Consider the following 57,671-nt stretch of genomic DNA (forward strand, 5'->3'; position numbering starts at 1 on the left):
GTGCCGCAAATCGGCTATCTGCTGGGGCCGAAGCTGATCGAGCTGGGGTTTCAGGCGCGTGAAGAGTTGCCGCTGGTGAGTCTGGCCGGGCCGTATCTGGACGAGTTGTCGGCGCTGACCGGCGACACCGTGCACCTGGGCATTCGCGAAGGCGACGAGGTCTTGTACCTGCTGAAGAATCCGGGGCGCAACGGCCCGGAAATGCGTTCGCGTGTCGGCCACCGCATGCCGTTGGCGCGCACCGGGATCGGCAAGGCGTTGATGCTCGATGATGCGCCGCAGGATTGGCAGCGCCTGTACGACATCAGCCTGCCGGCGGGTGGGAAAAGTCAGTTCTGGCCGCAGCATCCCCAGCAATCGTGGGAACAGCTCGAGCAGCGCATGACCGAGTACGTGGCCGGCGGCTATGCCTTCGATCTGGAGGACAACGAACCGTCGATCCGCTGCGTGGCGGCGCCGATTCGCGATGCGAGCAAGCGCATTGTCGCGGCCATCAGCATCGCCAGCACCGTGCCGTACATGCCTCTGGAAAAAATGGCCGAGCTGATCCCCCTGATCAAAGGGGTCACAGCCCGGCTCTCGGCGGAGCTTGGCTTGAAGGTTTAAAGCTTCAAGGTCGCCATGTCGATCACGAAGCGGTACTTCACGTCACCGGCAATCATCCGCGCGTAAGCTTCGTTGATCTGGCGGATGTCGAGCATTTCGATGTCGCAGGTTATGTTGTGCTCGGCGCAGAAATCCAGCACTTCCTGGGTTTCGGCAATACCGCCGATCAACGAGCCGGCCAGGACGCGCCGGCCCAGCACCAGGTTGGCAGCGTGCACGGGCGGATCGATCGGTTCGATCAGGCCGACCAGAATGTGCACGCCATCAAAGCGCAGGGTTTGCAGGTACGGGTTGAGGTCGTGCTGCACCGGAATGGTGTCCAGCAGGAAGTCGAAACGGCCCGCAGCGGCGGCCATTTGCTCGGCATCGGTGGAGACGATCACATGATCGGCGCCCTGACGACGGCCTTCTTCGGCCTTGCTCGCCGAACGGGTGAACAGCGTGACTTCCGCACCCAACGCTTTGGCGAACTTGATGCCCATGTGACCGAGGCCGCCCATGCCGAGAATCCCGACCTTGTCGCCGGCCTTGACCCCGTAGTGCTTGAGCGGTGAGTAGGTGGTGATGCCGGCGCAGAGGATCGGCGCGGCGCTGGCCAGATCCAGTTTTTCCGGAATGCGCACCACGAAGTGCTCGCTGACCACGATGCTGTCCGAATAACCGCCCATGGTGTTGCTGCCGTCGACCCGGTCCGGGGTGGCGTAGGTCATGGTCGGGCCTTCGAGGCAGTATTGCTCGAGGTTCTGCTGGCAGGCGGCGCAGGTGCGGCAAGAGTCGACCATGCAGCCGACACCGACCAGGTCGCCGACTTTATGTTGAGTGACGTTGGCACCGATGGCGGTGACTTTGCCGACGATTTCGTGGCCCGGCATCAACGGGTACACGGCGATGCCCCATTCGTTGCGCGCCTGGTGGATGTCGGAGTGGCAGACGCCGCAGTACAGGATCTCGATCGCCACGTCGTCGGCGCGCGGGCTGCGGCGTTCGAATTTCATCGGGGCGAGGGGAGTGGTGGCCGATTGAGCGGCATAACCGATAGCGGTGTACATGAGAAACCTCGCAGAAGCAGTGACAGGTGAGGTGGCGCATTTTGGGCGCCGACTGCCGCTGCGGCCATGACGATTCCTCCGGGTCTCATGCCTAATCCTCCGGCATGCAGGTCTGGGCAAACGCAGTGGCAAAAGGATCTGCGATGATGCTTGCATGCCTTTTTCCGTGACTTTTTTGAAGACCTCTCCGATGCAGTTGACCCGCCACCTTGATGCCAATGCCACGCTGGTTTCGCTGATCGAGCCGCTGGCGCTTTGCGACGGTTACAGCCAGACCGGGTTACCCGGTGTGCAGGTGTTGCGCGCCAGTTGCGACGTCGCACGTGGCCCGCACATTTATGAGCCGAGCCTGATGATCATCGCCCAAGGCAGCAAACTGGCGTTCCTCGGCCCGCGCACCATGGAATATGGCGCCGGGCACTACCTGATTCAGGCGCTGCCGGTGCCGTTCGAGTGCGAAACCTTTGCCCTGCCGGATGCGCCGTTGCTGGGTGTATCGGTGGCGATCGACCGGGTGTTGCTCGGCGAACTGGTGCTGGCCATGGGGCTGGCGCCGGGGCGGCACATTCCGGCGCAGACCCCGGAGTCGATGACCTCGGTGGTGCTCGACGATGACATGCGCGGCTGTGTCGAACGCTTGCTGCGTTGCCTGCACGATCCGCTGGAACGGCAGATTCTCGGACCGGCGCGGGTCCGCGAATTGTTGTTCACTGCGTTGCGCGGGCCGCAGGCCGATGTGTTGCGCGCGCTGGTCGAACAGCAGGGGCAGTTCGCCCGGGTCGCGGCGTCGATCAGCCACCTGCATGCGCATTACACCGAGCCGCTGAATGTCGAGACGTTGGCCAGTTGCGCGAACATGAGCGTTTCGTCCTTTCACGAGCACTTCAAGCGCAGCACGCTGTTGTCGCCGGTGCAGTATCTCAAGCGCCTGCGCCTGCTCAAGGCGCAGACCTTGCTGGTCGCTGAAGGCCTGGGCGTGGCGCAGGTGGCGCATCGGGTGGGGTATCAGAGCACGTCGCAGTTCAGTCGTGAGTACAAGCGCTACTTCGAGCGCAGTCCGGGCGAGGAGCGCGTGGCCTGAGAGTTTGCGTAACCCTGTGGGAGCTGGCTTGCCAGCGATGGCGGTGATCCACGCTGCCAAATGTCCACTGACACGGCCCCATCGCTGGCAAGCCAGCTCCCACAGGGGCTGATGTGATGCATTTAGTTGTGGGCAACAAAAAGGCCCCCGTTTCGGGAGCCTCGTTGTTCAGCGATGCGACTTACATGTTCGGGTAAGTCGGGCCGCCAGCGCCTTCCGGCGTGACCCAGGTGATGTTCTGCGAAGGGTCCTTGATGTCACAGGTCTTGCAGTGCACGCAGTTCTGGGCGTTGATCTGGAAGCGTTTTTCGCCGTCTTCCTTGGTGATCACTTCATACACACCGGCCGGGCAGTAGCGCTGTGCCGGTTCGTCGTACATCGGCAGGTTGCGGCTCAGCGGAATGCTTGGGTCGGTCAGCTTCAGGTGGCACGGCTGTTCTTCTTCGTGGTTGGTACCGGAGATGAACACCGAGCTCAGTTTGTCGAAGCTGAGTTTGCCGTCCGGCTTTGGATAGTCGATCTTCTTGCAGTCGGCCGCGAGCTTCAGGCAGGCGTAGTCCGGCTTGGTGTCGTGCAGGGTGAACGGCAGTTTGCCGCCGAAGATGTTCTGGTCCAGCCAGTTGAAACCACCGCCGACAATCGCGCCGAACTTGTGGATCGCCGGGCCGAAGTTACGGCTGGCGAACAGTTCGTCGTAGAGCCAGCTCTTCTTGAACGCGTCGACGTAGGAGGTCAGCTCTTCGGTGCCATCCTTTTCGGCGAACAGGGCGTCGGCCACCGATTCAGCAGCGAGCATGCCCGACTTCATCGCCGTGTGGCTGCCTTTGATCTTGGCGAAGTTCAGGGTGCCGAGGTCGCAACCGATCAGCGCGCCGCCCTTGAAGACCATTTTCGGCAGCGAGTTCAGGCCACCTTTGCAGATCGCGCGGGCGCCGTAGCTGACGCGTTTGCCGCCTTCCAGGTACTGCGCCAGCACCGGGTGATGCTTGAGGCGCTGGAACTCGTCGAACGGCGACAGGTAAGTGTTGCTGTACGACAGGTCAACGATCAGACCGACCACGACCTGGTTGTTTTCCAGGTGATAGAGGAACGAGCCGCCGGTGTTTTCGGTGCCCATGATGTCCAGCGGCCAACCGGCGGTGTGCACCACCAGGCCTGGCTGGTGTTTGGCCGGGTCGATTTCCCAGATTTCTTTCAGGCCGATGCCGTAGTGCTGGGCATCGGCATCGCTGTCGAGGTTGTAGCGCTTGATCAGTTGCTTGCCGATATGGCCACGGCAGCCTTCGGCGAACAGCGTGTACTTGCCACGCAGTTCCATACCCGGGGTGTACAGGCCTTCTTTCGGGTTGCCTTCGCGGTCGACGCCCAGATCACCGGTGATGATCCCGCGCACGATGCCGTTTTCGTCGATCAAGGCTTCCTGAGCGGCGAAGCCCGGGTAGATTTCCACGCCCAGGTTCTCGGCCTGCTGAGCCAGCCAGCGGCACAGGTTGCCCAGGGAAATAATGTAGTTGCCTTCGTTGTGCATGGTCTTGGGCACAAAGAAGTCAGGGATTTTCTGCGCGCTGTCGGCGTTTTTCAGTACGAAAATGTCATCGCGGGTGACCGGCGTGTTCAGCGGGGCGCCGAGTTCTTTCCAGTCCGGGAACAGTTCGTTCAGAGCGCGTGGTTCGAACACGGCACCGGACAGGATGTGTGCGCCGACTTCGGAGCCTTTTTCGACCACGCAGACGCTGATTTCCTTACCGGCTTCGGCGGCCTTCTGCTTCAGACGGCAGGCGGCGGACAGGCCAGCGGGGCCGGCACCGACGATGACCACGTCGAATTCCATGTATTCGCGTTCCACAGGCTATCTCCTACTCAAGGCTCAACAGTTTTTTTTCTAATTTGGAGGTTCGGTGTCGCATCCGTTATTGCCTTTACGTTAACGTCAAGGGTAATAATGGGCAAACCACCTTTCTCTCTAGGCGGCGCATTATATCTACACCACTCCGAGCGTCCAATACAAACGTTTGTTTGAATCGGCTCCAGCCCAGAGAAATCAAAGAAGCGCGGCTTATGAACGGCCATTTTGCCGTATTGACCGGAATAGGCGTTCCGGTCAAGATACGGGCGGTTTTGCGCTCGCCGTAGGCAGACTGGCGGTTTCAAGAGCACCTCTAAAGACAGGGCACAGGCAGTTCAAGGTGATGCGCAGCGCAAGTCCGGCGCGCAGTTTACACACCGTGCGATTCAATGACCCGTTGGTCACCACTGACGAACGGTCATCGCCCCCCGCCGGCGTTTTTAGAGGTGCCCTTGTGCCCGATGAGCATCAACCGCCAGGTTCGCCTAGGCGACTTTCTTTTCACCGGAGAGTAACGAGGAATCCATGAAGGTTCTTGTAGCTGTCAAACGCGTTGTGGATTACAACGTCAAGGTTCGCGTCAAGGCGGACAATTCCGGCGTAGACCTCGCCAACGTCAAGATGTCGATGAACCCGTTCTGCGAAATCGCAGTGGAAGAAGCCGTACGCCTGAAAGAGAAAGGTGTTGCGACTGAAATCGTCGTCGTCTCCATCGGCCCGTCCACCGCTCAGGAACAGCTGCGTACCGCACTGGCTCTGGGTGCCGACCGTGCCATCCTCGTCGAATCCGCTGAAGACCTGACTTCGCTGGCCGTGGCCAAGCTGCTCAAGGCTGTGGTCGACAAGGAACAGCCTCAGCTGGTGATCCTGGGCAAACAGGCGATCGACAGCGACAACAACCAGACCGGCCAGATGCTTGCTGCACTGAGCGGCTATGGTCAGGGCACATTCGCTTCGAAAGTCGAAGTCTCCGGCGACAGCGTTGCCGTGACCCGCGAAATCGACGGCGGCGCGCAGACCGTTTCCCTGAAACTGCCGGCCATCGTCACCACCGACCTGCGTTTGAACGAGCCGCGCTACGCGTCCCTGCCAAACATCATGAAAGCCAAGAAGAAGCCTCTCGAAGTGCTGACTCCGGACGCTTTGGGCGTTTCCACCGCCTCCACCAACAAGACCCTGAAAGTCGAAGCGCCGGCTGCACGCAGCGCGGGTATCAAGGTCAAGTCGGTGGCTGAACTGGTCGAGAAACTGAAAAACGAAGCGAAGGTAATCTAAAAATGACTATCTTGGTAATCGCTGAACACGACAACAAAGTGCTGGCCCCGGCCACGCTGAACACCGTGGCTGCCGCTGCCAAAATCGGCGGCGACATTCACGTACTGGTTGCAGGTCAGGGCGCTGGCGCCGTGGCCGAAGCCGCGGCGAAAATCGCAGGCGTGGGCAAAGTCCTGAGCGCTGACAATGCCGCTTACGCGCATCAGTTGCCGGAAAACGTTGCGCCGCTGGTAGCAGAGCTGGGCGCTGGTTACAGCCACATCCTGGCTGCCGCCACGTCCAACGGCAAAAACATCCTGCCGCGCGTTGCCGCTGCACTGGATGTTGACCAGATCTCCGAGATCATCTCGGTAGAAAGCGCCGATACGTTCAAGCGTCCGATCTACGCCGGTAACGCCATCGCTACCGTGCAATCGACCGCTGCGATCAAAGTGATCACCGTGCGTGCCACCGGTTTCGACCCGGTTGCTGCCGAAGGTGGTTCGGCGGCTGTTGAAGCCGTATCGGCTGCGCACGATGCTGGCACCTCCAGCTTCGTCAGCGAAGAACTGGCCAAGTCGGATCGTCCTGAGCTGACCGCCGCCAAGATCGTCGTCTCCGGCGGCCGCGGCATGCAGAACGGCGACAACTTCAAACACCTGTACGCCCTGGCCGACAAGCTGGGCGCCGCCGTCGGTGCTTCGCGCGCCGCGGTCGACGCAGGTTTCGTACCCAACGACATGCAGGTCGGTCAGACCGGCAAGATCGTTGCACCACAGTTGTACATCGCCGTCGGTATCTCCGGCGCGATCCAGCACCTGGCCGGCATGAAAGACTCCAAAGTGATCGTTGCGATCAACAAGGACGAAGAAGCGCCGATCTTCCAGGTGGCCGATTACGGTCTGGTGGCGGATCTGTTCGAAGCAGTCCCTGAGCTGGAGAAGCTGGTCTAATCCGGCGGCTTCACTTATAAAGAGCCCGGCCTTCTGGTCGGGCTTTTTTTTGTCTCGAATTTGAGTGGAGAGCGTTTGCCATGGATCTGCGCCGCAGGTTGTTATTGGGATTGATCCTGTTGCCGGGGATGGCTGCGGCTGCCGGCAAGTGCGAGCGCCTGGTCGTCACCGGTAGCCCGGACGCGCCGCCGTACTTGTGGCAGGACCCGCAGAACCCCAAACATTTGATCGGCGCCAGTGCCGACCTGTTGCAGCAAGTGGCCAAGGATCTGGGGATCAAGGTCGAGCTGCTCTACGCCGGCAAACGCGCGCAGGCCCTCGACGAAGTGCGCAGCGGGCGCATGGACATGCTGGCGGACACGCCGCTGATGTTCAATGAGCTGGAAAACCTCGACTACGTCTATCCGCCGTTGCTGGAAAACGACTACCTGGTGTGGACGCGCAAAGGCTCGACGCTGGCCTACAGCGAAGCAAAAGACCTGCACGGGCACACTGGCGGGTTGTCGGAAAAGTCTCGAATGACCCAGGCTTTTGGCACTTTCGCCGAGCAGAATCTGACCCTGACGCGGACGGCAAACATCACTCAGGCCTTTCAGAAACTTCTGCTGGGCGAAGTGGAATATGTACTCGCCGGGCGCTACTCGGGCATGGCTGCCGCGCAGGCATTGGGCATGGCCAATGATCTGCTGGCGTTCGAACAGCCGATCGACCGACCAGGATTGTTCCTCGCGATTTCGCATAACTCGGCCTGCAACGATCCGTGGTTGCGCGGACAGCTCGCTAAAAAGATGACAGAATTGCCCGCGTCCGGACTGACCGAGGCCGCGCTGCAACGCAATATCGAGCGCTGGAAGGCCCAGCAGCAACAACCGCAGCCACCTGTCAGTGCCCCAAAACAGTAGGGATTCTTAGTGAGTATTCGACCTCTTTTCGCGGCCATGGCCGTTCTGGCCCTGGCCGGCTGCGCCAATGATCCGGCACCCCATGAGCAAATGCGCCTGACCGAGCAGGCCATCACCCAGGCCAAGGCTGTCGGTGCGACCGCCGATGAAGTGCCGGAAATGAAACTGGCCGAAGACAAGTTCAACCGGGCCAAGGGCAACATGGCCGACGAGTCTTTCAAGAACGCCCGCATGCGCGCCGAGCAGGCCGAGCTGGATGCGCGTCTGGCCGAAGCCAAAGTGCTGACGCAAAAGAGCGAAGAGCAACTCAACGTGCTCAACACCCGCATCATCCGTCTGCGCAAGCAACTGGGAGATGCCCAATGAGCCTCAAGTCCAAAATCCTCGGCGGGATGATTCTGGCCGGTTGCGCAAGCCTCTATGGCTGCGCCGGTCAACACGGCGAAGCCGCATTGCAACAGGCTGGCAGTGACTTTCAGAAGGTCAAGGAAGATTCCAATGTGCTGCGTATCGCGCCGAAGGATGTGATCCGCGCCGGTGAGTCGCTGGCCCGCGCCGATCGCTTGTCCACCTATTGGGGCAGTGGCGCGGACGTGGTGCATTACGCGTACTTGAGTCAGCGCTACAGCGAAATCGCTCGCGAACACACCAATCTGGTGCTCAACGAAGAGCGCGCGGCGAAGCTTGAGCTGGAGCGTCAGCGCCTGCAACTGGCCCTGCGCGAGTCCAAACTGCTGAGCGTGCAGCAGCAGGGTAAATGGCTGGAAGAACAGATCGTGGCGTTGGCCACTACGCAGACCGATCGCGGCCTGGTGATGACCCTTGGTGATGTTCTGTTCGACACTGGCGAGGCGGAGCTGAAGAACTCGGCCAATCGCGTGGTGTTGAAGATTGTGCAGTTCCTGCAACTCAACCCGAAACGTGTGGTGCGTATCGAGGGTTACACCGACAGCACCGGTGGCAAACAGGAAAACCTCAAGCTGTCGCGTGATCGCGCGCAAGCAGTGGCCGATGTGTTGATGGACCTGGGGATTGAGGACAAGCGGATTCAGGTCGAAGGTTACGGTGACGAATACCCGGTGGACGCCAACGCTTCCGAGCGCGGTCGGGCACAGAACCGTCGGGTGGAAATTGTGTTCTCCGACGAAAAAGGCCAGCTTGGCGCCGCCCGCTGAGGGCTGCGTCTCTGGAAAGCCCGGCCTGTCATGCAGCGCCGGGCTTTTTTACGGCTGTCGATTGGCACGCAAATCCGTACAGTTGTGGCTGACACTGCACTGTATGGTCGACTATGGTGGCAACTGTCCCAGTACACTTCTAAACTGTTCCGGTATTGTTTCACACAAGAATAAAATGCCCGTGAAATCGAGTGCTGCGTCATGACCAACCTCTTGCTCTACCAACGTATTGCTCAACAATTGGCGGAAGACATCCGGCGCGGTGTCTATCAACCCGGAGAACGCGTGCCGTCGGTGCGCAAGATGAGTTCGCAGCTCAATGTCAGCCATGCGACGGTGTTGCAGGCGTATGCCAATCTCGAAGATCAGGGCCTGATCCGTGCACGGCCGCAGTCCGGCTACTACGTGCACCAGACCCCGGCACTGACGGCGCCGACCCCGGACATCGCCCGGGTCGAACGCCCGGGCCTGGTCACGCGCGCCAGCATCATTCAGCAAGTATTGGTCGAGTCTCGGCGCGAGGGGGTTTTCCCGTTGGGCGCTGCGGTGCCGAGTGTCGATTACCTCCCGGTTCGCGCACTGCATCAGCAACTGGCCAAGGTCACCCGATTCCATAGCCCTCGCGCGTTCAGCTACATGTTCAGCCCCGGCTTCGAACCGTTGCGCCGGCAAGTGGCAATCCGCATGCGTGATGCTGGAGTGGTGGTCGATCCGTCGGAAGTGGTCATTACCCACGGTTGTGTCGATGCGCTGCAGATGTCGCTGCGGGTGCTGACCCGTCCGGGAGATCTGATCGCTGCCGAATCGCCAACCTATTACGGCCTGCTGCAACTGGCCGATCTGTTGGGCCTGAAAGTGATCGAGATCCCCAGCGATCCGGCCACCGGCATGAGCCTCGAAGCCTTGCAACTGGCGGCCAACCAATGGTCGATCAAGGCTTTGGTACTGACCACGCGCCTGAGCAATCCGTTGGGCGGCACCATGCCGGAAGAACGCCAGAAACAACTGCTGCGTCTGGCCTCGGACTTCGATATCCAGATCGTCGAAGACGATATCTATGGGGAGTTGATGTTCGAACAGGGCCGCACCAAAGCCCTCAAGGCTTACGATCGACTGGATCGGGTGATTTACTGCTCGAGCTTTTCCAAAACGTTGTCGCCGGGCGTGCGCGTCGGCTGGATGATTGCCGGCAAGTATCAGCAGGAAATCCAGCGTCTGCAGACCTTCACCACGCATTCGGCATGCAGCGTGACGCAGATGGCGATTGCCGCTTATCTGGAAAATGGCGGTTATGACCGGCATTTACGGTACATCCGCCAGGAATACCGGAAAAATCTCAGCGCGTTCCAGTTGGCGGTGCAGCAGTACTTTCCCGAAGGTACGCAGATGACCCGGCCCACGGGCGGTTTCATCCTCTGGGTGAGTCTGCCGGGCAGGGTCAATACCCAGGAATTGCATGTCCGCGCATTGCAGCAGGGCATCAGCATTGCACCGGGGCTGATCTTCAGTAATACCGAGCAGTTCAATCACTGCATCCGCCTGAACTGCGGCACACCGTGGAATCGCGAGGCGGAAAGGGCGCTGATGACCCTCGGTCTGCTGGCGACTCAACTGTGTCAGGAAACGGCTGGCGGTTTCTGAACGAGCGGCGCGTCGTGCTTGTCTTGTGGCGCTCAACAGGCGAGCATATGGCCCTCTGCCGTTAGTGTTGTAGGGTTCATGAAAGCGATTTTGCCTGCTGCCTGGATTTTGCTTGGTGTGTTGATGATGGGCCATGCGCCCGGTGTCATGGCAGCTGCCGTTCAGGAAAAGCCCGCAACGTCCGCGCCGGCAAGCAAACCGGCGGCGAGCAAAAAAGCCGTTGCAGATAACAAAGCTGCGGCTAAAAAAGCCCCACAGAAGAAAGCCGCCGCGGTGAAGAAACGGCCCCCGGTCGCCTCCAAGTCGAAACCGGCCAGCGAAGTGGCGAAAACCAGACTGCCACCGGCCAAGCTTGACCTGAGCTTGCCCAAGGATATGGTTCAGCAGCTTAAACCTGCCGGTACTGTACCGATGCCCAAGCACGACGCAATCCTGCCGCAGATGTTTGGCGAGAAGAACAGTGGCTTTCAGCTCAACGGCCGCCTGCTCAGCAACGAAATGCAGTTGCAGCTGCGCAATGAGGAGCGCCGTGAAGTCGAAGGCGCAGCACTGGATTTCGAGTTCAAGCAATAAATTCAATCGATCCGTGACCCGCGGACCAGACGCTTTGTCGGAGACTGGTCAGTCACATTCAGTTATCGGTAAAAACCCCGGTACAGGGAATTTGAAACAACCGTTTTAGCGGTTACTCTGTCCGCGTCTCTTTAACACATTGCCCGTTGCGAGGACTTGCTCGTCATGAAATGCCGTGAAGGCTGTGGCGCTTGCTGTATTGCCCCCTCCATCAGTTCTGCCATTCCGGGCATGCCCAACGGCAAGCCTGCCGGCGAACGTTGCGTGCAGCTCTCGGTCGAAAACCTGTGCAGCATTTTCGGCCAGCCGGAGCGTCCGGCGGTTTGTTCAGGATTTGCCGCCGATGTCGAAGTCTGTGGCAGCAGCTCCGAGGAAGCGATCAAACTGATCGGCTGGTGGGAGCAGATGACGGCGGCGTGATGTGTCAAACGAACGGAACTTCAACAATAAGGAATAAGACTATGGGTTCGCTGCATCGTATCGCTGTGTTGTGTGGTTTGACCGCTGTACTGGCTACTTCGTTGGCTCAGGCCGAGGACTGGAAGGTCGCCAAGGAACAGGACGGGATCAAGGTCTCGCTGGCTCAAGTGCCGGGCTCGGATTACAAGTCCTACCAGGGCGTGACCCTGATGAAGACCACCGTGGCCAAACTGCGTGCCTTGCAGGACGACGTGGCTGGCGCCTGCACCTGGATTCACGAGTGCAAAGCCCAGAAGCTGCTCAAGCACGAGGGCGATCAGAGCTGGACCTACACCCAGTTCAATACGCCGTGGCCAGTGACCCCACGTGATTCGGTGTTGCACATCACCACCGTTGAGGGCGCCGATGGCAGCCTGACCCGCAACCTCGAAGGCGTGCCGAAGTACATTCCCGAAGAGAAAGGCTTTGTCCGTGTCGCTCAGGTCAAAGGGTTCTGGAAGTTCGTACCCAAAGGTGATCAAGTCGAAGTGACCTATCAGGTGCACACTGAGCCCGGCGGCAGCGTACCGAGCATGATTGCCAACAAGTTCGTGGTCGACGCTCCCTTCAATACCCTTAAAGCCCTGAAAGAACGCGCCGAGAAGTAATTTTTCGCGCTGACAGCAAAACGCCCCGACCGAATCGGGGCGTTTTGTTTTGTCGTTATATTGTGTTTCCAGATATGCGCTGCACGAAATTTTCACAAAGCGTTCCTGACAATTCGCCCGCGCAATGCGTGCTGTCTGCGAACGATTGCCTTTATGAAAGAGTCGGGCAGCGGGGCACTAATCAATGGCAATGCTGCCGGTGATCGTGCAACATTTGCGCACCGCGCACGCCCCGGGGTCTGGAATGGCCAATAGAGGGCATGGCGCCGCTGTATTTTGCAACTTCAACTTCCAATGGGTCCTAAAACGACATGGCAAACCCGGACGCCCTGAATCAGCAGCGATCTTCAACTCGCCTGCTGCAACCGACCGTCAAATCGCATCTGGCCTACACCCTGTTGTGTGCCCTGGTCATGATGGTGATGTTTTCCGTGCTGCGCCTCGCGCTGCTGGTCTACAACCGCGAGATGATCCTCGATACCCCGGCTTCGACCTTCCTCGAAGCTTTCGCCAACGGCTTGCGTTTCGACCTGCGCCTGGTGGTCTACGTCTGCGTTCCGCTGCTGCTGGCACTGTTCAGTGCGCGGGCGATGGCTGCGCGTGGCTTCTTCCGTCTGTGGCTGACCGTGGCGTCCAGCATCGCGCTGTTCCTCGGCCTGATGGAGATGGACTTCTACCGTGAGTTCCACCAGCGCCTCAATGGCCTGGTGTTCCAGTACGTGAAAGAAGACCCGAAAACCGTGATGAGCATGCTCTGGTACGGTTTCCCGGTGGTGCGCTACCTGCTGGCGTGGGTGATCGGCACCGTGATCCTGACCCTGGCCTTCAAGGGCGCCGATCGTGCAACCCGTCCGCGCGGCCCGTTCAGCGGCGGCAACGTCGGCACCCGCCAGGTGGCGCCGTGGTACACCCGTCTGGCGGTGTTCGTGGTCTGCCTGCTGATCTGCGTCGTGGCCGCCCGTGGCACCCTGCGTCAGGGCCCGCCGCTGCGCTGGGGTGACGTGTACACCACCGAATCGAATTTCGCCAACCAGCTCGGCCTCAACGGTACGCTGTCGCTGATCGCCGCCGCCAAGGACCGCATGGGCGAGGATCGCAACAACATCTGGAAAGCCACCCTGCCGCAGGAACAGGCGCAGAAAGTGGTGCGCGAGATGCTGGTGATGCCGGACGACAAACTGGTCGATGCCGACATTGCGGCGGTGCGTCGTGACTACACGCCACCGGCCGACAAGACCCTGCCGATCAAGAATGTGGTCGTGATCCTGATGGAAAGCATGGCCGGTCACTCGGTGGGCGCCTTGGGCGCACCGGGCAACATCACGCCGTACCTCGACAAACTGTCGAAGGAAGGCCTGCTGTTCGACCGTTTCTTCTCCAACGGCACCCATACCCACCAAGGCATGTTTGCGACCATGGCGTGCTTCCCGAACCTGCCGGGTTTCGAATACCTGATGCAGACCCCGGAAGGCAGCCACAAGCTCTCCGGCCTGCCGCAGCTGCTCAGTGCGCGCAAGTATGACGACGTGTATGTCTACAACGGCGACTTCGCCTGGGACAACCAGTCGGGCTTCTTCAGCAATCAGGGCATGACCAACTTCGTGGGTCGTAACGACTTCGTCAACCCGGTGTTCTCCGATCCGACCTGGGGCGTGTCCGACCAGGACATGTTCGACCGTGGCCTGGTGGAGCTTAAGGCGCGGGAGAATGGCAAACCGTTCTATGCGCTGCTGCAAACCCTGTCCAACCACACGCCGTACGCCTTGCCAACGCCTTTGCCGGTGGAGCGCGTGACCGATCGCGGCACGCTCAACGAACACCTGACGGCCATGCGTTACGCCGACTGGGCACTGGGTCAGTTCTTCGAGAAGGCGCGCAAAGAGCCGTACTTCAAGGAAACCCTGTTCGTCATCGTCGGCGACCACGGCTTTGGCAACGAGCGTCAGATCACCGAAATGGACCTGGGCCGCTTCAACGTGCCGATGCTGATGATCGCCCCGGGCATTCAGGAGAAGTTCGGTACCCGTGACCATACCGTGGGCACCCAGATCGACATCGTGCCGACCATCATGGGTCGTCTGGGTGGCGAAGTGCGTCACCAGTGCTGGGGCCGTGACCTGCTCAACCTGCCGGCCGGCGACACCGGTTTCGGTGTGATCAAGCCGTCGGGCAGCGAGCAGACCACTGCCATCGTCACCGCTGACCAGATCCTGGTCTTGCCGAAGGAGAAGGAAATGGCGCCGAAGATCTACCAGTACCAACTGGGCGCGAACCCTTCTGCGGAGATCATTCCGGACGCACCGCGTACCGCCGAATTGAAACTCAAGCTTGAAGCGTTCCTGCAAACGGCGACCAAGAGCCTGATGGACAACACGGCCGGTGTGATCAACGGCAAGCCGGACTGATAAAACCGCTGCATAAAAAAGAGGCCCCTGAGGGCCTCTTTTTTTTGTCTTGGGGTTTTATATCCTGCCAAGTAACAGCAAGACCAACAGCACCACCAACACCACGCCAATAATGCCCGAAGGGCCATAACCCCAACTTCTGGAGTGCGGGAAGACCGGCAGACCACCGATCAGCAACAGGATCAGGATAATGATAAGAATTGTGCCCATGTCGATTTCCTTGTTTATAGCGTTCGAGAAGTCTTGGTATTCAAGGGCGACTGGAGGCTAACTAATTCCAGACGGCTTACAAATTCCGACCGGTGCGTATGAAAGAAAATTCAATGTTTTTTTAATGTATTTGGATGACTCGTTTATTTCCTTTGAAGCGCGAGATCAAAAGATCGCAGCCTTCGGCAGCTCCTACAGGGAACTGATGCAGGAGCTGCCGAAGGCTGCGATCTTTTGATCCTGTATTCAGCATTCTGATGGAGCGTGGGTGGCCAGTGTTCCTTCGCTACACTCCGCGCATCTCCTACAGAACAACAAGGCTGTCTGCTATGCAAAATCGCATGATGATCACGGGTGCGGGCTCAGGTTTAGGTCGCGAACTAGCACTGCGCTGGGCGCGTGAAGGCTGGCAGCTGGCCTTGTCCGACGTCAGCGAACCTGGCCTGCAGGAAACCCTGAAGCGGGTGCGCGAGGCCGGTGGCGACGGGTTCGTCCAGCGCTGCGATGTGCGTGATTACAGCCAGCTCACCGCGTTTGCCCAGGCCTGCGAAGAGAAGCTCGGCGGCATCGACATCATCGTCAACAACGCCGGTGTGGCGTCCGGCGGGTTCTTCAGCGAACTGTCGCTGGAGGACTGGGACTGGCAGATCGCGATCAACCTGATGGGCGTGGTCAAAGGCTGCAAGGCCTTCCTGCCGCTGCTGGAAAAGAGCAAAGGCAAGATCATCAACATTGCGTCGATGGCGGCATTGATGCAGGGCCCGGCGATGAGCAATTACAACGTGGCCAAGGCCGGTGTGGTGGCGCTGTCTGAAAGTTTGCTGGTGGAACTGGCGCAGCAGGAAGTCGGGGTGCATGTGGTCTGCCCGTCGTTCTTCCAGACCAACTTGCTCGACTCGTTCCGTGGCCCGACGCCAGCCATGAAAGCGCAGGTTGGCAAGTTGCTGGAAAGTTCGCCGATCAGCGCGGCCGACATCGCCGACTACATTTATCAGCAAGTGGCCGCCGGCGAGTTCATGATCCTGCCGCACGAGCAGGGACGCATGGCCTGGGCGATCAAGCAGAAGAACCCGCAACTGATCTACAACGAAATGACCACTATGGCCGATAAAATGCGCGCCAAGGCCAAACAAACCAACGGCTGAACTTGCCCCATGGGTGTCGCGTCGCTAGGGTGGCCGCAATGGTCACCCTGTCGAGACGCATCAATGCTCAATTACCTGTGGTTCTTCCTCGCGGCGCTGTTTGAAATCGCCGGTTGTTTCGCCTTTTTCATGTGGTTGCGCCAGGGCAAAAGTGCCTTGTGGGTGATCCCGGCGCTGCTCAGCCTGACGCTGTTCGCCCTGTTGCTGACCCGTGTCGAAGCGGCTTACGCCGGTCGCGCCTATGCCGCCTATGGCGGGATCTACATCGTCGCGTCGATTGGCTGGCTGGCAGTGGTTGAACGGGTGCGTCCCTTGGGTTCGGACTGGATCGGCGTGGCGCTGTGCGTGATCGGCGCCAGCGTGATCCTGTTCGGGCCGCGGTTTAGCGCCGCGTGAGGCGAGACTGTTTAGCGATTTGCAGGAAACGTCTGACGGGCGCAGCGCTTGCGGGTGTAGGGCAAGACTGAATTGCTCGCCGCGCATTGTAGAGCGGGCGTGCACCGCGCATCTTCAGGGCTGGTTAACCCTTGAAGGACGAACTCCATGCTTGTACTCAGCCGTGTTGTGGGCGAGTTGATTTCCATCGGTGACGACATTTCCCTGCGGGTGTTGTCCGTCAACGGCTCCAGTGTGCGCTTTGGTGTCGAAGCGCCGCAGAAGATCAATGTGCACCGTTCGGAAGTCTATGAGCGGATTCAGCGCAAACAAGCCACCGAGAAGGTCCGCTAGTCGAACAGGTGCTTGGGCACGTCGTGTTTGAGCATCAGTTGGCATTGTTCGCTTTCCGGGTCGAAAACGATCAGCGCCTGGCCTTTGGTCAACGCCTGGCGGACGCGCAGCACGCGGGTTTCCAGCGGCGTGTCATCACCGTTGTCGGTGCCATCGCGAGTGACAAAGTCCTCGATCAGGCGGGTGAGGGTGTCGACTTCTAGAGCGTCGTAGGGAATCAGCATGGGCACCTCGGTTCAATCAATGGCGGGATGCTACGGCGATTGGTGGCTGGCTGCCAGTTTTGTGTGGGCAGTATCGGCCCTATCGCTGGCAAGCCAGCTCCCACAGGGTTTGATGGTGTACACAAACCACTGATCCACCCCGAAAACCGTGGGAGCTGGCTTGCCAGCGATGGGGCCAGTCCAGCCACCACGGAAGCCCGGATCAACTGTCGGAGCGCTGCCCCACCAGACTGTCCACCGAAGGCACCCGCGTATCGCTCTCCATTTGCGTGTCATGCTCGATCTGGTGACTGAAGCGATCCAGCGAAGCATTGGCCGGCGCGGCATCGCTGGCAAATACCGGCGGGCTCAGAATGTACGCTCCAAGCAAACGACTGAGCGCCGCCAGACTGTCGATGTGCGTGCGCTCGTAACCATGGGTTGCATCACAACCGAAGGCGAGCAGGGCCGTGCGGATGTCGTGCCCGGCGGTCACCGCCGAATGCGCGTCGCTGAAGTAATAGCGGAACAGGTCGCGCCTTACCGGCAGTTCGTTTTCACTGGCCAGACGCAGTAAATGTCGCGACAGGTGATAGTCATAAGGGCCACCGGAATCCTGCATCGCTACGCTCACCGCGTGCTCACTGGAATGCTGGCCCGGAGCAACCGGCGCAATGTCAATGCCGACGAATTCGCTGACATCCCACGGCAAGGCCGCTGCCGCACCGCTGCCGGTTTCTTCGGTAATGGTGAACAGCGGATGACAGTCGATCATCAATTCCTGACCGCTGTCGACGATGGCTTTGAGCGCGGCGAGCAGCGCGGCGACACCCGCCTTGTCGTCGAGGTGGCGGGCGCTTATGTGGCCGCTGTCGGTGAACTCCGGCAACGGGTCGAACGCCACCACGTCGCCGACACTGACGCCCAGCGAGTCGCAATCGGCCTTGGTTGCGCAATACGCATCCAGACGCAGTTCGACGTGATCCCAACTGATCGGCATCTCGTCCACGGCGGTGTTGAACGCGTGCCCGGAGGCCATCAACGGCAACACGCTGCCGCGAATCACGCCGTTGTCGGTGAACAGGCTGACGCGGCTGCCCTCGGCAAACCGGCTCGACCAGCAGCCGACCGGGGCCAGGGTCAGGCGACCGTTGTCTTTCACCGCGCGCACGGCAGCACCAATGGTGTCGAGGTGCGCGGAAACGGCGCGGTCGGGGCTGTTTTTCTTGCCCTTGAGCGTGGCGCGGATGGTGCCGCGACGGGTCATTTCGAAAGGGATACCGAGTTCTTCCAGACGCTCGGCGACGTAGCGCACGATGGTGTCGGTGAAGCCCGTGGGGCTGGGGATGGCGAGCATTTCCAGCAGGACTTTTTGCAGGTAGTTCAGATCCGGTTCGGGAATTTGTGTGGTCATGGAAACTCCTGATGAGTTGAGGCGCATCGATGGTTTCGATGAGGAAATTTGTGTTGCCTGTCAGGGCCTCATCGCTGGCAAGCCAGCTCCCACAGTGATGGGGTACACCGATAAACCTGTGGGAGCTGGCTTGCCAGCGATGGGGCCGTTTCAGGCTCTACATGATCAAGAAACAGCCGGCTGACTGTGCGGAAACAACAGATCGACAAAGCGCTCCGCCGTCGGCTGCGGCTCGTGATTGGCCAGGCCGGCGCGTTCGTTGGCTTCGATAAACACGTACTCCGCTTGATCCGCCGCCGGCACCATCAAGTCGAGGCCGACCATTGGAATGTCCAGCGCCCGCGCTGCGCGGACGGCGGCATCGACCAGGGTCGGGTGCAGAATCGCCGTAACGTCTTCCAGCGTGCCGCCGGTGTGCAGATTGGCGGTGCGGCGCACAAACAGGTGTTCGCCCGCCGGCAAAATAGTGCTGTAGTCATAACCGGCCGCGTGCAGGGTGCGCTGGGTTTCGTGGTCCAGCGGGATCTTGCTCTCGCCCCCGGTGGCGGCTTGCCGGCGTCGACTCTGGGCCTCGATCAATGCACCGATCGAATGATGGCCATCACCGACCACCTCGGCGGGACGACGAATCGCTGCCGCCACCACTTCAAAACCGATCACCAGAATCCGCAGATCGAGACCTTCGTGGAAGCTTTCGAGCAGCACGCGGCTGTCAAAACGCTTGGCGGCTTCGATGGCCTGCTGCACCTCTTCGATGCTCTGCAAATCCACCGCCACGCCCTGGCCTTGTTCACCGTCGAGCGGCTTGACCACCACCCGCTGATGTTCATCGAGAAACGCCAGGTTGTCGTCGGCGTTGCCCGCCAGTTGCTGCGAAGGCAGCTTCAGGCCGGCGCCTTTCAACACTTTGTGGGTCAGGCTTTTGTCTTGGCACAGACTCATGCTGATCGCGCTGGTCAGGTCGCTCAGCGATTCGCGGCAACGCACGCGACGCCCGCCATGGCTGAGGGTGAACAGCCCGGCTTCGGCGTCGTCCACCTGCACATCGATGCCGCGCCGGTGCGCTTCCTCGACGATGATCCGCGCATAAGGGTTGAAATTGGCTTCCGGCCCGGGCCCGAGGAACAGCGTCTGGTTGATGCCGTTCTTGCGTTTGATGGCGAAGGTCGAGAGGTTGCGAAAGCCGAGTTTGGCATAGAGATTCTTGGCCTGACGGTTGTCATGCAACACCGACAAATCCAGATAACTCAGGCCACGACTCATGAAGTGTTCGATCAAATGCCGCACCAGCACTTCACCGACACCGGGCCGCGAGCACTGTGGATCCACCGCCAGGCACCACAGGCTGCTGCCGTGTTCCGGATCGTTGAAGGCTTTCTGGTGATTGAGGCCCATGACGCTGCCGATTACTGCGCCGCTGTCTTCATCTTCGGCCAGCCAATAAACCGGGCCGCCCTGATGATGCGGAGTCAGCCGCGTGGCATCGATCGGCAACATGCCGCGTGCCTGATACAGCAGATTGATTGCCTGCCAGTCCGCTTCGCTTTGCGCGCGGCGAATGCGGAAGCCGCGAAACACGCGGGTGGCCTGGCGGTAATCGCTGAACCACAGGCGCAGGGTATCGGACGGGTCGAGAAACAGTTGCGTCGGTTCGAGCCCGAGAATCTGTTGCGGTGCGGCAACGTACAGAGCGATATCGCGTTCGCCGGGCTGCTCGTTGAGCAGTTCCTGGGCCAGTGTCGCCGGGTCAGGAAAGGTGTGACCGATCAGCAGCCGGCCCCAGCCGCAATGCACGGCAATGGGGTCGGCGCCGAGTTCGCTGCCGTCTTCGGCCAGACGCGCCTGCAAACGTTCATACGACGGTGTCTGGCCGCGCAACAGGCGTTGATTGATAGCCGTGGCGTGAGGTTTCATCAATCAGATTCCTTGTTCACTGAGCCACAGGTTCAGGGCCGCCAGTTGCCACAGTTTCGAACCGCGCAAAGGCGTCAGTTGGCCTTGCGGATCCGTCAGCAGTTTGTCGAGCATGGCCGGGTTGAACAGGCCGCGATCCTGGCTCGGATCCAGCAGCAGTTCACGCACCCAGTTCAGGGTATCGCCTTGCAAATGCTTGAGGCCCGGCACCGGGAAGTAACCTTTCTTGCGGTCGATCACTTCGCTTGGAATCACCAGCCGTGCAGCTTCTTTGAGCACTTGTTTACCACCGTCCGGCAGCTTGAACTGACCGGGAATCCTTGCGGAGAGCTCTACCAGGCGATAGTCGAGAAACGGCGTGCGCGCCTCCAGACCCCAAGCCATGGTCATGTTGTCGACGCGTTTGACCGGGTCGTCCACCAGCATCACCGTGCTGTCCAGACGCAGGGCTTTATCGACCGCGGCCTCGGCGCCGGGTTGGGCGAAATGCTCTTTCACGAAGTCGCCAGCGGCGTCATTCGCGGTCAGCCATTTCGGCTGCACGGTGGCGGCGTAGTCGTCGTAGCTGCGGTCAAAAAACGCCGCGCGATAGGCTGCATACGGATCCGCTGCGCCGTCGACTTGCGGATACCAGTGATAACCGGCGAACAGCTCATCCGCGCCCTGGCCGCTCTGCACCACTTTGCAGTGCTTGGCCACTTCGCGCGACAGCAGATAGAAGGCGATGCAGTCGTGGCTGACCATCGGCTCGCTCATCGCGCGGAACGCAGCGGGCAGTTGCTCAATGATCTCTTTTTCGTCGATGCGCAATTGATGGTGCTGCGTGCCGTAGTGTCTGGCGATCAGATCGGAATACTGAAACTCGTCACCGCGCTCGCCGCCGGCATCCTGGAAGCCGATGGAAAAGGTCGACAGGTTTTCCACACCGACTTCACGCAACAGGCCGACGAGCATGCTCGAATCGACACCGCCGGACAGCAGCACGCCGACATCCACTGCCGCCCGTTGACGAATCGCTACCGCTTCGCGGGTGCTGTCGAGCACGCGGTCGCGCCAGTCTTCGAGGGTCAGGTTTTTCTCGTCGTCGTGAGGGCCGTAGGGCAGGGTCCACCAGGTTTTCTGTTCGGTGCGGCCATCAGCCTCGACGCGCATCCAGGTCGCCGGTGGCAGCTTTTCGATGCCCGCGAGCAAAGTGCGTGGAGCCGGCACCACTGCATGGAAATTCAGGTAGTGATTGAGCGCCACCGGATCGAGGATCGGGTTGATGTCGCCGCCCTTGAGCAGCGCCGGCAGGGCCGAGGCAAAGCGCAAACGCTGACCGGTGCGCGACAGGTACAAAGGCTTCACGCCGAGACGGTCGCGAGCGATGAACAGGCGTTGCGCATCGCGCTCCCAGATGGCGAAGGCGAACATGCCGTTGAGCTTTGGCAGCAGCGCTTCGCCCCAGGCGTGGTAACCCTTGAGCAGCACTTCGGTGTCACCACCGGAATAGAAGGCATAGCCGAGCGCTTCGAGTTCGGCACGCAGTTCCGGGAAGTTGTAAATCGCGCCATTGAAGGCCAGGGACAAGCCCAGCTGGCTGTCGATCATCGGCTGCGCCGAGCCGTCCGACAGGTCCATGATTTTCAGGCGTCGATGGCCCAGGGCAATCGGCCCTTGGGCATGGAAGCCCCACGCGTCGGGGCCGCGAGGGGCCAGGTGATGGGTGATTCGCTCTACCGCTGCAAGGTCTGCAGGTTGATGATCAAAACGTAACTCGCCAGCTAATCCGCACATAAAGTCCTTACCGGTTTTTCCGTTGGGGAGGGGTGATTCAAGTCTGGCCAAAATGGCCGGTACTCAGAAACTGACCCGCTGCAGATGTGGGAGTTTTAGAACGATGAGTTATAAGAGGCGGCGACTGACCAGCGGCCAGCCGCCATTTTTCATTTGCCGCGAATCAACGTGCGCAAGGCGAAACGGTTGGGATGGCACGCCTCGGCGACACTTTTGGGCAGTGGCAGCGGCTCGTTGTCCAGCCACGCCGCGAGCAGTTCGCCCGACAGCGGAGCGGTGATCAGCCCGCGTGAACCATGGCCGCTGTTGACGTACAGGCCATCGAGCCACGGGCAGGCGATGTCCGGCACTTGGCGCGCATCCTTGCTCAACGCGGCATAGGCCTCGGCGAAGGCTTCGCGGTCGGCGAGGGGGCCGACAATCGGCAGATAGTCAGGACTGGTGCAGCGGAATGCGGCGCGTCCTTCCAGGGTTTCCGGGGGCAGCCCATTGATGTGCAGACGCGCTACCAAATCGCTGGAGATCTCTTTGAGCATCGCCAGATTGCCCAGGTGTTCGGCGGTGGTCGGTGTCAGGTCATCGCTGTTGAAGTCGAAGCTGGCGCCAAGCGTGTGTTCGCCCAGACGTGCCGGGGCGACATAACCTTCGGCGCAGACCACGGTGCGCAGCGCCTGGCTTTCGTTGGTTTGCGGCAGGCGCGTGATCTGCCCGCGAATGCGCTTGAGCGGTAGCTCGGCACTTTGCGCAAAGCGTTTGATCTCCGCTGCGCCGGCCAGCACCACCACTGGCGCGCTGGCGAGCACCCGTTCGCCATCGAGGGCTTGCCACTGTCCCTCGACCTTGCGCAGTTCGAGCACTTCGTGGTGCTTGAGCAGTTCGATGTTCGCTTGCGCGGCTTGTGCCTGGCACAGCGCGGGCGGATGCACCCAGCCCCCTTCGGGATAGTACAAACCGCCATGGGCCAGACCGATGCCGGCCTGAATCTCGGCTTGCGGCTGATCGACCCAGTGCACCAGGTCTTCCGGGAATGCCGCGGCCAGTTGCGCCTGACGCTCGGCTTCCTTGGCATTGAACGCCAGTTGCAGCACGCCGCAATCGTCCCAGTCGGTGCCGCGTTGCAGGGTTTCCAGCAGACGGCGGGTGTAGCCGAAGCCGCTGACGATCAGTTGCGACAACGCCGTGCCGTGGGCCGACAACTTCAGGTACAGCACGCCCTGTGGATTGCCTGACGCTTCCTGCGCCACCTCGGCATGCCGCTCCAGCAGACTGACCTGCCAACCGCGCGCCGCGAGGCTGGCGGCCGTGGCACAACCGGCCAGTCCGGCGCCGATCACCAGCGCCCGACGGTCAGTGGTCAGCGGAGCAGGGCGGGCGAACCACGGTTTGTCCGGCAGCGGGGGCGCGACGTCCTGCGGCCAGCCGAGAAACTCGCCGCGCAGGATCTCCCACTTGTGGCCGATGCCCGGTGTGCGTTTCATCTTGAACCCGGCGGCGTTGAGCAGACGCCGCACCCAACCGGTGCTGGTGAAGGTACTGATGGTCGAGCCGGGCGCCGCCAGTCGAGCCAGTTCGACGAACAGTTCGGCGGTCCACATGTCGGGGTTTTTCGCCGGGGCGAAACCGTCGAGAAACCACGCGTCAATCTGTGCATCGAGTTGCGGCAATTGTTCCAGCGCATCGCCGATCAGCAGCGTCAGCGTGACCCGGCCGTTGCCGAGGACGATCCGCTGAAAGCCCTGATGGATTGCCACGTAATGGGTCAGCAGTTGATCGGCCAGCGGCTTGAGTTGCGGCCACAGGGCCAGAGCCCGCTGCAGATCCGCCGGACTCAACGGGTACTTTTCGACACTGACAAAATGCAGCCGCGCACCGGCTACTGCGTGCTGCTCGAACAGTTGCCAGGCACAGAGAAAATTCAGCCCGGTGCCAAACCCGGTTTCACCGATCACCAGTCGCCCGTGCGCCGGCAACGCGGCAAAGCGCTCGGCCAGGCAATTCTGTTCGAGGAACACGTAACGGGTTTCATCCAGCCCCGACTGGTCGGAAAAATACACATCGTCGAACACCCGCGAGCGCGGGCGTCCCTGGTCATCCCAGTCGAGTTGGGCGTGGGGCAGTACAGGTTTCATGGCAGGCTCGGCAACGACAAGGCGGCCATTCTAGCTGATTGGGTGGAAGGGGCTTGATCCATGGCAAGGCCTGGCTGCGCAGCCTCGAAGACAATCGATGATTTGGGCGCTGATCAGAGCAACCTGTGGCGAGGGGATTTATCCCCGATCGGCTGCGTAGCAGTCGCAATCCCGCTACCAGCGTGCATCTGGCGTTGAATGGCTTTGGGGCCGCTGCGCTGCCCATCGGGGATAAATCCCCTCACCACAGAGTTTTTCTTGAAGCCAAAAGGAGCGGAATTTCTCCGTCGTACCCATGCCCAATCCGCTAGTCTTGCTGAATCCTGGAAGGAGCCGTGCCCATGTTTGAATCCGCCGAAATCGGCCATGCCATCGACAAAGAGACTTACGATGCGGCTGTGCCTGCCTTGCGTGAAGCACTGCTGGAAGCGCAGTTCGAATTGCAGCAGCAGAAGCGTTTCCCGGTGATCATTCTGATCAACGGCATCGAGGGCGCCGGCAAGGGCGAGACCGTCAAGTTGCTCAACGAGTGGATGGATCCGCGTCTGATCGAGGTGCGTACTTTCGATCAGCAAACCGATGAAGAACTGGCACGGCCACCGGCGTGGCGTTACTGGCGGATGCTCCCGGCCAAGGGACGGATGGGCGTGTTCTTCGGCAACTGGTACAGCCAGATGCTTCAGGGCCGGGTTCACGGGCTGTTCAAGGATCCGCGTCTGGATCAGGCGATCAACGCCGCCGAACGTCTGGAAAAGATGCTCTGCGATGAAGGCGCGCTGATCTTCAAGTTCTGGTTTCACTTGTCCAAGAAACAGATGAAGGCCCGCCTCAAGGCGCTGGCCGACGACCCGCTGCACAGTTGGCGCATCAGCCCGCTGGACTGGCAGCAATCGCAGACCTACGACAAGTTCGTCAAATACGGCGAGCGCGTGTTGCGCCGCACCAGCCGCGACTACGCGCCCTGGCACATCATCGAAGGTCTGGACGCCAACTACCGCAGCCTCGCGGTGGGCAAGATCCTGCTGGAGGGCTTGCAGAATGCGCTCAAGCGTACTGAGGTGCATACCGAAGAGGTCAACGCCGCCCCCTTGGGCACTGCCGTCGACGAACTCAACCTGCTCGACAGCCTCGACCTGAACCAGCAGCTGGAAAAGAAAGATTACGAAGAGCAACTGATCACCGAGCAGGCGCGGCTGTCCGGGTTGATGCGTGACAAGCGCATGCGTCGCCATGCGTTGGTGGCGGTGTTCGAAGGCAATGATGCGGCGGGCAAGGGCGGGGCGATTCGCCGGGTGGCGGCGGCGCTCGATCCGCGTCAGTACAGCATCGTGCCGATTGCTGCGCCGACCGAGGAAGAGCGCGCGCAACCGTATCTGTGGCGCTTCTGGCGGCACCTGCCGGCGCGGGGCAAGTTCACCGTGTTTGATCGCTCCTGGTATGGCCGGGTGCTGGTGGAGCGGGTCGAAGGCTTTTGCAGCCCGGCCGACTGGTTGCGCGCCTACAGCGAGATCAATGACTTCGAAGAGCAGATCGCGGACGCCGGGGTCATCGTCGTCAAGTTCTGGCTGGCGATCGACAAGGACACGCAGATGGAACGTTTCCAGGCTCGCGAGCAGATCCCGTTCAAGCGCTTCAAGATCACCGAGGACGACTGGCGCAACCGCGACAAGTGGGACGCCTACCGCGCCGCCGTGGGCGACATGGTCGACCGCACCAGCACCGAGATTTCGCCGTGGACACTGGTCGAGGCCAATGACAAACGCTGGGCGCGGGTCAAGGTGCTGCGCACGATCAACCGCGCGCTCGAAGAGGCGTTCGAGAAGTCCGACAAGCGCGCGAAAAAACACAAGGACTGAGGCGATGGGCACGCATACGCGGGGTGAATGATTGTCGCGGTCGGCGGCGGGGTGGACTTATCCTCGGTTGACTCTCCTCCGACAACAACAATTGAGGTATGCCATGCGTGAAGTGGTGATCGTCGACAGCGTGCGGACCGGCCTGGCCAAGTCCTTTCGCGGCAAGTTCAACCAGACCCGCCCCGACGACATGGCGGCCCATTGCGTCAACGCGCTGCTGTCGCGCAACGACATCGACCCGGCCAGCGTCGAGGACTGCATTGTCGGCGCTGGCTCCAACGAGGGTGCGCAGGGTTACAACATCGGTCGCAACGTGGCGGTGCTCTCGCGGCTGGGCACCCATGTGGCCGGCATGACCCTCAACCGTTTTTGCTCCTCGGGTTTGCAGGCGATTGCGATTGCCGCCAACCAGATTGCTTCCGGTTGCAGTGACATTATCGTCGCCGGTGGCGTCGAGTCGATCAGCCTGACCCTGAAAAGCGTCAACACCGATCACCTGATCAATCCGCTGCTCAAGCAGCAGGTGCCGGGCATCTACTACACCATGGGGCAGACCGCTGAAGTGGTGGCGCGTCGTTATGACGTGAGTCGCGAGGCGCAGGATCGCTATGCGCTGCAAAGCCAGTTGCGCACCGCCCAGGCTCAGGCGGCCGGGCTGTTCGATGACGAAATTGTGCCGATGGCGGTCAAGTACCGGGTCGAGGACAAGAACAGCGGCGAGGTGCAGATCCTCGACGGCATCGTCGATCGCGACGACTGCAACCGCCCGGACACCACCTATGACAGCCTCGCCGGACTGAAGCCGGTGTTTGCCGAAGACGGCTCGGTCACCGCCGGCAACTCGTCGCAGTTGTCTGACGGCGCGTCGATGACGCTGGTGATGAGCCTGGAAAAAGCCCTGCAACTGGGGCTCAAGCCGGAGGCGTTTTTCCGCGGCTTCACCGTGGCCGGTTGCGAGCCGGACGAAATGGGCATCGGCCCGGTGTTCTCGGTGCCGAAACTGCTCAAGGCCAAGGGCCTGCAAGTGGCCGATATCGATCTGTGGGAACTGAACGAGGCGTTTGCTTCACAGTGCCTGTATGCCCGCGACCGTCTGGAGCTCGACAACGAAAAATACAACGTCAACGGCGGCTCGATTTCCATCGGCCACCCGTTCGGCATGACCGGCTCGCGGCAGGTCGGACATCTGGTGCGTGGGTTGCAACGGCGCAATCTGCGTTACGGCATCGTGACCATGTGCGTGGGGGGCGGGATGGGGGCGACGGGGTTGTTTGAGGCTGTTCGGTAAGCCTGAAGATAATAGTCGGCATTCAAGCCGTCATCGCTGGCAAGCCAGCTCCCACAGGTTCTGCAGGTGTTGCCTGTATTTGTGAACACCCTGGAACACTGTGGGAGCTGGCTTGCCAGCGATGGGATCAACCTGATGACCGATTGGAATCCACAACCTGCATCCGCGCGATATACGCTTTTATTTCCTGCTCCGCCTTCTCCGGGGAATCGAACGGCCCTTCAAGGGTGTTCTCCCGCGTACAGAAAAACAGTTCGCCATTGACCCGGCACATCCGCTCACTGCGAAAGTGGGTGGCGGGGGCGCTGTCCTGGGCGCGCATTCCATACATGATCGGCCTCCTTGGTTGATGCGCTGAAAGGGATCCAATGAGCTTATGCCTGAAGCACTTGGTGCGCCCGGTCAGCCGATCAACGGCAAAGCGTCAATTTAATGCTGCGACCTGCACAGTTTCATTCGCGGCCTGGCCCGAACTGTCCCTGTGTTGCGCCTGCGCGCGGGCCTAGAATGACCGCTCTCGTCAGCAGGCTTTGGGGTTCGCATGCACATTTCATCCGGTCGCTGGGTTTACGGTCTGTTCCTGGCGCTGCTGACGGCGTTCTTGTGGGGCATTCTGCCAATCAAGCTCAAACAGGTGTTGCAGGTGATGGACCCGATCACCGTGACCTGGTTTCGTCTGTTGGTCTCCGGTGGTTGCCTGTTTATTTATCTGGCGTCGGTCAAGCGTCTGCCGAGCCGCAAGGTCCTCGGCCCCCGGGGCGGCTGGCTGGTGTTAATGGCGGTGCTCGGGCTGGTGGGCAACTACGTGCTGTACCTGATGGGGCTCAATCTGCTCAGCCCCGGTACCGCGCAACTGGTGGTGCAGATGGGGCCGATCATGTTGCTGATCGCCAGCCTGTTTGTGTTCAAGGAGCGCTTCAGCATCGGTCAGGGCATTGGCCTGGCGGTGCTGTTGATCGGCTTCGTGCTGTTTTTCAATCAGCGGCTGGCCGAGTTGCTGACGTCGTTGTCGGACTACACCGCCGGCGTGTTGCTGGTGCTGTTGGCCTCGACGGTCTGGACCTTCTACGCGCTGGGTCAGAAGCAATTGCTCACGGTGTGGAATTCGCTGCAGGTGATGATGGTGATCTACCTGTTCTGCGCTTTGTTGCTGACGCCGTGGGTGCATCCGCTCAAAGCGCTGGAATTGAGCCAGTTGCAGGGCTGGCTGCTGTTGGCGTGCTGCATGAACACGCTGATTGCCTACGGTGCATTTGCTGAAGCACTGGCGCATTGGGAGGCCTCGCGGGTCAGTGCGACGCTGGCGATCACGCCATTAGTGACCTTTGGCGCGGTGGCGATTGCCGCCGCGGTGTGGCCGGACTATGTGCATGCCGAGCAGATCAACGGTCTGGGCTATGGCGGGGCGGTGCTGGTGGTGTTGGGGTCGGCGCTGGTGGCGCTGGGGCCGTCGTTGATTGCCGGGCTGAAAGCGCGGCGCATGCGGGTGGCCTGAAAAGCAAAAGATCGCAGCCTGCGGCAGCTCCTACAGTTGGAATGCGTTCCCCTGTAGGAGCTGCCGCAGGCTGCGATCTTTTTGCTGTTAGCCCTTGGCGCCAGCCTCGATCATGTTTTCCGGCCGCACCCAGGCATCGAACTCTTCATCGGTCAGATAGCCCAGTTGCAGCGCTGCTTCACGCAAGGTCAGACCCTCGCCGTAAGCCTTCTTGGCGATTTCTGCCGATTTGTCGTAACCGATGTGCGGGTTCAGCGCGGTCACCAGCATCAGGCCACGTTCCAGGTGCTGCGCCATGACCTGCGCATCCGGCTCCAGCCCGGCGATGCAGTGCTGCTGGAAGTTGCTGCAGCCGTCGGCGAGCAGGCGAATCGACTGCAACACGTTATGGATGATCACCGGTTTGTACACGTTCAATTGCAGGTGACCCTGACTCGCCGCGATGCCGATGGTGACATCGTTGCCCAACACCTGGCAGGCGAGCATCGACAGCGCTTCGCACTGGGTCGGGTTGACCTTGCCGGGCATGATCGAGCTGCCAGGTTCGTTGGCCGGCAATTTCACTTCGGCCAATCCGGCGCGGGGGCCTGAGCCGAGCAGGCGCAGGTCGTTGGCGATTTTCATCAGGGCCACGGCGAGGGTCTTCAGAGCACCGGACAGGCTGGTCAGCGGCTCATGCCCGGCCAGCGCGGCAAATTTGTTCGGCGCGGTGACGAACGGCAGGCCGGACAGTGCGGCAAGCTCGGCGGCAATCGCTTCGCCAAAACCGTGCGGCGAATTCAGGCCGGTGCCGACGGCAGTGCCACCCTGCGCCAGTTCGCACACCGCCGGCAGTGCCGCACGGATCGCTCGCTCGGCGTAATCCAGCTGCGCTATGAACCCGGACAACTCCTGACCGAAGGTGATCGGCGTCGCGTCCATCATGTGCGTACGGCCGGTCTTCACCAGTTTCATGTGGCGCGCCGCCAGTTCGGCCAGACCGCCGGATAGCTCGGCGATGGCCGGCAGTAATTGCTCCTGCACGGCTTTGGCCGTGGCGATGCTCATGGCGGTGGGGAAGCAATCGTTGGAGCTTTGCGAGCGGTTGACGTGATCGTTGGGGTGCACCGGCGTCTTGCCGCCGCGCGGGTTGCCGGCCAGTTCGTTGGCCCGGCCGGCGATCACTTCGTTGACGTTCATGTTGCTCTGTGTGCCGCTGCCGGTCTGCCAGACCACCAGCGGAAACTGGTCGTCGTGCTGGCCGTCGAGGACTTCGTCGGCGGCCTGTTCGATCAGGCGGGCGATGTCGGCGGGCAGGTCGCCGTTGCGGTCGTTGACCCGGGCGGCGGCTTTCTTGATCAGGGCCAGCGCGTGCAATACCGGCAGCGGCATGCGTTCCTGACCAATGGCGAAGTTGATCAGCGAGCGTTGCGTCTGAGCACCCCAGTAGGCGTCGTCCGGGACTTCGATCTGGCCCAGGCTGTCGGTTTCGATACGGCTCATCGTGCACACTCCTGTTGGTCTGTTTGCGCAGTTTAGGCCCGGTCAGGCCCAGGTGGTTCCCTCGAACCGATTGTTGACCGGCAAAACCCCGCCAATCAAGCACGGCAAGGCCCGGGGGTTGAGCCACGAGGTTTTTTAGGCGCAGAATGGTCGCCCTTGGGGTTTGACCTCGCCTAGCTGAAAAGGAAACTCGATGACTCGTCTTCGTGCCATCTGCACCGCGGTTGCACTGGTTTGCGCCAGCGGCCAGGTGCTTGCCGATACCGCCAGCCACAACGCCAGTGCTGAAGCTTTCCTGACCCTGGCGCACGCTGACAAGCTGGGCACTCCGGTGTACATGCAAGTGCAGCAAATGTTCGCTCAGCGTTTTGAACAGACCAAAGCCCCGGAATCCAAGAAAGCCGTACTGGAAACCTACCAGGCCAAGGCCAACGCCGCGCTGGACCAGGCCATCGGCTGGAACAAGCTCAAGCCTGACATGGTCAAGCTCTACACCAGCAATTTCAGCGAATCGGAGCTGAAAGACCTGGTTGCGTTCTATCAGTCGCCACTGGGCAAGAAAGTCCTGGAAAAAATGCCGCAGCTGACCCAGCAATCGGCCCAGATGACTCAGGCCAAACTGGAAAGCGCCGTGCCAGTCGTCAACAAGCTGCTCGACGACATGACCAACGAGCTGGCACCGAAAGGCGCTGCGCCGGCCAAGAAGAAGTAAGCGGAGTTCGTGATGAGCATGCAACAACGCATCGAATCGACGCTGGCTCTGCTTCAGCCTGAACATTTGCAGGTGCTGGACGAAAGCCACATGCACAGTCGCGGGTTGCAGACCCACTTCAAGGCGGTGGTGGTCAGCGCGCAGTTCGAAGGCCTGAACCGGGTCAAACGCCACCAGAAAGTCTACGGCACGCTCGGCGAGCTGATGGGCGAGTTCCATGCGTTGGCGCTGCACACCTACACCCCGCAGGAATGGGCAGAAGTCGGCGCCGCTCCGGCGTCGCCGACCTGTGCCGGCGGTAGCAAACATTAAGATCAAAAGATCGCAGCCTGCGGCAGCTCCTACATTGGATTGAGTTCCCTGTAGGAGCTGCCGCAGGCAGCGATCTTTTTTGCTAGAATCCGCAACGCGCCGCTCAGCCGGCGCGTTTTTTTTGAATCCGGTTCACCCTTTGCGAGGGTAGCCACCTGGAGAAATACCCATGACACAACCGATTGTCGTGGCGGCACTGTATAAGTTCGTCACCCTCGAAGATTACGTTGACCTGCGCGAGCCACTGCTCAAGGCGATGGTCGACAACGGCATCAAAGGCACGCTGCTGATCGCCGAAGAAGGCATCAACGGCACCGTGTCCGGCAGCCGCGAAGGCATTGATGGCCTGCTCGCCTGGCTGAAGAACGACCCGCGCATGATCGACATCGACCACAAAGAGTCGTACTGCGACGAGCAGCCGTTCTACCGCACCAAGGTCAAGCTGAAGAAAGAGATCGTTACCCTCGGCGTCGAAGGCGTGGACCCGAACAAGAAGGTCGGCACTTACGTCGAGCCGCAGGACTGGAACGCGCTGATCAGCGACCCGCAAGTGCTGCTGATCGACACCCGCAACGACTACGAAGTGGCAATCGGCACCTTCGAAGGCGCCATCGATCCGAAAACCACCAGTTTTCGTCAATTCCCCGACTACATCAAAGAGCACTTCGACCCGGCCGTGCACAAGAAAGTCGCGATGTTCTGCACCGGCGGCATTCGCTGCGAAAAAGCCTCCAGCTACATGTTGGGCGAGGGTTTCGAAGAGGTTTACCACCTCAAGGGCGGTATCCTGAAGTACCTCGAAGAAGTGCCGCAGGAAGAAACCAAGTGGCAGGGCGACTGCTTCGTCTTCGACAACCGCGTGACCGTGCGTCACGACCTCAGCGAAGGCGACTACGATCAATGTCATGCCTGCCGCACACCGGTCAGTGTTGAAGATCGTGCCTCCGAACATTACGTGGCCGGTATCAGCTGCCCGCATTGCTGGGACAAGCTGAGCGAGAAAACCCGCCGCAGCGCCATCGATCGGCAGAAGCAGATCGAACTGGCCAAGGCGCGCAACATGCCGCACCCGATCGGCTACAACTATAAACAAGCATCCACCGAGGCCTGATCATGACTGCGCGCCTGCTCTATGTGATGGATCCGATGTGTTCCTGGTGCTGGGGGTTCGCTCCGGTCGCCAAGGCATTGGTCGAGCAGGCGCAGGCAGCGGGAGTGGAGCTGCATCTGGTGGTCGGCGGCTTGCGCACCGGTAGCGGTGCGGCGCTGGAGCCGACCACGCGGCGCTACATCCTTGAGCATTGGCAGGCGGTCACCGAGGCCACCGGGCAGCCGTTCAAGTTCGACGGCGCCTTGCCCGACGGTTTTGTCTACGACACCGAGCCGGCCTGCCGCGCGATCGTTACCGCGCGCAGCCTGGCACCGGATTGCGCTTGGACGCTGGTCGGCCTGATCCAGCAGGCGTTTTACGCTGAAGGTCGCGATGTCACCCAGGCCAGTGTGCTGGTGGAGCTGGCTGAAAAGGCTGGCGTGCCGCGCATCGAATTTGCTGCCTTGTTTGATCATGCCGACCAACACAAAGCGACTCAGGCGGATTTCACTTGGGTGCAGGATCTGGGCATTGCCGGATTCCCGACCCTGCTCGCCGAACGCAATGGCCAACTGGCCTTGCTGACCAACGGCTATCAACCGCTCAGTGAGCTGTCGCCATTGCTCGGCCGCTGGCTGGAGCGCGCAGCCTGTGCCTGACCGGGCCGATGACACGCCAGCCGTAAAGCGTGTCGACCGGCTGAGCTGGGCAGAAGTCCGGCGCCTGGCACTGCATCACAAAAAGTCTCTGTGGATCGCCAACGGCGTGGCCGTGCTGGCGACGCTGTGCAGCGTGCCGATTCCGTTGCTGTTGCCGTTGCTGGTGGACGAGGTTCTGCTCGGGCATGGCGATGCCGCGCTGAAAGTCATGAACCATGTGTTGCCGTCGATGTGGCAGCAGGCGGCGGGTTATATCGGCCTGATGCTGCTGGTCACCCTGACGCTGCGTTGCAGCGCCTTGTGTTTTGGCGTGTTGCAGGCGCGGCTGTTTGCCCGGCTGGCGAAAGACATTGTCTACCGCATTCGCGTGCGCCTGATCGAGCGCCTGAAAAGGATTTCCCTCGGCGAATATGAAAGCCTCGGCAGCGGCACCGTGACCACGCATCTGGTCACCGATCTGGACACCCTCGACAAATTCGTCGGCGAAACCCTCAGCCGGTTTCTGGTGGCGATGCTGACCCTGGTCGGCACCGCCAGCATTCTGATGTGGATGCACTGGAAACTGGCGCTGCTGATCCTGCTGTTCAACCCGTTGGTGATCTACGCCACGGTGCAACTGGGCAAGCGGGTCAAGCACCTGAAGAAACTGGAGAACGACAGCACCTCGCGTTTCACTCAGGCCTTGAGCGAAACCCTTGATGCGATCCAGGAGGTGCGCGCCGGCAACCGTCAGGGCTTCTTCCTCGGACGACTCGGCTTGCGCGCGCAGGAAGTGCGTAACTATGCGGTCAATTCGCAGTGGAAGACCGATGCGTCGAACCGCGCCAGTGGTCTGCTGTTCCAGTTCGGCATCGACATCTTCCGCGCGGCAGCGATGCTCACGGTGCTGTTCTCCGACCTGTCGATCGGGCAGATGCTCGCGGTGTTCAGTTACCTGTGGTTCATGATCGGCCCGGTCGAGCAACTGCTCAATCTGCAATACGCCTACTACGCAGCGGGCGGCGCGCTGGCGCGGATCAACGAACTGCTGGCGCGGGCTGACGAGCCGCAGTACCCGGGCGGCGTCGACCCGTTCAAGGGCCGTGAAACCGTGGGCATCGAGGTGCAGGGGCTGAGCTTCGGTTACGGCGATGAACTGGTGGTGGATCAGATGAACCTGTCCATTGCCCCCGGTGAAAAAGTCGCGATTGTCGGTGCCAGTGGCGGCGGCAAGAGCACGCTGGTGCAGTTGCTGCTCGGGTTGTACACGCCGTTGTCCGGCACCATTCGTTTCGGCGGTTCGACCCAGCAGGAAATCGGCCTGGAACTGATTCGCGAAAACGTCGCGGTGGTGCTGCAGCACCCGGCACTGTTCAACGACACCGTGCGCGCCAACCTGACCATGGGCCGCACCCGCAGCGACGAAGCCTGCTGGCAGGCACTGGAAATCGCCCAGCTGGAGGCGACCATCCGCGCCTTGCCGGATGGCCTGGACAGTATCGTTGGACGTTCCGGCGTGCGCCTGTCCGGCGGTCAGCGCCAGCGTCTGGCGATTGCGCGGATGATCCTCGCCGAGCCGAAAGTGGTGATCCTCGACGAAGCCACCTCGGCCCTCGATGCCGCCACCGAATACAACCTGCATCAGGCCATGGCGCGCTTCCTCAGCGGCCGCACCACGCTGATCATTGCCCATCGCCTGTCGGCGGTGAAGCAGGCGGATCGGGTGCTGGTGTTCGATGGCGGACAAGTGGCCGAGGATGGAGACCACCAGCAACTGATCGCCGATGGCGGTCTCTACGCCAAGCTCTACGGCCACTTGCAGCGTCTGTAATCAGCCCCACAGCACCTGCAACGCTGTCTCGCCGCCATCATGGCCGAACTGCTTCATCACCACCGAACAGGATTCGCACGGGCGCATGGTTGTCGCGATGTCGACCGAGCGGATCTCCTTCGGATCGGGGTATTTCTCGCGCAGCACGCTGATCAGTTTGCTTTCGCTGTCCAGCGAGGTCGGCCGGCTGGTCTGCGTTGGCTGATAGGTTTTCAGATCCTTGATGGTCAGCGGCACGGCCAGTAATTGCCCTTGCTCGGTCACCTCCAGCGAGGTGCGCGGGAAGGCCGGGTTGTAGTCGATATTGATGTAAGTGGTGTTGCCGATCCGTACATGATTGGCGCCCATGTGGCGAAACAGCGGCAGGCGCTGGGTGCTGCCCTGAGCGCCGGAGACGCTGACGTAGACTTCCCGTTTACCGCTGGCCGTGGTGACTTCGGCGTAGGCGATGTTACGGGCGTTGAGTGGCCGTTCACGCACAGGCAACAGGTTGTGCAGTTTCTGCATGGCACTGTCGATACGCAGTGCTGCGTTGTTGTTGGCCGGGTTGATCGTCGGTGACAGGAACAACGTGTCGAAAATCTCTGCGGTTTTCTGCCGCAAGGCTTCCGGCGCTTCCTTGCTGCGCGCCCACGTGACGGCGCCTTCGGGCAGGCGGGTGACGATCATCCGGGTCGAGTGATCAAACATCAGCGCCTCGCCCGGACTGGTGTCGACTTTCAGCCATTTCAGATGGTTGGCCGGACTGGCCGTGGTGCCGATGGGAATCGCGATCTGCTCCATGGTCTGCATCGCGCGCTGCACCGATTCGAGGCCATGGATGCGTACGATGTTGTTGGCGTGCAGCGAGCCGGTGTAGACGGTCAGCAGTTCCGCACCGAGGCTGCCGTCGACCAGTTCGGCGGGGGCCAGGCGTTTGAATGTCAGCTGCCTGCCGGGGACTTTGCCTTTGGCGAAAGTGGCGAGGTAGTACTCATGGTTGTTGACCCGGAAAAATACGTGGGTGGCCGAGTCGTCGATGGCCGGCAGCAGCACTGCGCCGACCTGATGTGAATCATTGATCCCGTCGTAGGTACCGCCGGTTTTTATCCGGGCATAAATACCTTTGCGAAACTGCAGCGTGGCTTGAATCTGCTGTCTTGGCATCAGCTTGCCCTGATTGAAGCCCAGGCGATGCAGGTCGCCGGTGAACAATCGCGGGCGGTTATCAATGATTTGATAAAGCCTGGCATCGACCGCCAGGAACGTTCCTTTTTGCCGGGGCAGGGCGGCGGGCTCCGAAATCCGCTCGCCAAACCACGGCGCGTAACCCTTTTCCCTGTCGATCGTGCCGAGGGCGGGGGTCGGGGCGGGTTCTGCGGTGATGTAGCTGACGCGGCAGTCGCTCGCGCCCGGTGCACGACGGACCCGGCATGGCAGCAGTGTCCAGTGCTGACTGTCATCGAGCAGATCGACCCGGCGCAGTTCATCGCCGTCGAGTCGATAGGGCACATTATCGATCAATACCGTGGTGCGTCCGCCAGCCTCGGGCATGAGTTCGATGCGCGTATCGGGCGCCAGCTCGATATCGACTTGATTATCGGTTTTTTTCACGACGCTGTAATGCGAACGCCCCAGCGAAAAATCGTGTTCGTGTGCGAGTAACTGAGGCCCGTAAGGGCGGTCGGACAGCGGATCGAGCAGGTGATACCGGGAACCGCCGACGTTGCGTACCGGTACGTCGTCAATGCCCCTGACCACCGCCAATTGATCGGCAGGGTTCAGCGCTTTCCACCGACCGGCATCCAGCGCCTGGGGCAGGCTGCGTATCACGTCATAGTCAGCACTTCTGCCGGCCAGTCTCTTCAGACGCGCCACGGCGCGGTGTTCCAGATGCGCCACGGCCCGCACGGCGCCGATCACGCCTCGGCCTCCGAGCTTGAGCAAGGCAGGCACAGCGTCCAGCGGATTGAGGTTTCTCAAGCTCGAAACCAGCAGGTTCTTCGACAATTGCGCCATGCGTGGCAGTGCGACGCGAATCGCCATTCTTCCTGCCACGGCTGCAAGACGGATGCTGCCGGCGACAAATTTGCCCAAGGGAATCGCGAACGAGACGATATCGAGGAACAGGCCGAGTACGCCCAGTGCGCGTTTCTCCGGACTGTCCGATTGCAGGTCTTCGAGACTGCCCCAGAACGGAATAAAGCCCTTGAGGGCATGAATCCAGTGCGTTTTGCTGGTGTCTTGTTCGAAGCGGGTTTTTCCCCAGGCGTCGCTGCGCAGCGCCTGCTCGTCGACATAGAACAGCTGCGTCGCGATGAATGAAGCGATTTGCGCAGTGCGTGGCGAAGTAAAGCTCAGGTTCGGCGAACTGTCGTGATGGGCCGCCGGGATCATCGAAACCGGGAGCGGCTTGCCCAGTGGTTCGAGGATGGCGATGCACCTGGCGTCGGGGGCGGGGGACGAACCGTTCCAGTGTGCTTGTCGATCAAATGGCAGGCGGCGGGCGATGAGGCGAGTGATGCGCTGGGCCTTGGTGCGTCCACGTTTAGGGGCAAGTGGTGGCATTAACAGACCGCCAATATGGGTACCGTCCAGATCTGCACGGTGGCGAATGATGCCGGCGCGCGGCAGGCATTCGTAGAAGCGGGACGGGCCCTGATACGTCACCTGCAGGACGAAACCCATGCGTGCCCGACGTGGCAGGATATTTTCCGCTGTTTCCAGGTGTGCCTCGATGTGCCGCGTCTGATCCCTGAGGCTGTGAATCCTCACTTCGCCGTGCTCCAGTGCCCGGCGTTCAGCCCACGGTAGCGTGACCAATAATGACTTGATCAAATATTCATAGGCTTCGCGGGTCTTGCTCAGATAGTCGTCGAACTGCCGGTCAAACTCTGTCTTGATCTCGGGCAGGGTGCAATTGCTCGGGAAGCGTGAAAGGCGTCGGCCCCTATATTCGGTGTCGACAAAACCACTTTGCAGCCTGCCTTGCGGATTCAGGCTGATCCATTCGCTGGCGTTGCGGCCATCGCTGCTGACGTACCAGCGCGTGTCGTTGTTCAGCCCGCCAGAGGCATAGACCTCCAGCAGCGGCCAGGTATGCAATGCCACATCTTCGGTATCGATAATGTTGCGTCGGGTACGGTTGCGCGCTGAGTGATGGTAGCGTTTGAGGCGAATCGTCGTGTGATCGTACAGATCGTTGGCCAGTGCCTTGTCCAGTTCTTGTTGTGCCAGAGTGAGTCTGCGTGGCGGCTCGGTGTCCAGTTGCAGGATCGCCGCGTTCAGTTGTTTCTCGTGGTCTTCCAGAGCGTGCAGCGGCGCCTGACCGTCGGAGGCTTCGCTCGCGACAGCCAACGCTCCGGTGGCTGCGGTCCAGGTACGTGCGGCAGCCGCTCGGGTCATGGCGATCAGGGTTTGCAGGTCGCTGCTGGCGTTTTGACTTTTGTGCAGCGGCAGATCCACCAGTTGCTGGAAGCTCAAATACTCCAGCAACCCTGGATCAAGGGCATGAGCGAGGTGCACGCCATGCACGAAATTGACCCAGACCACCGAGCTGGCGTAAGGCAGGTCGTCAGGGATGTCGCGCACTTGAAATTCCGGTCCGAATTGCGCCAGACAGACCCATCCCAGCAGGTGTTTCTCGATCTTCGTCGAGGTTCGGTCAGAATCCTCCAGATGCTGTAGAAAGTCCCGGCGAATGGTGGCGTAGCCGGCTCCGTAGTGAGCGCGTTGTTCGAGCGCAAAACCGGCCACTTCGGTCGAGCTGTGGTTGCCGGGCAGTTCGTACCACAGGCATAACGCTTCGAGCAGTAAACGCAGGCCGATATCGGGGACGGTCAGTTCATCGGGACGGGCACCGTACCATTGCAGCTTTTGCAGCAAGCGCAAGCCCAGGTCATGGGCCTGCGGGGTGTCGAGCAAGCGCTCCAGGCAGGTGGCGGGCTGCTGCTCCAGTTGCTGGAGGGTAAAAGGAGGCGTGACTTCGCTGGCCAGACTGTCGATGGCCGACAGGGATTTACCGATGAGCCAGGCGCCAATCACATCGTGAGCCGCGGCTTTGTCCTCGTCGCTCATCATTACCGTAAGCGTCGAGAGAGGTCGCAGACTCAGCCGGTGGCTGGCGCACTGTTCTTCGACTTTGCCGATCAGCCGGGTCAGTGCTGCGGCGTCCGGTGCATCCGCAAATGTGAACCCGGACTCACGCAGCAGTTGTGACAGCGGTAGCAGCCTGTCGGAACGCAGGTGTGCGCCTATACTCAGCAACGCTTGCTGAAACGCTTGAACGCTGCTGGAGGCGCGGCTGACGCTGTCGATGACATACCGGTCGATGCTGCCATCGCGACGGTTGAAGGAGAAGCTGCATTGATCAGCCGTGGCGTCGACTTGCAGCAGTGATCCTCTGGATGTCTGCAGGTACGCGGTCAATTGTGGTTCGCCGCTGTTTTCGAACAGCGTCTGCAGCATGTTTTGCGCCTGGTCTTGCGCTGCGCCCAGGCGTGAATGGGCCTGGGGCGCTAGGTAGTAGGACTCCAGTGGAGTCGAAGCGTCGAGGACCGCGCGCAGGGCAGTGATCATTGCGCGGTATTCGCTCTGTTGGGCAGTATGGCGTTGCAGCGCGGTTGAAAGTGACTGCATGGAAGATGGCTCTGGATGATTGAAAGCCGTCAGTGTCGAAGCATCGCGCACCTTGGGTGCGGTACATATGTATGGTCGGTTGCACGCTTCCTGGCTTGCCGGAAGGGGTAACGCCCCCTAGTCTGGCTTTAGCGGTCTCCCCTTGATGATGGCAGTACGTACGCAAAGGACCTCATGAAGCAAAAAAGGACACTCGGAACGCCACGGTTGTTGGGCATCGTCTGGCCATTTATTGCCGTCGTGTTATTTCAGGCGTTATTGGGGGGCGTGAGTCTCTACGTCCTGTCGGCCGTGCGGGGCTACGTTGCCGGTGAAAGTCTCTGGTCCAAGGGCCAGAAGGACGCCATCTATTATTTGAACCTGTATGCCGACAGCCGCGACGAGGCGATCTTCCTCAAGTACAAGGACGCGATTGCGGTGCCTCAGGGCGGTCACCAGTTGCGTCTGGCGCTGGATCGTCAACCACCGGATCTGCAGGCGGCGCGGGAGGGGATTCTCAAGGGTGGCAACCATCCCGATGACGTTTCGAGCCTGATCTGGCTGTACCTCAATTTCCGTCATTTCAGTTATCTGGAAACAGCGATCGACCGCTGGACCATCGGCGATGCCTATCTGGTGCAACTGGACAATGTCGCGCGCGAGATGCATCAGGGCATCAGCCAGAATGTCGCGACGCCGGCTGATATCCAGCACTGGAAAGCGCAGATCTTTGCCATCAACGACGGTGTAACGCCGGCGGCCAAGGCTTTCAGCGATGCCTTGGGCGAGGGGTCGCGGATGATCCTGCGCCTGCTGCTGTTCACCAACCTGGCCACGGCGCTGGGGTTGATCATGCTGGCACTGTTGCGCACCCACAAACTGCTCAAGCAGCGCCATGCCTTTGCCCAGGCGCTGCAGCTGGAGAAGGACCGGGCGCACATCACCCTGCAGTCGATTGGCGACGGGGTCATCACTACCGACGTCAACGGTGCGATCGATTACATGAATCCTGCGGCAGAAGCCATGACGCACTGGAAGTCCGAGCATGCGGCGGGGCTGCCTCTGGCCGCGCTGTTCAATCTGCTGGACGACAACGCGCAGGCAGAAGGGCTGACGCTGATCGAGCATATCCTCAGCGGGCAACTGGTCGGCGGCAGCGAACATTCCAAACTGATTCAGCGCCTGGACGGCAGCACGGTTTCCGTGACGCTGGTGGGCGCACCGATCCGCAATGCCGAGAAAGTCAGTGGCACGGTGTTGGTGCTGCATGACATGACTCAGGAGCGGCAATACATCGCCAACCTGTCGTGGCAGGCGACCCACGATGCCTTGACCGGTCTGGCCAACCGCCGCGAATTCGAATATCGCCTGGAGCAAGCCCTGCACAACCTGACGCGCCAGCCCGGTCGGCATGCGCTGATGTTCCTTGATCTGGACCAGTTCAAACTGGTCAACGACACCTGCGGCCATGCCGCAGGCGATGAGTTGCTGCGGCACATCTGCGCGCTGTTGCAATCGGGCTTGCGCGAGAGCGACACCCTCGCGCGGCTGGGCGGCGACGAGTTCGGCATCCTGCTGGAGAACTGCGCCCCGGACGCTGCCGAGAAAATTGCCGAGAGCTTGCGTCAGACTGTGCAGAACCTGCACTTCGTGTGGAAGGGCCGACCGTTTCTGACCACGGTGAGTATCGGTCTGGTGCACATCGCCCAGACCCCGACCACTCTGGAAGCCTCATTGCGCGCGGCTGACATGGCTTGCTACATGGCCAAGGAAAAGGGCCGTAACCGGGTGCAGGTTTATCACGCAGACGACTCCGAACTGTCTCTGCGCTTCGGCGAAATGGCCTGGGTGCAGCGCCTGCACATGGCTCTGGAAGAAGACCGCTTTTGCCTTTACGCCCAGGAAATCGCGCCACTGGGCCCCGCAACTGATGGCGGCGGGCACATCGAGATACTCTTGCGTCTGCACGACGAGGCCGGACGAATGATCCTGCCGGACAGTTTCATTCCGGCGGCCGAACGTTATGGTCTGATGAGTCAACTGGACCGCTGGGTTGTAGAAAATGTTTTTAAAGTCATTGCCCAATGTATTGCCGAACAACATGAAGAGCGTTTGGCAATGTGTGCGATTAATCTTTCAGGCATTACTATCGGAGATGACGCGTTTTTGCACTTTCTGCGTGAACAGTTTGTTAACTACGCCATACCTCCTGAAATGATTTGTTTTGAAATTACCGAAACCAGTGCAATTGCCAATCTCGGGAGTGCAATTAGATTTATTAATGAACTCAAAGGCTTAGGATGTTACTTCTCGCTTGATGATTTTTGCGCCGGAATGTCTTCATTCGCTTATCTGAAACATTTGCCTGTAGACTTCCTGAAGATCGACGGAAGTTTCGTAAAGGATATGCTGGACGACCCGATTAACCGCGCAATGGTCGAAGTGATCAATCACATCGGGCATGTCATGGGTAAGCAGACAATTGCCGAGTTTGTAGAAACAACCCAGATCGAGCAGGCATTGCTTGAAATCGGGGTGGATTACGCTCAGGGTTACGTCATCGAACGCCCGCAGTTGTTTACCTGCGACAGTTTGCAAAGTCGGCCCGCCAGACCGCAGCCGTTGTTATTCAAGGCGCCTGGCACGTTCCGTTGAAATCTCTTGCCGATCCTTACAATCACAAATCAAAAGGAGCCGAACAGTGATCGACACATTCAACCGAACCGGACCACTCATGGAAGCTGCAAGTTATCCCGCCTGGGCGCAACAGCTCATTACGGATTGCAGCGAGAGCAAGCGCCGGGTTGTCGAACATGAACTGTACCAGCGCATGCGCGATAACAAGCTCAGCGCCAAGACCATGCGCCAGTACCTGATCGGGGGCTGGCCGGTCGTTGAACAGTTTGCGTTGTATATGGCGCAGAACCTGACCAAGACCAGGTTTGCCCGCCATCCTGGGGAGGACATGGCGCGCCGCTGGCTGATGCGGAACATCCGTGTTGAACTCAATCATGCCGATTACTGGCTGAACTGGAGCCGCGCGCACGGCGTCAGCCTTGAGGATCTTCAGGCTCAGCAAGTGCCGCCGGAACTGCATGCGCTGAGTCACTGGTGCTGGCATACGAGTTCGGCGGATTCGCTGATCGTCGCCATCGCCGCCACCAACTACGCCATCGAGGGCGCGACCGGGGAGTGGTCGGCGCTGGTGTGTTCCACTGGCGTGTACGCTGCGGCGTTCCCGGAAGAAGACCGCAAGCGCGCGATGAAATGGCTGAAGATGCATGCCCAATACGACGACGCCCATCCATGGGAAGCGCTGGAAATCATCTGCACGCTGGCGGGGATGAACCCGAGCCAGGCATTGCAGACCGAGCTGCGCCAGGCCGTGTGCAAGAGCTACGACTACATGTACCTGTTCCTTGAGCGCTGCATGCAGCTGGAAACCACGGAGCGCGCGATCCACGGTCGTGAACGTCTGGCGTTGGCAGAGAGCTGATTCAAGGTCTGAGATGTAGCAGAAATGTGGGAGCGAGCCTGCTCGCGAAGACGGCGCTTCAGTCAGCACGGTTTTGACTGATTCACCGCTTTCGCGAGCAGGCTCACTCCCACACTGCTGTGTGCTGTCTGAGAGTATTCAGCCCGCCATCGCCAACCGATTACGCCCTTCGCGCTTGGCTACATACAGCGCACTGTCCGCCCGGCGCAGCAGACTGTCGGCCGATTCCCCCGGCAGAAGAGTCGAACAGCCAAGGCTCACGGTCAGGTCGATCAACCGGCCGTCGACGAAGTATTCCTCAGCCTGCGCGGCATGGCGCAAACGCTCGCCAACCATTTGCGCCGCTTCCCGGCCGGTGTTCGACAGCAGGATCAGAAACTCTTCCCCGCCATAGCGAAACACCATGTCGACGTTGCGCAACTGGCTCTTGATCGAGGCTGCCACCGCTTTGAGCACGTCATCGCCGGCGCTGTGGCCGTGGCTGTCGTTGACCCGTTTGAAGTGGTCGATGTCGAGCATCAGAACCGATAGTGGTTGCAGGTGCCGACGTGACATGTCGATCTCGCGCTGCAGGGTCTGCTCCATGGCGATCCGGTTGCCGGTTCCGGTCAGCGGGTCGCGCAGCGCACTTTGCGTTGCAGCGCGGTAGAGCAGGGCGTTGCGCATCGGGAACAACAGCGACGACAGCAGCGATTCGAGGTTGCCCTGATCCTGCTCGCTGAAGCGCTGGTTGCGGCGAAACACCAGTTCGCCCAAGTGCTCGCCTTCGTGGCTGAGGCTATAGCTGACGGAATGGTGACCGCGCGCACCGAATTCCAGACGCAGGTCGCTGCCTGAATGCACGTAACTCAAGGCATCCAGCGGCACCAGGCGCTGAACTTCGCGAAAAAACAGACCGAGGATTCGTTGCGGCTCAAGACTGGTTTGCAGTTGCAGGCTCATTTGCTGGCGCAGTTGCGCGAGGCTGGCCGGGCGTTCCAGAAGCGGAGGCAGCTGACCAAAGCCCAGGCGTTGCAATTTGGCACTGTCAAAGTCAATTGCATTGGTCTGGGAAGGTGATTTCATATGGCGTGAGCCCCTAAGCAGTAAGTCTGTCTTACAGGCTGGGTGAGAGCGGCTATGGGCTGCGCGTCATACTGATCCATCAGTCCCGTAGGACATTTGGCGTAAGTTTAGTCTGCCGGATGACGATTAGTCAGCTATCGAAATCGCCCTTGCCCCAGTGCCTTCACACGGCGTGCTTTGAGGAGATTTAGAGCGAAAGTCGTGCCATTCGGTTCACGATAATTAAAAACGTTATGAATCAACGGGATGGCATTTTGCTTTGGGCGGGGGTGGCAGATATTTGACTGGAATGTGACGGCGAAAAGCGGCAAAGGTGTGCCGCGACGGTAATCCGCCACGGCAACAAAAGCGACGTATGGCACTTATTGCGCGTTGAATGCCTGGCCATTGATGCCCGTGCTGTCCGGGCCCATCAGGTACAGGTACACCGGCATGATCTCTTCCGGGGTCGGATTGTTCAGCGGGTTTTCCCCTGGATAGGCCTGTGCGCGCATGCTGGTACGCGTGCCGCCCGGGTTGATGCTGTTGGAACGCACGGGTGCTACGCCATCGACTTCGTCGGCCAGCGTCTGCATCAGGCCTTCGGTGGCAAACTTCGACACACCGTAGGCGCCCCAGTAGGCCCGGCCCTTGCGTCCGACGCTGCTGGAGGTGAACACCACCGAGGCATCCTGCGACAGCTTGAGCAGCGGCAGCAAGGTGCTGGTGAGCATGAACATGGCGTTGACGTTGACCTGCATGACGCGCATGAAGTTTTCGCCGGACAGTTGCTCGATCGGCGTACGCGGCCCAATGATCGAGGCGTTGTGCAGCAGGCCATCGAGATGGCCGAACTCGGTTTCGATCATCGCCGCCAGCTCATCGTATTGATGGGGCAGGGCGGTCTCGAGGTTGAACGGGATCACCGCCGGTTGTGGATGGCCGGCGGCTTCGATTTCGTCGTAGACCTGCGTCAGATTGGCTTCGGTCTTGCCCAGCAACAGCACGGTGGCGCCATGGGCGGCGTAGGTTTTGGCAGCCGCCGCGCCGATGCCACGGCCGGCACCGGTGACCAGAATGACCCGGTCCTTGAGCAATTCGGGACGGGCGGTGTAATCAAACATAAAAACCTCACAATCCATTCATGAAGACCTGCTTCCCTGTGGTGAGGGGATTTATCCCCGACCGGCTGCGAAGCAGTCGTGAAACCTGTCTATCGAATCGACCTGAAAGTGCGCGGGCTGCTTCGCATCCCATCGGGGATAAATCCCCTCGCCACAACGGCCGTTTTCAGCAGCTGCACAGCGCGTTGTCGATGACCTTGCGCAGTTCCAGCGGATGATCCACCACCACATCCGCGCCCCAGTGCCGCGGGTTGTCGTCCGGGTGGATATAGCCATAGGTCACGGCGGCGGTTTTGGTGCCCGCATCGCGCCCCGATTCGATGTCGCGCAGATCATCGCCCACAAACAGCACGGTGGACGGATCCAGATCAAGCATCTTGCACGCGAGGATCAGCGGCTCCGGATCCGGCTTGCTGTTTTTCACGTGGTCCGGGCAGATCAACAGCGCCGAGCGCTCGGCCAGCCCCAGTTGCTGCATGATCGGCTCGGCAAACCGAACCGGTTTGTTGGTGACCACGCCCCAGATCAAGTTGCCCCGCTCGATGTCGGCCAGCAACTCGCCCATGCCGTCGAACAGCTTGCTGTGTACCGCGCAACCGGCCAGATAGCGTTCGAGGAACTCCTGACGCAGTTCTTCGAAGCCCGGCGATTCCGGGTCCATCGAGAACGTCACCGCGACCATGGCTTTGGCGCCGCCGGAAATTTCGTCGCGGATGTGCTTGTCGTTCATTGGCGGCAAGCCGCGATCCGCGCGCATCGCCTGACAGATGGCGATGAAATCCGGCGCGGTGTCGAGCAGGGTGCCGTCCATATCGAAAAGGACTGCTCTGATGGCCATCGGCTTACTCCTCGCGCAGGGTCTGGATCATGTAGTTGACGTCAACGTCGTTGGCCAGCTTGTAGTGCTTGGTCAGCGGGTTGTAGGTCAGGCCAATGATGTCCTTGACGGTCAGGCCGGCGATGCGGCTCCAGGCGCCCAGCTCGGACGGGCGAATGAATTTCTTGAAGTCGTGGGTGCCGCGTGGCAGCAGCTTCATGATGTATTCGGCACCGACGATGGCGAACAGGTACGCCTTCGGGTTGCGGTTGATGGTCGAGAAGAACACCTGGCCGCCCGGTTTGACCATGCGGTAGCAGGCGCGGATCACCGACGACGGGTCCGGTACGTGCTCGAGCATTTCCAGGCAGGTTACGACGTCGAACTGCTCGGGCATTTCTTCGGCAAGGGCTTCAGCGGTGATCTGCCGGTACTCGACGTTGACCCCGGATTCCAATTGATGCAGTTGCGCGACCGCCAGCGGCGCTTCGCCCATGTCGATGCCCGTTACCGTGGCGCCGCGCTGGGCCATGGCTTCGCTGAGAATGCCGCCGCCGCAGCCGACGTCGAGAACTTTCTTGCCGGCCAGATTGACCCGCTCGTCAATCCAGTTGACGCGCAGCGGATTGATGTCGTGCAGTGGTTTGAACTCGCTTTCACGGTCCCACCAACGATGGGCCAGGGCTTCGAATTTGGCGATTTCGGCGTGGTCGACGTTGCTCATGATCTATTCCTCGAAAAACTTGAAAAAGGCTGTAGCCGCGAAGTCTGCTCCGCGGTGTTTACGATTCTGAGTGGCCGCTGATGCGCTGGCCCCAGGCCCGGGCGGTGGCGCCCAGCTGTTGTTCGTCCAGGCGGGTCAGGCGCCGGTCGTCGAGTAACTGTTTGCCGGCGACCCACAGGTGTTTCACGCAGTCGCGGCCGGTGGCATAGATAAGCTGTGACACCGGGTCATAGACCGGTTGCTGGGCCAGGCCGGACAGGTCGAAGGCGACGATGTCTGCAGCCTTGCCAATCTCCAGCGAACCGACCTGTGCCTCAATGCCCAGAGCCCGGGCGCCGTTGAGCGTGGCCATGCGCAGCGCGCGATGGGCGTCCAGCGCGGTGGCCGAGCCGGCGACGGCTTTGGCCAGCAGCGCGGCGGTGCGGGTTTCGCCGAGCAGGTCGAGGTCGTTGTTGCTCGCTGCGCCATCGGTGCCGACGGCAACGTTCACGCCAGCCTGCCACAGACGCTCCACCGGGCAGAAACCGCTGGCCAGCTTCAGGTTCGATTCCGGGCAGTGGATCACGCTGGTGTTGCTTTCTACCAGCAATGCCAGATCGTCATCGCTGATCTGGGTCATGTGCACCGCCTGGAAGCGCGGGCCGAGCAGGCCGAGGCGAGCGAGGCGGGCCAGTGGCCGCTCGCCGCGATGCTCCAGCGATTGCTGGACTTCGAAGGCAGTTTCGTGGACATGCATGTGGATCGACGCGTCCAGCTCTTCGGCGATCACGCGGATTTTTTCCAGGTTCTCGTCGCCCACGGTGTAGGGTGCATGAGGGCCGAAAGTGATCTTGATCCGTTCGTGATGCTTCAAATCGCCGAACAGCTCGACGCCCTGACGAATGGCCTCATCGGCGCTGCTGGCACCGGGGATCGGGAAATCGAGGATCGGAATCGCGATCTGTGCGCGAATGCCGCTGTTGTGCACGCGCTCACTGGCAACTTTCGGGAAGAAGTACATGTCCGAGAAGCAACTGATGCCACCTTTGATCTGCTCGGCAATCGCCAAGTCAGTGCCATCACGGACGAAATCTTCATCGACCCATTTGGCTTCGGCCGGCCAGATGTGGTTTTCCAGCCAGGTCATCAGCGGCAGATCGTCGGCCAGGCCACGGAACAGGGTCATCGCCGCATGCCCGTGGGCGTTGATCAGGCCCGGGCTGAGCAGCACGTCCGGCAATTCGCGGACTTCAGTGGCGTTACACTTCAATGCTTCGGCGCGCGGGCCGATAAACACGATGCGACCGTCACGGATGCCCAGGCCGTGCTCCTTGAGCACAACGCCTGCAGGTTCGACGGGTACCAGCCAGGTCGGCAGCAATAATAAGTCGAGCGCAATGGCAGGTTTCGGCATCGAGGGTCGGTTCCAGTGCTTTTGTAAAGGATGGCGAAGTATACCCGAGCGTCTTCGCGGGGGGATCGCTATAATCGGCGGCTTTTGTTCATGAGTGCGGGGTGAGGGATGCGCGATCGACTGTTGGCTGCGGAGAAAGTAAAGGCCATCGATTGGCGAGATGGCGCGCTCCACCTGCTGGATCAGCGTATTTTGCCGTTTGAGGAAAACTGGATTGCCTACACCAGCGCGGCCGGTGTGGCTGAGGCGATTCGTTCGATGGTGGTGCGTGGCGCGCCCGCCATCGGCATCAGTGCGGCCTATGGCATTGTGCTTGCGGCCCGCGCACGGATCGCTGAGGGGGGGGGCTGGTACGCGGCGCTGGAAGAGGATTTCGCCTTGCTCGCCGATTCCCGGCCGACGGCGGTCAATCTGTTCTGGGCGCTGAACCGCATGCACGATCGCCTGGACCGGCTGAAAGAAAACGCCGATCCGCTGGCGGCACTGGAAGCTGAAGCCATCGCCATTCATGAAAGCGACCGCGAAGCCAACCTGACCATGGCTCAGCTCGGTGTCGATCTGATCCGCAAGCATCAGGGCAACGCCCAGGCGATTCTCACTCACTGTAATACCGGCGCTCTGGCCACCGGAGGTTTCGGTACCGCGCTGGGGGTGATTCGCGCGGCCTATCTCGAAGGCATGGTAGAGCGCGTCTACGCCGATGAAACCCGCCCGTGGCTGCAGGGGTCGCGCCTGACCGCCTGGGAGCTGGCGAACGAAGGCATTCCGGTGACGCTCAATGCCGACTCCGCCGCCGCGCACATCATGAAAACCAAAGGCGTGACCTGGGTGATCGTCGGTGCTGACCGCATCACTGCCAATGGCGATGTGGCGAACAAGATCGGCACCTACCAACTGGCGGTCAACGCCATGCACCACGGCGTGCGCTTCATGGTGGTGGCGCCGAGTTCGACCATCGACATGCATCTGGCCAGTGGCGACGACATCCCGATCGAGGAACGTGATGGCGCCGAGTTGCTGGAGGTCGGTGGCAAGCGCGTGGGGGCGGACGTCGAGGCGTTCAACCCGGTGTTCGATGTGACGCCGGCGGATCTGATCGACGCGATCGTCACTGAAAAGGGCATCGTCGAGCGGCCGGATACGGCGAAAATGGCTCAGTTGATGTGCCGCAAACGCCTGCATTGATGGGTCGCGGCGTCTGCAAGGACGCCATCGCTGGCAAGCCAGCTCCCACAGGTCTTGTGCTCGCCACTGATCCTGTGGGAGCTGGCTTGCCAGCGAAGGGGACCTGAAAGTCAATAAACATCGCAAAACCTGACCTCAAAACTGCATTCAAAGAAGCTCTGAGCCTCTCTCGTCCCCTTTACGCCTGTCATCGGTCAACTAACTATGCTCCATGCGCATCTGGGGGATAGGTGCGTGGCGGCTCTTGTGATAACATCCGGCGTTTTCCGAGGCAGCTTCGCGGAGCTGTCTTTACTGCGCAAATCCGTGGTTCTATCCGTTGATTTGTCGTAAGTCGGCGCACGGCACTCAGCCTGCCCCGACGAGCTTCGTACATCCCATATGGATATGACGAAGTTTCACCAGAAAAAGGAATCAGGCTTCTCATGGGCGAACTGGCCAAAGAAATCCTCCCGGTCAATATCGAAGACGAGCTGAAACAGTCCTACCTCGACTACGCGATGAGCGTAATCGTCGGCCGTGCACTGCCGGATGCGCGCGATGGCCTCAAGCCCGTGCACCGTCGCGTACTGTTCGCGATGAGCGAGCTGGGCAACGACTTCAACAAGCCGTACAAGAAATCTGCCCGTGTTGTCGGTGACGTGATCGGTAAGTATCACCCGCATGGTGATACTGCGGTGTACGACACCATCGTCCGCATGGCTCAGCCTTTCTCCCTGCGTTACCTGCTGGTTGACGGTCAGGGCAACTTCGGTTCGGTGGACGGCGACAACGCTGCGGCCATGCGATACACCGAAGTGCGCATGACCAAGCTGGCGCACGAACTGCTGGCCGACCTGCACAAAGAAACCGTGGACTGGGTGCCGAACTACGACGGTACCGAGCTGATCCCGGCGGTCATGCCGACCCGCGTGCCGAACCTGCTGGTCAACGGTTCCAGCGGTATTGCCGTGGGCATGGCGACCAACATTCCGCCGCACAACCTCGGTGAAGTCATCGACGGTTGCCTGGCCCTCATCGACAATCCCGAGCTGACCGTCGATGAGCTGATGCAATACATCCCCGGTCCGGACTTCCCGACGGCCGCGATCATCAACGGTCGTGCCGGCATTATCGAAGCCTATCGCACCGGTCGTGGCCGCATTTACATGCGTGCGCGTTCGATCATCGAAGACATCGACAAGGTCGGTGGCCGACAGCAGATCGTCATCACTGAACTGCCGTATCAGCTGAACAAGGCGCGTCTGATCGAGAAGATCGCCGAACTGGTCAAAGAGAAGAAGCTCGAGGGCATCACCGAGCTGCGCGACGAGTCCGACAAGGACGGTATGCGCGTCGTGATCGAGCTGCGTCGCGGCGAAGTGCCTGAGGTGATCCTCAACAATCTCTACGCCCAGACCCAGCTGCAATCGGTATTCGGCATCAACATCGTCGCGCTGATCGACGGCCGTCCACGCATCCTCAACCTCAAGGATCTGCTGGAAGCCTTCGTCCGTCACCGTCGCGAAGTGGTCACCCGTCGTACCGTATTCGAGCTGCGCAAGGCCCGCGAGCGTGGTCACATCCTCGAAGGTCAGGCCGTTGCCCTGTCGAACATTGACCCGGTGATCGCCCTGATCAAGGCGTCGCCGACTCCGTCGGAAGCCAAGGAAGCGCTGGTCAGCACCCCTTGGGAATCCTCGGCAGTGGTGGCGATGGTGGAGCGTGCCGGCGCCGATTCGTGCCGTCCGGAAAACCTCGATCCGCAATACGGTCTGCGCGACGGCAAGTACTTCCTGTCGCCAGAACAGGCGCAAGCCATTCTGGAACTGCGTCTGCACCGTCTGACCGGTCTGGAGCACGAGAAGCTGCTGGCCGAGTATCAAGAGATCCTCAACCAGATCGGCGAGCTGATCCGCATCCTCAACAGCGCCGTGCGCCTGATGGAAGTGATCCGCGAAGAGCTGGAAGTGATCCGTGCCGAATACGGCGACGTGCGCCGCACCGAGATTCTCGATGCGCGTCTCGACCTGACCCTGGGCGACATGATCCCGGAAGAAGAGCGCGTCGTGACCATTTCTCACGGTGGCTACGCCAAGACCCAGCCACTGGCTGCGTACCAGGCTCAGCGTCGTGGCGGCAAAGGCAAATCGGCGACCGGCGTCAAGGATGAGGACTACATCGCTCACCTGCTGGTGGCCAACAGTCACACCACGCTGCTGCTGTTCTCCAGCAAAGGCAAGGTGTACTGGCTGAAGACTTACGAAATTCCCGAAGCATCCCGCGCCGCCCGTGGTCGTCCGCTAGTCAACCTGCTGCCGCTGGATGACGGTGAATACATCACCACCATGCTGCCGGTCGAGGAATACACCGAAGGTCACTACATCTTCATGGCGACCGCCAACGGCACCGTGAAGAAGACTCCGCTGGAATCCTTCAGCCGTCAGCGCAGCGTCGGTCTGATCGCGCTGGAGCTGGACGAAGGCGACGTGTTGATCTCCGCGGCCATCACCGATGGCGAGCGCGAAGTGATGCTGTTCTCCGACGGCGGCAAAGTGACGCGTTTCAAAGAGTCCGACGTACGCGCCATGGGCCGTACCGCCCGTGGTGTACGCGGCATGCGTCTGCCGGAAGGGCAGAAGCTGATTTCGATGCTGATCCCGGAAGAAGGCAGCCAGATCCTCACCGCTTCCGAGCGTGGTTATGGCAAGCGCACCGCGATTACCGAGTTCCCAGAGTACAAGCGTGGCGGTCAAGGCGTGATCGCCATGGTCAGCAACGAGCGTAACGGCCGTCTGGTCGGTGCGGTTCAGGTGCTCGACGGCGAAGAAATCATGTTGATTTCCGATCAGGGCACGCTGGTACGTACCCGTGTCGACGAAGTGTCGAGCCTGGGTCGTAACACCCAAGGCGTGACTCTGATCAAGCTGGCCAAGGATGAAACCCTGGTCGGTCTGGAGCGGGTTCAGGAGCCATCGGAGGTCGAAGGCGACGAGCTTGAAGGTGAAGAGGGTGCCGGGTTCGAGGGAGATGTCGTGATCGACGACGTTGCCGAGGACCAGCAACTCGACGCCGCAGCTGACGAAGAGCCGCAGGAGTAAGCGGACAAGCGAGGGGGCGGATGAAAATTCGCCCCCTTGTTATTTGTCCGGTATGAATTTTCGACATCATGGAGATCTCCTGTGGGGGGCGAGCCTGCTCGCGAATGCAGGCGCTGCGGTACCTCTGACGCACCGCGGTGATGCATTCGCGAGCAGGCTCGCTCCCACAGGACTGTGTTGATCGGTAGTGTGATTTTTTGCGTGATACCACCAAATCAGAGCGAGATTGGATGTGAGCAAGCGAGCCTATAACTTCTGTGCCGGTCCTGCGGCGCTTCCTGAAGCTGTCCTGCAACGTGCCCAGGGTGAACTCCTTGATTGGCATGGCAAGGGTTTGTCGGTCATGGAAATGAGCCATCGCAGTGATGAGTTTGTGTCCATTGCCACTCAGGCCGAGCAGGATCTGCGTGACCTGCTGAATATCCCGTCGAACTATAAAGTGCTGTTTCTGCAGGGTGGCGCCAGTCAGCAGTTCGCGCAGATCCCGCTGAACCTGTTGCCGGAAAACGGCAGCGCCGACTATATCGACACCGGTATCTGGTCGCAGAAAGCTATCGACGAAGCTTCGCGCTACGGCCACGTCAACGTTGCTGCCACCGCCAAGCCTTACGACTATTTCGCCATCCCGGGTCAGAACGAGTGGAAGCTGTCGAAAGACGCCGCTTACGTTCACTACGCGCCGAACGAAACCATCGGCGGTCTGGAATTCCAGTGGATCCCGGAAACCGGTGACGTGCCGCTGGTGGCTGACATGTCTTCGGACATCCTCTCGCGTCCGGTCGACATCTCGCGTTTCGGCATGATCTACGCCGGCGCCCAGAAGAACATCGGCCCGAGCGGTATTGTCGTCAACATCATCCGCGAAGACCTGCTGGGCAAGGCACGTTCGCTGTGCCCGACCATGCTCGACTACAAGGTCGCGGCCGACAACGGTTCGATGTACAACACTCCGCCGACCCTGGCCTGGTACCTCTCCGGTCTGGTGTTCCAGTGGCTGAAAGAGCAGGGCGGTGTTGAAGCGATCGCCAAACTGAATGACGTCAAGCAGCGCACGCTGTACGACTTCATCGACGCCAGTGGCCTCTACAGCAACCCGATCAACAAGTCGGACCGCTCGTGGATGAACGTGCCGTTCCGTCTGGCTGACGATCGCCTGGACAAACCGTTCCTGGCCGGTGCCGATGCGCGCGGTCTGCTCAACCTCAAGGGCCACCGCTCCGTGGGCGGCATGCGCGCCTCCATCTACAACGCCGTCGACATCAACGCCGTCAACGCGCTGGTGGCGTACATGGCTGAATTCGAGAAGGAGCACGGCTGATGTCCGAGCAAGAACTCAAGGCCCTGCGCCTGCGTATTGACGCTCTGGACGAAAAGGTCCTGGAACTGATCAGTGAGCGTGCGCGCTGCGCCCAGGAAGTTGCGCGAGTCAAGATGGCTTCGCTGGCCGAAGGCGAAGTGCCGGTGTTCTATCGTCCCGAGCGTGAAGCCCAGGTGCTCAAGCGCGTGATGGAGCGCAATCAGGGGCCGCTGGGCAACGAAGAGATGGCGCGCTTGTTCCGCGAAATCATGTCCTCGTGCCTGGCGCTCGAGCAGCCATTGAAAGTGGCTTACCTCGGCCCTGAAGGCACCTTCACTCAAGCAGCGGCGATGAAGCACTTCGGCCACGCGGTGATCAGCAAGCCGATGGCGGCGATCGACGAAGTGTTCCGTGAAGTCGCGGCGGGTGCGGTGAATTTTGGCGTGGTGCCGGTGGAGAATTCCACCGAAGGCGCGGTCAACCACACCCTCGACAGCTTCCTCGAGCACGACATGGTGATCTGCGGCGAAGTCGAACTGCGCATTCACCATCACTTGCTGGTCGGTGAAAACACCAAGACCGACAGCATCAGCCGCATCTACTCCCACGCCCAGTCGCTGGCCCAGTGCCGCAAGTGGCTGGACGCGCACTATCCGAATGTCGAGCGCGTGGCGGTGGCGAGCAATGCCGAAGCGGCGAAGCGGGTCAAGGGTGAATGGAACTCGGCGGCGATTGCCGGCGACATGGCTGCTGGCTTGTATGGTCTGACCCGTCTGGCGGAAAAGATCGAAGATCGTCCGGACAACTCGACGCGCTTCCTGATGATCGGTAACCAGGAAGTGCCGCCGACCGGCGACGACAAGACCTCGATCATCGTCTCGATGAGCAACAAGCCTGGCGCGCTGCATGAGCTGCTGGTGCCGTTCCATGACAACGGGATCGACCTGACCCGGATCGAAACCCGTCCGTCGCGCAGTGGCAAATGGACCTACGTGTTCTTCATCGACTTCGTCGGCCACCACCGTGATCCGTTGATCAAGGGTGTGCTGGAAAAGATCAGTCAGGAAGCAGTAGCACTCAAAGTGCTGGGTTCCTACCCGAAAGCAGTTCTTTAAGGGGCGGTAGCAAATGAGTGGCAACTTCCTCGCTCTGGCACAGCCGGGCGTGCAACAACTTTCGCCGTACGTTCCGGGCAAGCCTGTGGACGAACTGGCGCGCGAGCTGGATCTGGATCCGGCGAAAATCGTCAAACTGGCAAGCAATGAAAACCCGCTGGGCGCCAGCCCGAAAGCGCTGGCGGCAATCCGCGATGAGCTGGCCGAGCTGACCCGTTATCCGGACGGCAACGGCTTCGCGCTGAAATCGCTGTTGGCCGAGCAGTGCCGCGTCGAGCTGAACCAGGTAACCCTTGGCAACGGCTCCAACGACATTCTCGAGCTGGTGGCGCGCGCCTATCTGGCGCCGGGTCTGAACGCCGTGTTCAGTGAGCATGCGTTTGCCGTTTACCCGATCGCCACCCAGGCGGTCGGCGCGCAGGCCAAAGTGGTGCCGGCCAAGGACTGGGGGCACGACTTGCCTGCGATGCTCGCGGCCATCGATGCCAACACTCGCGTAGTGTTCATTGCCAACCCGAACAATCCGACCGGCACCTGGTTCGGCGCCGAAGCGCTGGACGAGTTCCTGCAAGATGTACCGGAACATGTGTTGGTGGTGCTGGACGAGGCGTACATCGAGTACGCCGAAGGCAGCGACCTGCCGGACGGTCTGGATTTCCTCGCGGCGTACCCGAATCTGCTGGTATCGCGCACGTTCTCCAAGGCCTATGGCCTGGCAGCGCTGCGCGTTGGTTATGGCCTGTCCACTGCGGTAGTAGCGGACGTGCTCAACCGTGTGCGTCAACCATTCAACGTCAACAGCCTGGCTCTGGCCGCGGCCTGTGCGGCGTTGAAGGATGACGAGTATCTGGCGCAAAGCCGTCAGCTCAACGAATCCGGCATGCAGCAACTGCAGGCGGGTTTCCGTGAGCTGGGTCTGAGCTGGATCGAGTCCAAGGGCAACTTCATCTGCGTCGATCTTGGTCAGGTCGCTGCGCCGATTTTCCAGGGGCTGCTGCGTGAAGGCGTGATCGTGCGTCCGGTGGCCAATTACGGCATGCCGAACCACCTGCGGGTGACCATCGGTCTGCCGGCGGAAAACAGCCGCTTCCTTGAAGCGCTGCGCAAGGTTCTGGCTCGTGGGTGATGTCACTGCTCTGCAATCTGCTGCGCCTATGATCGGTCGCCTTGTGGTGGTCGGTCTGGGGTTGATCGGTGGTTCGTTTGCCAAAGGCTTGCGTGAAAGCGGCATCTGCCGTGAAGTGGTCGGGGTCGATCTCGACCCGCAATCGCGCAAGCTGGCGGTCGAGTTGGGTGTGGTGGACCGTTGCGAAGACGACCTGATTGCTGCGTGTCAGGGTGCTGACGTGATTCAGCTGGCAGTGCCGATTCTGGCCATGGAGAAGGTGCTCGCGCGTCTGGCGAGTGTCGATCTGGGTCAGGCGATTCTGACCGATGTCGGCAGCGCCAAGGGCAATGTGGTGCGCGCGGCGACCGAGGCGTTCGGCGGCATGCCAGCGCGTTTCGTGCCGGGCCATCCGATTGCCGGTTCCGAGCAGAGCGGGGTGGAAGCTTCCAACGCCGAGCTGTTCCGTCGGCACAAGGTGATTCTGACCCCGCTCGAGCAAACCGACCCGGCCGCGCTGGCGGTGGTTGATCGCTTGTGGCGCGAGCTGGGTGCCGATGTCGAGCATATGCAGGTCGAGCGCCACGACGAAGTGTTGGCTGCGACCAGTCATCTGCCGCACTTGCTGGCCTTCGGTCTGGTCGACTCGTTGGCCAAACGCAATGAAAACCTTGAGATCTTCCGTTACGCTGCGGGCGGTTTCCGCGATTTCACAAGAATCGCCGGAAGCGACCCGGTGATGTGGCACGACATCTTCCTCGCCAACCGCGAGGCTGTCCTGCGCACACTCGATACATTTCGCAGCGACCTCGACGCCTTGCGCGACGCGGTCGATGCAGGGGATGGGCACCAATTGTTGGGCGTCTTCACGCGCGCCCGGGTTGCCCGCGAGCATTTCAGTAAAATCCTGGCCCGCAGGGCCTATGTGGACGCTATGAATTCCAACGATCTGATTTTTCTGGCTCAACCTGGTGGCCGCTTGTCCGGTCGGATTCGCGTACCAGGTGACAAATCGATTTCCCACCGCTCGATTATGCTCGGCTCGCTGGCCGAAGGCGTGACCGAGGTTGAAGGTTTCCTCGAGGGTGAAGATGCCCTGGCGACCTTGCAGGCATTTCGCGACATGGGCGTGGTCATCGAAGGCCCGCACCACGGTCGCGTGACCATTCACGGCGTTGGCCTGCATGGCTTGAAGCCGGCACCTGGCCCGATCTATCTGGGCAACTCCGGTACCTCGATGCGTCTGTTGTCCGGCCTGCTGGCGGCGCAGAACTTCGACAGCACCCTGACGGGCGATGCGTCGCTGTCCAAGCGTCCGATGAATCGCGTGGCCAATCCGCTGCGGGAAATGGGCGCTGTGATTGAAACCGCTGCCGAAGGTCGTCCGCCGATGACCATTCGGGGCGGGCACAAACTGAAAGGCCTGACCTACACCATGCCGATGGCCAGTGCTCAGGTGAAGTCCTGCCTGCTGCTGGCGGGTCTGTACGCGGAAGGCAAGACCACCGTCACTGAACCGGCTCCAACCCGTGATCACACCGAGCGCATGCTGCGTGGCTTCGGCTACCCGGTGACTGTTGACGGCGCGACCGCGTCGGTCGAGTCCGGCGGCAAGCTGACCGCAACCCACATTGAAGTGCCGGGCGATATCTCGTCGTCGGCGTTCTTCCTGGTGGCGGCCTCGATTGCCGAAGGTTCCGAGCTGGTGCTGGAGCACGTCGGCATCAATCCGACCCGTACCGGCGTTATCGACATCCTGCGTCTGATGGGCGCCGATATCACTCTGGAAAACCAGCGTGAAGTCGGTGGCGAACCGGTAGCCGACCTGCGCGTGCGGGCGGCTAAACTCAAAGGTATCGAGATTCCGGAAGCGCTGGTGCCACTGGCCATCGACGAGTTCCCGGTGCTGTTTGTGGCGG

Annotated in this window: 47 protein-coding genes (2 of these 47 running past the window's edge); 31 read left to right on the forward strand and 16 right to left on the reverse strand. The window is 60.7% G+C overall.

All coding sequences use genetic code 11. From position 1 onward, the window contains the following. Nucleotides 1–606, forward strand: partial view of an IclR family transcriptional regulator gene (locus L6D63_RS12760; RefSeq protein ID WP_041069258.1) — the 3' portion only. Its footprint begins 198 nt before the window's first position; 606 of the gene's 804 nt are visible here — the last part of the coding sequence; its start codon lies beyond the left edge, outside the window; the stop codon is at nucleotides 604–606. Here L6D63_RS12760 and L6D63_RS12765 read toward each other — a convergent pair. Beyond that, nucleotides 603–1,655, reverse strand: coding sequence for an NAD(P)-dependent alcohol dehydrogenase (locus L6D63_RS12765; protein ID WP_095668610.1), 1,053 nt, complete (start codon nucleotides 1,653–1,655; stop codon nucleotides 603–605). The genes L6D63_RS12760 and L6D63_RS12765 overlap by 4 nt on opposite strands. Nucleotides 1,656–1,845: 190 nt before the next feature. Here L6D63_RS12765 and L6D63_RS12770 point away from each other — a divergent pair, with 190 nt between their 5' ends. Continuing rightward, nucleotides 1,846–2,736, forward strand: coding sequence for an AraC family transcriptional regulator (locus L6D63_RS12770; protein ID WP_047295740.1), 891 nt, complete (start codon nucleotides 1,846–1,848; stop codon nucleotides 2,734–2,736). Between the two features lie 181 nt (nucleotides 2,737–2,917). Here L6D63_RS12770 and L6D63_RS12775 read toward each other — a convergent pair whose 3' ends face one another. Beyond that, nucleotides 2,918–4,582 (reverse strand): electron transfer flavoprotein-ubiquinone oxidoreductase, encoded by a 1,665-nt coding sequence (locus L6D63_RS12775; protein ID WP_047295612.1) that lies wholly within the window; start codon nucleotides 4,580–4,582, stop codon nucleotides 2,918–2,920. A 525-nt stretch (nucleotides 4,583–5,107) separates the two neighbouring features. Here L6D63_RS12775 and L6D63_RS12780 point away from each other — a divergent pair. From L6D63_RS12780 to L6D63_RS12825, 10 genes are all read left to right on the forward strand, one after another. After that, nucleotides 5,108–5,857, forward strand: coding sequence for an electron transfer flavoprotein subunit beta/FixA family protein (locus tag L6D63_RS12780; RefSeq protein WP_003226982.1), 750 nt, complete (start codon nucleotides 5,108–5,110; stop codon nucleotides 5,855–5,857). 2 nt (nucleotides 5,858–5,859) lie between these two features. Continuing rightward, nucleotides 5,860–6,789, forward strand: coding sequence for an electron transfer flavoprotein subunit alpha/FixB family protein (locus L6D63_RS12785; RefSeq protein WP_131671672.1), 930 nt, complete (start codon nucleotides 5,860–5,862; stop codon nucleotides 6,787–6,789). 80 nt (nucleotides 6,790–6,869) lie between these two features. After that, a complete protein-coding gene (locus L6D63_RS12790) occupies nucleotides 6,870–7,691 on the forward strand; it encodes a substrate-binding periplasmic protein (protein WP_131671671.1) in 822 nt (273 codons plus the stop codon). A 9-nt stretch (nucleotides 7,692–7,700) separates the two neighbouring features. Beyond that, the gene (locus L6D63_RS12795; RefSeq protein WP_236170339.1) at nucleotides 7,701–8,057 is read left to right on the forward strand and encodes a DUF4398 domain-containing protein; all 357 of its coding nucleotides are present in this window, start codon (nucleotides 7,701–7,703) and stop codon (nucleotides 8,055–8,057) included. Next, nucleotides 8,054–8,866: an OmpA family protein gene (locus L6D63_RS12800; RefSeq protein ID WP_041069276.1), complete on the forward strand. Its 813-nt coding sequence runs from the start codon at nucleotides 8,054–8,056 to the stop codon at nucleotides 8,864–8,866. The genes L6D63_RS12795 and L6D63_RS12800 overlap by 4 nt, the downstream gene beginning before the upstream one ends. A gap of 201 nt (nucleotides 8,867–9,067) precedes the next feature. Further along, nucleotides 9,068–10,507: an aminotransferase-like domain-containing protein gene (locus tag L6D63_RS12805; protein WP_003226969.1), complete on the forward strand. Its 1,440-nt coding sequence runs from the start codon at nucleotides 9,068–9,070 to the stop codon at nucleotides 10,505–10,507. 78 nt (nucleotides 10,508–10,585) lie between these two features. Then, nucleotides 10,586–11,080, forward strand: coding sequence for a hypothetical protein (locus tag L6D63_RS12810; protein WP_047295602.1), 495 nt, complete (start codon nucleotides 10,586–10,588; stop codon nucleotides 11,078–11,080). Between the two features lie 165 nt (nucleotides 11,081–11,245). Further along, nucleotides 11,246–11,500: a YkgJ family cysteine cluster protein gene (locus L6D63_RS12815; protein WP_041069283.1), complete on the forward strand. Its 255-nt coding sequence runs from the start codon at nucleotides 11,246–11,248 to the stop codon at nucleotides 11,498–11,500. A gap of 41 nt (nucleotides 11,501–11,541) precedes the next feature. Next, the gene (locus L6D63_RS12820; protein WP_047295600.1) at nucleotides 11,542–12,147 is read left to right on the forward strand and encodes an START domain-containing protein; all 606 of its coding nucleotides are present in this window, start codon (nucleotides 11,542–11,544) and stop codon (nucleotides 12,145–12,147) included. A 311-nt stretch (nucleotides 12,148–12,458) separates the two neighbouring features. Next, on the forward strand, nucleotides 12,459–14,552 hold the full coding sequence (locus L6D63_RS12825; RefSeq protein ID WP_041069289.1) for an LTA synthase family protein: 2,094 nt from the start codon (nucleotides 12,459–12,461) through the stop codon (nucleotides 14,550–14,552). A 57-nt stretch (nucleotides 14,553–14,609) separates the two neighbouring features. Here L6D63_RS12825 and L6D63_RS12830 read toward each other — a convergent pair whose 3' ends face one another. Then, nucleotides 14,610–14,768, reverse strand: a complete 159-nt coding sequence (locus tag L6D63_RS12830) for a DUF3309 family protein (RefSeq protein ID WP_169432680.1) — start codon at nucleotides 14,766–14,768, stop codon at nucleotides 14,610–14,612. Nucleotides 14,769–15,091: 323 nt separating this feature from the next. Here L6D63_RS12830 and L6D63_RS12835 point away from each other — a divergent pair, with 323 nt between their 5' ends. The 3 genes from L6D63_RS12835 to csrA all read left to right on the forward strand — a co-directional run bounded on the left by L6D63_RS12835 (nucleotide 15,092) and on the right by csrA (nucleotide 16,636). Next, nucleotides 15,092–15,907 (forward strand): SDR family oxidoreductase, encoded by an 816-nt coding sequence (locus tag L6D63_RS12835; protein ID WP_047295596.1) that lies wholly within the window; start codon nucleotides 15,092–15,094, stop codon nucleotides 15,905–15,907. A 63-nt stretch (nucleotides 15,908–15,970) separates the two neighbouring features. Further along, nucleotides 15,971–16,303: a YnfA family protein gene (locus tag L6D63_RS12840; RefSeq protein WP_003226957.1), complete on the forward strand. Its 333-nt coding sequence runs from the start codon at nucleotides 15,971–15,973 to the stop codon at nucleotides 16,301–16,303. Between the two features lie 147 nt (nucleotides 16,304–16,450). Beyond that, on the forward strand, nucleotides 16,451–16,636 hold the full coding sequence (csrA, locus tag L6D63_RS12845) for a carbon storage regulator CsrA (RefSeq protein ID WP_041069300.1): 186 nt from the start codon (nucleotides 16,451–16,453) through the stop codon (nucleotides 16,634–16,636). On the opposite strand, the gene L6D63_RS12850 is transcribed toward csrA, so the two are convergent. From L6D63_RS12850 to mnmC, 5 genes are all read right to left on the reverse strand, one after another. Continuing rightward, on the reverse strand, nucleotides 16,633–16,860 hold the full coding sequence (locus tag L6D63_RS12850; protein WP_003192759.1) for a YheU family protein: 228 nt from the start codon (nucleotides 16,858–16,860) through the stop codon (nucleotides 16,633–16,635). The genes csrA and L6D63_RS12850 overlap by 4 nt on opposite strands. Before the next feature lie 202 nt (nucleotides 16,861–17,062). Beyond that, nucleotides 17,063–18,253 (reverse strand): osmoprotectant NAGGN system M42 family peptidase, encoded by a 1,191-nt coding sequence (locus L6D63_RS12855; RefSeq protein WP_131671669.1) that lies wholly within the window; start codon nucleotides 18,251–18,253, stop codon nucleotides 17,063–17,065. Between the two features lie 165 nt (nucleotides 18,254–18,418). Further along, nucleotides 18,419–20,167, reverse strand: a complete 1,749-nt coding sequence (gene ngg, locus L6D63_RS12860; RefSeq protein ID WP_131671668.1) for an N-acetylglutaminylglutamine synthetase — start codon at nucleotides 20,165–20,167, stop codon at nucleotides 18,419–18,421. A gap of 3 nt (nucleotides 20,168–20,170) precedes the next feature. Further along, on the reverse strand, nucleotides 20,171–21,943 hold the full coding sequence (locus tag L6D63_RS12865) for an N-acetylglutaminylglutamine amidotransferase (RefSeq protein WP_047295591.1): 1,773 nt from the start codon (nucleotides 21,941–21,943) through the stop codon (nucleotides 20,171–20,173). 149 nt (nucleotides 21,944–22,092) lie between these two features. Continuing rightward, on the reverse strand, nucleotides 22,093–24,072 hold the full coding sequence (mnmC, locus tag L6D63_RS12870; protein ID WP_131671667.1) for a bifunctional tRNA (5-methylaminomethyl-2-thiouridine)(34)-methyltransferase MnmC2/FAD-dependent 5-carboxymethylaminomethyl-2-thiouridine(34) oxidoreductase MnmC1: 1,980 nt from the start codon (nucleotides 24,070–24,072) through the stop codon (nucleotides 22,093–22,095). A 341-nt stretch (nucleotides 24,073–24,413) separates the two neighbouring features. Between mnmC and pap the strand changes: the two genes are divergently transcribed. Next, nucleotides 24,414–25,928 (forward strand): polyphosphate:AMP phosphotransferase, encoded by a 1,515-nt coding sequence (gene pap, locus L6D63_RS12875; protein ID WP_095668616.1) that lies wholly within the window; start codon nucleotides 24,414–24,416, stop codon nucleotides 25,926–25,928. Between the two features lie 103 nt (nucleotides 25,929–26,031). Beyond that, nucleotides 26,032–27,216 (forward strand): thiolase family protein, encoded by a 1,185-nt coding sequence (locus tag L6D63_RS12880; protein ID WP_236170340.1) that lies wholly within the window; start codon nucleotides 26,032–26,034, stop codon nucleotides 27,214–27,216. Between the two features lie 127 nt (nucleotides 27,217–27,343). Here L6D63_RS12880 and L6D63_RS12885 read toward each other — a convergent pair whose 3' ends face one another. Then, the gene (locus tag L6D63_RS12885) at nucleotides 27,344–27,547 is read right to left on the reverse strand and encodes a DUF6316 family protein (protein ID WP_121186597.1); all 204 of its coding nucleotides are present in this window, start codon (nucleotides 27,545–27,547) and stop codon (nucleotides 27,344–27,346) included. 210 nt (nucleotides 27,548–27,757) lie between these two features. Here L6D63_RS12885 and L6D63_RS12890 point away from each other — a divergent pair, with 210 nt between their 5' ends. Beyond that, the gene (locus tag L6D63_RS12890) at nucleotides 27,758–28,711 is read left to right on the forward strand and encodes a DMT family transporter (RefSeq protein WP_131671665.1); all 954 of its coding nucleotides are present in this window, start codon (nucleotides 27,758–27,760) and stop codon (nucleotides 28,709–28,711) included. An 87-nt stretch (nucleotides 28,712–28,798) separates the two neighbouring features. Here the strand turns inward: L6D63_RS12890 and L6D63_RS12895 are convergent, their stop codons facing one another. Next, nucleotides 28,799–30,193, reverse strand: a complete 1,395-nt coding sequence (locus L6D63_RS12895) for a class II fumarate hydratase (protein WP_095668619.1) — start codon at nucleotides 30,191–30,193, stop codon at nucleotides 28,799–28,801. A 193-nt stretch (nucleotides 30,194–30,386) separates the two neighbouring features. Between L6D63_RS12895 and L6D63_RS12900 the strand changes: the two genes are divergently transcribed. The 5 genes from L6D63_RS12900 to L6D63_RS12920 all read left to right on the forward strand — a co-directional run bounded on the left by L6D63_RS12900 (nucleotide 30,387) and on the right by L6D63_RS12920 (nucleotide 34,776). After that, complete coding sequence (locus tag L6D63_RS12900) at nucleotides 30,387–30,905, forward strand: DUF2059 domain-containing protein (protein ID WP_003226938.1); 519 nt, start codon at nucleotides 30,387–30,389, stop codon at nucleotides 30,903–30,905. 12 nt (nucleotides 30,906–30,917) lie between these two features. Then, the gene (locus tag L6D63_RS12905; RefSeq protein ID WP_041069332.1) at nucleotides 30,918–31,217 is read left to right on the forward strand and encodes a BolA family protein; all 300 of its coding nucleotides are present in this window, start codon (nucleotides 30,918–30,920) and stop codon (nucleotides 31,215–31,217) included. 169 nt (nucleotides 31,218–31,386) lie between these two features. Continuing rightward, nucleotides 31,387–32,328 carry an oxygen-dependent tRNA uridine(34) hydroxylase TrhO gene (gene trhO, locus L6D63_RS12910; protein WP_047295574.1) on the forward strand — a complete coding sequence of 314 codons (942 nt, stop codon included), beginning with the start codon at nucleotides 31,387–31,389 and terminating at the stop codon, nucleotides 32,326–32,328. A gap of 35 nt (nucleotides 32,329–32,363) precedes the next feature. Beyond that, nucleotides 32,364–32,966 (forward strand): DsbA family protein, encoded by a 603-nt coding sequence (locus tag L6D63_RS12915; RefSeq protein ID WP_179295021.1) that lies wholly within the window; start codon nucleotides 32,364–32,366, stop codon nucleotides 32,964–32,966. After that, a complete protein-coding gene (locus tag L6D63_RS12920; RefSeq protein ID WP_047295570.1) occupies nucleotides 32,959–34,776 on the forward strand; it encodes an ABC transporter ATP-binding protein in 1,818 nt (605 codons plus the stop codon). The genes L6D63_RS12915 and L6D63_RS12920 overlap by 8 nt, the downstream gene beginning before the upstream one ends. Here the strand turns inward: L6D63_RS12920 and L6D63_RS12925 are convergent, their stop codons facing one another. Beyond that, nucleotides 34,777–39,393, reverse strand: a complete 4,617-nt coding sequence (locus tag L6D63_RS12925) for a deaminase domain-containing protein (RefSeq protein WP_131671664.1) — start codon at nucleotides 39,391–39,393, stop codon at nucleotides 34,777–34,779. Nucleotides 39,394–39,567: 174 nt separating this feature from the next. Here L6D63_RS12925 and L6D63_RS12930 point away from each other — a divergent pair, with 174 nt between their 5' ends. Both L6D63_RS12930 and L6D63_RS12935 read left to right on the forward strand, forming a co-directional pair. Beyond that, nucleotides 39,568–42,027: an EAL domain-containing protein gene (locus L6D63_RS12930; RefSeq protein WP_131671663.1), complete on the forward strand. Its 2,460-nt coding sequence runs from the start codon at nucleotides 39,568–39,570 to the stop codon at nucleotides 42,025–42,027. Nucleotides 42,028–42,106: 79 nt separating this feature from the next. Next, nucleotides 42,107–42,868, forward strand: coding sequence for an iron-containing redox enzyme family protein (locus tag L6D63_RS12935; RefSeq protein ID WP_220459329.1), 762 nt, complete (start codon nucleotides 42,107–42,109; stop codon nucleotides 42,866–42,868). 138 nt (nucleotides 42,869–43,006) lie between these two features. Here L6D63_RS12935 and L6D63_RS12940 read toward each other — a convergent pair whose 3' ends face one another. From L6D63_RS12940 to L6D63_RS12960, 5 genes are all read right to left on the reverse strand, one after another. After that, entirely contained in the window at nucleotides 43,007–43,933 is a 927-nt protein-coding gene (locus L6D63_RS12940) for a GGDEF domain-containing protein (protein WP_047295562.1), read from the reverse strand. A 362-nt stretch (nucleotides 43,934–44,295) separates the two neighbouring features. After that, nucleotides 44,296–45,036, reverse strand: coding sequence for a YciK family oxidoreductase (locus tag L6D63_RS12945; RefSeq protein WP_003226924.1), 741 nt, complete (start codon nucleotides 45,034–45,036; stop codon nucleotides 44,296–44,298). A 166-nt stretch (nucleotides 45,037–45,202) separates the two neighbouring features. Beyond that, nucleotides 45,203–45,874 (reverse strand): N-acetylmuramic acid 6-phosphate phosphatase MupP, encoded by a 672-nt coding sequence (gene mupP / locus L6D63_RS12950; RefSeq protein WP_047295560.1) that lies wholly within the window; start codon nucleotides 45,872–45,874, stop codon nucleotides 45,203–45,205. Nucleotides 45,875–45,878: 4 nt separating this feature from the next. Continuing rightward, nucleotides 45,879–46,577: a bifunctional 2-polyprenyl-6-hydroxyphenol methylase/3-demethylubiquinol 3-O-methyltransferase UbiG gene (gene ubiG, locus L6D63_RS12955; RefSeq protein ID WP_041069358.1), complete on the reverse strand. Its 699-nt coding sequence runs from the start codon at nucleotides 46,575–46,577 to the stop codon at nucleotides 45,879–45,881. Between the two features lie 58 nt (nucleotides 46,578–46,635). Continuing rightward, nucleotides 46,636–47,970, reverse strand: coding sequence for a TRZ/ATZ family hydrolase (locus L6D63_RS12960; protein ID WP_041069362.1), 1,335 nt, complete (start codon nucleotides 47,968–47,970; stop codon nucleotides 46,636–46,638). A 108-nt stretch (nucleotides 47,971–48,078) separates the two neighbouring features. On the opposite strand from L6D63_RS12960, the gene mtnA reads away from it, so the two are divergent. The 6 genes from mtnA to L6D63_RS12990 form a co-directional block, all read left to right on the forward strand. Then, entirely contained in the window at nucleotides 48,079–49,155 is a 1,077-nt protein-coding gene (gene mtnA / locus L6D63_RS12965) for an S-methyl-5-thioribose-1-phosphate isomerase (protein WP_047295558.1), read from the forward strand. A 425-nt stretch (nucleotides 49,156–49,580) separates the two neighbouring features. Further along, the gene (gyrA, locus tag L6D63_RS12970) at nucleotides 49,581–52,235 is read left to right on the forward strand and encodes a DNA gyrase subunit A (RefSeq protein WP_047295556.1); all 2,655 of its coding nucleotides are present in this window, start codon (nucleotides 49,581–49,583) and stop codon (nucleotides 52,233–52,235) included. Between the two features lie 232 nt (nucleotides 52,236–52,467). Further along, nucleotides 52,468–53,553, forward strand: coding sequence for a 3-phosphoserine/phosphohydroxythreonine transaminase (gene serC / locus L6D63_RS12975; RefSeq protein ID WP_047295554.1), 1,086 nt, complete (start codon nucleotides 52,468–52,470; stop codon nucleotides 53,551–53,553). Continuing rightward, nucleotides 53,553–54,647, forward strand: a complete 1,095-nt coding sequence (gene pheA / locus L6D63_RS12980; protein WP_041069374.1) for a prephenate dehydratase — start codon at nucleotides 53,553–53,555, stop codon at nucleotides 54,645–54,647. Before serC ends, pheA begins: the two co-directional genes overlap by 1 nt. Before the next feature lie 13 nt (nucleotides 54,648–54,660). Continuing rightward, nucleotides 54,661–55,773, forward strand: a complete 1,113-nt coding sequence (hisC, locus tag L6D63_RS12985) for a histidinol-phosphate transaminase (RefSeq protein WP_041069377.1) — start codon at nucleotides 54,661–54,663, stop codon at nucleotides 55,771–55,773. A gap of 28 nt (nucleotides 55,774–55,801) precedes the next feature. Then, a protein-coding gene (locus tag L6D63_RS12990) for a bifunctional prephenate dehydrogenase/3-phosphoshikimate 1-carboxyvinyltransferase (protein WP_047295738.1) crosses the window boundary here: on the forward strand, nucleotides 55,802–57,671 show its 5' portion. Its footprint extends 338 nt past the window's final position; only the first 1,870 of its 2,208 coding nucleotides appear in the window; the start codon lies at nucleotides 55,802–55,804; its stop codon lies beyond the right edge, outside the window.

Origin of the sequence: Pseudomonas parakoreensis (genome assembly GCF_021602155.1) — a bacterium.
Classification (GTDB): Bacteria; Pseudomonadota; Gammaproteobacteria; order Pseudomonadales; family Pseudomonadaceae; genus Aquipseudomonas; species Aquipseudomonas parakoreensis.

Bases quoted from the DNA above. Each gene is read 5' to 3' on its own strand.
- L6D63_RS12765 (WP_095668610.1), bottom strand. From the start codon at position 1,655: ATGTACACCGCTATCGGTTATGCCGCTCAATCGGCCACCACTCCCCTC.
- L6D63_RS12770 (WP_047295740.1), top strand. From the start codon at position 1,846: ATGCAGTTGACCCGCCACCTTGATGCCAATGCCACGCTGGTTTCGCTG.
- L6D63_RS12780 (WP_003226982.1), top strand. From the start codon at position 5,108: ATGAAGGTTCTTGTAGCTGTCAAACGCGTTGTGGATTACAACGTCAAG.
- L6D63_RS12785 (WP_131671672.1), top strand. From the start codon at position 5,860: ATGACTATCTTGGTAATCGCTGAACACGACAACAAAGTGCTGGCCCCG.
- L6D63_RS12790 (WP_131671671.1), top strand. From the start codon at position 6,870: ATGGATCTGCGCCGCAGGTTGTTATTGGGATTGATCCTGTTGCCGGGG.
- L6D63_RS12800 (WP_041069276.1), top strand. From the start codon at position 8,054: ATGAGCCTCAAGTCCAAAATCCTCGGCGGGATGATTCTGGCCGGTTGC.
- L6D63_RS12805 (WP_003226969.1), top strand. From the start codon at position 9,068: ATGACCAACCTCTTGCTCTACCAACGTATTGCTCAACAATTGGCGGAA.
- L6D63_RS12810 (WP_047295602.1), top strand. From the start codon at position 10,586: ATGAAAGCGATTTTGCCTGCTGCCTGGATTTTGCTTGGTGTGTTGATG.
- L6D63_RS12815 (WP_041069283.1), top strand. From the start codon at position 11,246: ATGAAATGCCGTGAAGGCTGTGGCGCTTGCTGTATTGCCCCCTCCATC.
- L6D63_RS12820 (WP_047295600.1), top strand. From the start codon at position 11,542: ATGGGTTCGCTGCATCGTATCGCTGTGTTGTGTGGTTTGACCGCTGTA.
- L6D63_RS12825 (WP_041069289.1), top strand. From the start codon at position 12,459: ATGGCAAACCCGGACGCCCTGAATCAGCAGCGATCTTCAACTCGCCTG.
- L6D63_RS12835 (WP_047295596.1), top strand. From the start codon at position 15,092: ATGCAAAATCGCATGATGATCACGGGTGCGGGCTCAGGTTTAGGTCGC.
- L6D63_RS12840 (WP_003226957.1), top strand. From the start codon at position 15,971: ATGCTCAATTACCTGTGGTTCTTCCTCGCGGCGCTGTTTGAAATCGCC.
- csrA (WP_041069300.1), top strand. From the start codon at position 16,451: ATGCTTGTACTCAGCCGTGTTGTGGGCGAGTTGATTTCCATCGGTGAC.
- L6D63_RS12850 (WP_003192759.1), bottom strand. From the start codon at position 16,860: ATGCTGATTCCCTACGACGCTCTAGAAGTCGACACCCTCACCCGCCTG.
- L6D63_RS12855 (WP_131671669.1), bottom strand. From the start codon at position 18,253: ATGACCACACAAATTCCCGAACCGGATCTGAACTACCTGCAAAAAGTC.
- ngg (WP_131671668.1), bottom strand. From the start codon at position 20,167: ATGAAACCTCACGCCACGGCTATCAATCAACGCCTGTTGCGCGGCCAG.
- L6D63_RS12865 (WP_047295591.1), bottom strand. From the start codon at position 21,943: ATGTGCGGATTAGCTGGCGAGTTACGTTTTGATCATCAACCTGCAGAC.
- mnmC (WP_131671667.1), bottom strand. From the start codon at position 24,072: ATGAAACCTGTACTGCCCCACGCCCAACTCGACTGGGATGACCAGGGA.
- pap (WP_095668616.1), top strand. From the start codon at position 24,414: ATGTTTGAATCCGCCGAAATCGGCCATGCCATCGACAAAGAGACTTAC.
- L6D63_RS12880 (WP_236170340.1), top strand. From the start codon at position 26,032: ATGCGTGAAGTGGTGATCGTCGACAGCGTGCGGACCGGCCTGGCCAAG.
- L6D63_RS12885 (WP_121186597.1), bottom strand. From the start codon at position 27,547: ATGTATGGAATGCGCGCCCAGGACAGCGCCCCCGCCACCCACTTTCGC.
- L6D63_RS12890 (WP_131671665.1), top strand. From the start codon at position 27,758: ATGCACATTTCATCCGGTCGCTGGGTTTACGGTCTGTTCCTGGCGCTG.
- L6D63_RS12895 (WP_095668619.1), bottom strand. From the start codon at position 30,193: ATGAGCCGTATCGAAACCGACAGCCTGGGCCAGATCGAAGTCCCGGAC.
- L6D63_RS12900 (WP_003226938.1), top strand. From the start codon at position 30,387: ATGACTCGTCTTCGTGCCATCTGCACCGCGGTTGCACTGGTTTGCGCC.
- L6D63_RS12905 (WP_041069332.1), top strand. From the start codon at position 30,918: ATGAGCATGCAACAACGCATCGAATCGACGCTGGCTCTGCTTCAGCCT.
- trhO (WP_047295574.1), top strand. From the start codon at position 31,387: ATGACACAACCGATTGTCGTGGCGGCACTGTATAAGTTCGTCACCCTC.
- L6D63_RS12915 (WP_179295021.1), top strand. From the start codon at position 32,364: ATGTGTTCCTGGTGCTGGGGGTTCGCTCCGGTCGCCAAGGCATTGGTC.
- L6D63_RS12925 (WP_131671664.1), bottom strand. From the start codon at position 39,393: ATGCAGTCACTTTCAACCGCGCTGCAACGCCATACTGCCCAACAGAGC.
- L6D63_RS12930 (WP_131671663.1), top strand. From the start codon at position 39,568: ATGAAGCAAAAAAGGACACTCGGAACGCCACGGTTGTTGGGCATCGTC.
- L6D63_RS12935 (WP_220459329.1), top strand. From the start codon at position 42,107: ATGGAAGCTGCAAGTTATCCCGCCTGGGCGCAACAGCTCATTACGGAT.
- L6D63_RS12940 (WP_047295562.1), bottom strand. From the start codon at position 43,933: ATGAAATCACCTTCCCAGACCAATGCAATTGACTTTGACAGTGCCAAA.
- L6D63_RS12945 (WP_003226924.1), bottom strand. From the start codon at position 45,036: ATGTTTGATTACACCGCCCGTCCCGAATTGCTCAAGGACCGGGTCATT.
- mupP (WP_047295560.1), bottom strand. From the start codon at position 45,874: ATGGCCATCAGAGCAGTCCTTTTCGATATGGACGGCACCCTGCTCGAC.
- ubiG (WP_041069358.1), bottom strand. From the start codon at position 46,577: ATGAGCAACGTCGACCACGCCGAAATCGCCAAATTCGAAGCCCTGGCC.
- L6D63_RS12960 (WP_041069362.1), bottom strand. From the start codon at position 47,970: ATGCCGAAACCTGCCATTGCGCTCGACTTATTATTGCTGCCGACCTGG.
- mtnA (WP_047295558.1), top strand. From the start codon at position 48,079: ATGCGCGATCGACTGTTGGCTGCGGAGAAAGTAAAGGCCATCGATTGG.
- gyrA (WP_047295556.1), top strand. From the start codon at position 49,581: ATGGGCGAACTGGCCAAAGAAATCCTCCCGGTCAATATCGAAGACGAG.
- pheA (WP_041069374.1), top strand. From the start codon at position 53,553: ATGTCCGAGCAAGAACTCAAGGCCCTGCGCCTGCGTATTGACGCTCTG.
- hisC (WP_041069377.1), top strand. From the start codon at position 54,661: ATGAGTGGCAACTTCCTCGCTCTGGCACAGCCGGGCGTGCAACAACTT.